This window comes from Cellulosimicrobium sp. 4261 (assembly GCF_040546915.1).
Taxonomy (GTDB): domain Bacteria; phylum Actinomycetota; class Actinomycetes; order Actinomycetales; family Cellulomonadaceae; genus Cellulosimicrobium; species Cellulosimicrobium cinnabarinum.
Map to the genome: position 1 here is coordinate 1 of NZ_JBEPOQ010000017.1, position 57,671 is coordinate 57,671.

Consider the following 57,671-nt stretch of genomic DNA (forward strand, 5'->3'; position numbering starts at 1 on the left):
CCGGGGGGGGCGCCCCCCCGCCCCGGGGGGGGGGGCGGCGGGGGGGGGGCCGGGGCCCCCCCCCGCGCCCCCCCCCCCCGGGGGGGGCGGGGGGGGCCCCCCCCGGGGGGGGGCGGGCCCCCCCGGCTCACCTCCGCCTGACGACGAGGACGCGCTGCAGGATCACGAAGACCAGCAGCAGCACGCCGATGACGATCTTCGTCCACCACGAGCTGAGGGTGCCCTCGAACGTGATGATCGTCTGGATGAGGCCCAGCACGAGCACGCCGAGCACGGACCCGAGCACGAAGCCCGTCCCGCCCGTGAGGAGCGTCCCGCCGATGACGACCGCCGCGATCGCGTCGAGCTCCATGCCGACGCCCGTGAGCGAGTAGCCGGACCGCGAGAACATCGCGAACAGCAGGCCGCCGATGCCGGCGCACGTGCCGCTCACCACGTACACGAGCACCTTCGTGCGCGCGACGGGCAGGCCCATGAGCATCGCCGACTGCTCGCCCCCGCCGATCGCGTAGACGGTGCGGCCGAACTGCGTGTAGTGGAGCACGTAGAACGCGATCGCGACGACGACGAGGGCGATGATGACCGCCGTCGTCAGGCGCCAGCCGTCGCCGATCTCCTGGCTCCAGCCCGCGAGCGCCACGAACGACTCGTTCGTGATCGGGATGGACTGGAGGCTGATGACGTAGCACAGGCCGCGCGCGAGGAACATCGCGGCGAGCGTCGCGATGAACGGCTGGATGTCGAACACGTGGACCATGAGCCCGACGGCGAGCCCCAGCACGGTGCCGATGAGGACCGCGATGACGAGCACCACCGCGACCGGCCACCCGCTCTGGAGGAGCGACGCCGTCGTGATGCCCGACAGCGCCACCACGGCACCTACGGAGAGGTCGATGCCGCCGGTGAGGATGACGAAGGTCATCCCGACCGCGAGCACGATGAGGAACGAGTTGTTGATGAACAGGTTGGAGATGACGCGGGCCGAGAGGAAGTTCTCGTACCGGCTCCCGCCCACGACGAGCATGAGCGCCAGCACCGCGAACGTGCCGAGGACCGGGAGGTAGCGCCGGTCGAGGCGCACGCGGCTCGTGAGTCGCTCGGTCATGGTCGGTCGGCCTCCGGGGGCGGCGGTCTCGGCGCCCCGGGGGTCGGGCGGAGAGGTCGGGGCAGGGGTCTGCACGGCGGACATCAGGCGCTCACCTCCGCGACCGCGGCGGCCGTCGGGGCCGCGCGACGTCGTCGGGCGGCGACCAGGTCGCGCACCTTCGGGGACTGCGCGAGGCAGACCGCGATGACGACGATCGCCTTGAACAGGGGCGTGACGGACGGCGAGATGCCGAGCATGGTCACCGTGAGGGTGAGCGTCTGGATGATGAGGACGCCGACCAGGGTGCCGGAGAGCGAGAACTTCCCGCCCGCGAGCGACGTGCCGCCGATGACGACGGCGAGGATCGCGTCGAGCTCGATGAAGAGCCCGGCGTTGTTGGCGTCGGCCGCCATGGTGCTCGAGGAGATCATGAGGCCGGCGAGGCCCGCGAAGAGGGCGCACACCGCGTAGACGGTCCAGATGATGCTGCGCGCCTTGACGCCCGCGAGGCGGCTCGCCTCGGGGTTGATCCCGACGGACTCGATGAGCATGCCGAGCGCGGTGCGGCGGGTGAGGAGCGCGACGGCCGCGAAGACGATCCCCGCGAGCACGACCGCCACGGGGACGCCGAACCAGAACCCGGACCCGATGGACTTGAACGGTGCGCTGTTGACCGTGGTGATCTGCCCGTTCGTGATGAGCATCGCGACGCCGCGGCCCGCGGTCATGAGCACGAGCGTCGCGATGATGGGCTGGATCCCGAGGACGGAGACGAGGAACCCGTTCCACACGCCGAGGACGAAGGACAGCGCGAGCGCGATCCCCACGGCGACGAGGACGGTCGTCAGGCTGTCCGGCGTGGGCGACGACGCGATGAAGCTCAGCGCGACGGCCCCGGAGATCGCGACCACCGCGCCGACCGACAGGTCGATGCCGCGCGTCGCGATGACGAGGGTCATGCCGAGCGCGACGAGCAGCAGCGGCGCACCGTTCTTCAGCAGGTTGACGAGCGACCCGAAGAGGTGCCCGTCCTGCAGCCGGATGGACAGGAAGCTCGGCCGGTTGACCGTGTTGACCGCCAGCAGCACGACCAGCGCGACGATCGGCCAGAAGAGCCGGTGCTGGACGACGCGCTGCCAGGCGGGTGCCGTGGTGCTCATGACTCCTGCCCTCCGCTCGCGATGAGCTCGACGACGTCCTCGACCGTGACGTCCTCGTCGTTGGTGATCTCCGCGACCTTGACGCGGTCGCGCATGACGGCGATGCGGTGGCTGAGCCGCAGCACCTCCTCGAGCTCGGCCGAGATGAACACGACCGACATGCCCTCGCCCGAGAGCTGGGCGACGAGCTTCTGGATCTCGGCCTTCGCCCCGACGTCGATGCCGCGCGTCGGCTCGTCGAGGATGAGGAGCTTGGGCGCCGTCGCGAGCCAGCGCGCGAGGAGCACCTTCTGCTGGTTGCCGCCCGAGAGGTTCCTGATGAGCGCGTCCGGGTTGGCGGGGCGGATCGCGAGCGCGCTGATGTACTTCTCGACGATCTCGTCGACCTGCTTGCGCGGCAGGCGCCGGGCCCACCCGCGCTCCGCCTGGAGCCCGAGCACGATGTTCTCGCGGATCGTCAGGTCGCCCACGATGCCCTCGGCCTTGCGGTGCTCCGAGGAGAACGCGATCTTGCGCTGCATCGCGCTGCGCGGCGTGCGCAGCCGGGCGAGCGCGCCGCCGATGCGGACCTGGCCGCTGTCCGCGCGGTCCGCGCCCGCGAGCAGGCGGGCGAGCTCGGTGCGGCCCGAGCCGAGGAGGCCCGCGAGCCCGACGACCTCGCCCGGGTAGACGTCGAGGTCGAACGGCTGCACCGAGCCCTTGCGGCCGACGCCGAGCGCCTGGACGAACGGCGTCGCGTCGCGGTCGGCGACCGAGCGCTTGGGCGCCTCCTCGAGCTCCTCGAGCACCTCGAGCGAGGTGCCGATCATCTTGGAGACGAGCTCGAGGCGCGGCAGCTCGGCGGTGACGTACTCGCCGACGAGCTTGCCGTTGCGCAGCACGGTCATGCGGTCGGAGATCTCGTACACCTGCTCGAGGAAGTGCGAGACGAAGAGGATCGCGACGCCCTCGTCGCGCAGGCGCCGCACGACGGCGAACAGCTGGGCGACCTCGTCCGCGTCGAGGCTGGACGTCGGCTCGTCGAGGATGAGCACCTTGCACTCGACGACGAGCGCGCGGCAGATCGCCACGAGCTGCTGCACGGCGAGGGAGTGGCTCGAGAGCGAGGACGCCGGGTCGATGTCGAGGTTGAGACGCGCGAGCATCTCCCCCGCCCGACGGCGCGTGGCCCGCCAGTCGATCGCACCGAGGCGGCGCGGCTCGTGGCCGAGCATGATGTTCTCGGCGACCGAGAGGTTCTCGCAGAGGTTGACCTCCTGGTACACCGGCGAGACGCCGGCGGCCTGGGCCTCGCCCGGGCCCGAGAACGTGTGCTCGGCGCCGTCGACGAGGATGCGACCGGAGTCGATCGAGTAGACGCCGGTGAGCGCCTTGATGAGCGTCGACTTGCCGGCGCCGTTCTCGCCCATGAGGGCGTGGACCTCTCCGGGCCGGAGCGTGAGGTCGACTCCGTCGAGCGCCTTGACGCCCGGGAACTCGATCGAGATCCCGGTCATCTCGACGACGGGCCGACCGTCGGGGACGGCGGTAGTCATGGGTGACCTTCCGTGCAGCGGTGGCGACGGGGCTGCCGGGCCCCGGGGCGCCTCAGGACGCCGGCGACGTCGGCAAGCCGGCGGTGGTGCGTCGGCCGCGCGCCGGGGAGACGTGCTCTCCCGGCGCGCGACCCGTCCGTGGTGGCGGGGCCGGTCGGCGTCGACCGGCCCCGCCGGGGCGGTGCGGAGCGGGTGCCCGGGTCGTCCCGGGCGGTCCGCTCGGCGCGCTCGGTGCGCTCAGTACTCGCGCGTCGGGAGCGCCTCGATCGCCTGCTCCTGCGTGAAGGACTCGTCCTTGACGACGATGCGCTTCTCGACCTCCTCGCCTGCGACGACCTTCTTGATGATGTCGGCCAGGTCCGGGCCGAGCAGCGGGTTGCACTCGACGATGAAGTTGATCTTGCCGTCGGCGAGCGCCTGCATGCCGTCCTTGACCGCGTCGACGGTGACGATCTTGATGTCCTCGCCCGGGACGAGACCGGCGGCCTCGATGGCCTCGATGGCGCCGAGGCCCATGTCGTCGTTGTGCGCGTAGACGAGGTCGATGTCGTCGTGCGCCTGGAGGAAGCCCTCCATGACCGTCTTGCCCTCGGCACGCGTGAAGTTGCCGGTCTGGGAGTCGATGATCGTCACGTTGGGGTTGTCCGCCGTGGCGTTCTCGAAGCCGGTCTTGCGATCGATCGCGGGCGCGGCGCCCGTGGTGCCCTGGAGCTCGACCACGTTGATGGGCTCGGTCGCGAGGTTCTCGGAGACCCAGTCACCGGCCATCTCGCCCTCGAGGACGAAGTCGGAGCCGATGAACGACTCGTAGAGGGTGTCGTCCTCGGAGTCGACCGCGCGGTCGGTGAGGATCACGGGGATGCCGGCCTGCTTGGCCTCCTCGAGCACGGCGTCCCAGCCGGACTCGACGACCGGGGAGAACGCGATGACGTCGACGCCCTGCGCGATGTAGGAGCGGATCGCCTGGATCTGGTTCTCCTGCTTCTGCTGCGCGTCGGAGAACTTGAGGTCGAAGCCGTTCTCGGCCGTGAGCGTGTCCTGGATGGACTTGGTGTTCGCCGCGCGCCAGCCGGACTCGGCGCCGACCTGCGAGAAGCCGACGGAGATCGTGTCGCCGCCACCGCCGCCGTCGCCGCCCGCGTCGTTGCTGCTGCCGTCCGTGCTGCCGCCCCCGCTGCTGCACGCCGCGAGCGCGAGGACCGCCACGCCGGCGAGGACACCCGTCAGACGCGTGCGCGCCTTGGTCGTGCTGAACATGCTCTCCTCCTTGAGATGCGACCCCGGCGCCGTGCCGAGGACCGTCGGTCGTGCCAGCCCCTCATCGGACTGTTGACTCTTGTTGATACATGTTTGCTTGTGTCAATGTCTAGCGGTGTCAGGCCCCCTCCCGCAAGCCCCCACCCGGCGTTCCACATCACCGTTCGGTAACCGTTTCGGTCACCGCTCGGCACTGCGACGTGCCCGTGGTGCGGAACGAGGCGAAGGGCGAGACCCTGGGCCCGCGGATGTGATCGCTCACACCCTCCCGAGAGACGATGTTAGCGCTCACACGGCTCCAGGGGAAGCCGCCGCCCCGTCACGGTTCGGTCACGGCCGTCAGCCAGGACCGGACCGTGCGGGGGCGGCTCCCCCGAGCCTCAGAGGCCCTGCGCGAGGCGGTAGTAGACCTGGTTCCACCGCACCTGGTCGCGGAAGCCCCGACGCGTCGTGCCCTCGTCGATGACCAGGAGCTCCGTGCGCGCGATGTCCGCGAAGACCTCGAACGCGTCGATCCCCGCGGCCGTCGAGAGCACCGTGTGGTGCGCGCCGCCCGCCGTCAGCCAGGCCTCCGCGGACGTCGCGAAGTCCGGCCGCGGCTCCCACACCGCGCGAGCCACGGGCAGGTGCGGCAGCGGCGCGCTCGGCGGGACGACGTCCACGACGTTCGCCGTGAGCCGGAAGCGGTCGCGCATGTCCGCGAGGGACACGACGACGCCGACGCCCGGGTCGGCGTCGAACACCATGCGGACCGGGTCCTCCTTGCCACCGATGCCGAGCGGGTGGATCTCGACCCGGGGCTTCGACGTCGTGAGCGACGGGCAGATCTCGAGCATGTGGGCGCCGAGGATCTTCTCGCTCCCGGGCGTGAGGTCGTAGGTGTAGTCCTCCATGAGCGACGCGCCGCCGGGCAGCCCTGCGCCCATGACCTTCGCGGCGCGCACGAGCACGGCCGTCTTCCAGTCGCCCTCGGCCCCGAACCCGTAGCCCTTGGACATGAGGCGCTGCACGGCGATGCCGGGGAGCTGGCGCAGGTCGCCCAGGTCCTCGAAGTTCGTCGTGAACGCCTTGGCGCCCACGGACTCGAGGAACGTCTCGAGCGCGATCTCCTGCCGGGCGGCATACCGCAGCGAGGCGTGCCGGTCGCCGTCCTTGCGCAGCTCGGGGACCACGTCGTAGAGGTCCTCGTACTCCGCGACGAGCGCGTCGACATCGGCCTCGGAGACCTCCTCGACCGCGCGCACGAGGTCGTTCACTCCCCACGTGTTCACGCTCACACCGAACCGGAGCTCCGCCTCGGTCTTGTCGCCCTCCGTCACCGCGACGTTGCGCATGTTGTCGCCGAAGCGCGCGAGGCGCAGCTCGTGCGTCGCCGCCCACCCGGCGGCACCGCGCACCCACGAGCCGACGCGCGCCGTCACGGCCGGGTTCGAGACGTGCCCGACGACCGTCGTGCGCGCCACCCCGAGCCGCGTCGCGACGTACGCGTACTCGCGGTCGCCGTGCGCGGCCTGGTTGAGGTTCATGAAGTCGAAGTCGATCGTGTCCCACGGCAGCTCGACGTTCGCCTGCGTGTGCAGGTGCAGGAGCGGCTTGCGGAGCTGGTCGAGACCACCGATCCACATCTTCGCGGGGCTGAACGTGTGCATCCACGTCACGACGCCGAGCACGCGGTCGTCGGCGTTGGCGTCGAGCATCGCGCGGCGGATCGCGCCGGCGTCCTTGAGGACGGGCTTCCAGACGACGGTGGCCGGGACGTCCGGCGACGCGTCGAGGGCGCGCGCGACCTCCTGCGACTGCTCGGCGACCTGCCGCAGCGTCTCCTCTCCGTACAGGTCCTGGCTACCGGTGAGGAACCAGATCTCGCGGTCCGCGTAGGGCTTGCTCATGTCGGTCCATCTCTCGTGTCGTGGGCGAGGGCCGCACCGCTGCGGTCCTGTCCCGATGGTCGTGCTGCGTGTCGTGCCGGGTGCGCCGCCAGGCCCGGACGACCGGGTCGGGGCGGCCCGCCGGTCAGCGCGCGGGCTGCTGCCCGTAGACGTGCTGGTAGCGCGCGTAGAGCGCGTCGACGTCGTCCTGCGCGATGCGCGTGGGCTCGCCGAGCTGGCGGCTGACGTGCACGGTGCGGGCGACCTCCTCGCACATGACGGCCGCCTTGACCGCCGCGCGCGCGTCCTTGCCGATGGTGAACGGGCCGTGGTTGCGCATGAGGACCGCGGGGCTGCGCGACTCGCGCAGCGTCTCGACGATGCCGCGCCCGATCGAGTCGTCCCCGATGAGCGCGAACGGCCCCACGGGGATGTCGCCCCCGAACTCGTCGGCCATCATCGTCAGGACGCACGGCACCGGCTCGCCGCGCGCGGCCCAGGCCGTCGCGTAGGTCGAGTGCGTGTGCACCACCCCGCCCACCTCGGGCAGGTGGCGGTACACGTACGCGTGCGCCGCCGTGTCCGACGACGGCGACCGGTCGCCCTCGACGAGGGCCCCGTCGAGGTCGCACACGACCATCGCGCCGGGGGTGATGTCGTCGTACGCGACGCCCGACGGCTTGATGACGAGCAGGTCGCCCGCGCCGTCGGGACGCGTGGCGTCCCGGACGCGCTCGGACACGTTGCCCGCCGTCCACACGACGAGCTCCCAACGGGGCAGCTCGGCGTGCAGCGCGGCGACGCGCTCCTTGGCGGCGTCGACGGCGTCGCGCAGGTGCGCGGGCACCGCCGGGACGGCGGGGCGCGCGGCCGTCCCGTCCGGGGCGGGGGTGGGCGTGCTCATGCGAGGTCCTCTCCATCGGTACGGGTGGGCAGCGCTGTCACCGCGGCGCGTTCCACGGCGAGGCCGGCCGCGTACCGCTCGAGGTACGCGGCGAAGCCGGCGACGTCCGCGGGGTCGGGCTCGACCGTCACCGTCTCGGCCGTCGCGAAGACGTGCTCGCGCAGGTACGCGCCGAGGTCGAGGGCGGCGGCACCGTCCGTCGAGCCGGACGCGGCGCCCGACGACGCCCGGTCGCGCGCGTAGCCCGCGAGGACCGCGATGCCCCACGCACCGCCCTCGCCCGCCGTGCGCCCGACGCTCACCGGCGCGCCGATCGCGGCGGCGAGCAGCCGCTGCGCGACGCCCGCGGTACGGAACATCCCGCCGTGGGCGAGCATCCCGTCGATCCGGACGCCCTCCCCCGCGAGCACGCGCATCCCGAGCGCGAGGGTCCCGAACGCGCCGTACACCTGCGCCCGCGCGAAGTTGGCGAGCGTCAGGCGGCTGCCGGGCGTGCGGACGACGAGGGGCCGCCCCTCGTCGAGCCCGGTGATCGGCTCCCCGGCCAGGTAGTTGTACGCGAGCAGCCCGCCGCCGTCGGCGTCGCCGTCGAGCGCGGCGCGGAACAGCGCGCCGAAGACGTCGTCCGGGTTCGCGGTGCTGCCGACGGCCGCGGCGAGCTCGCCGAGCAGGCCGGCCCACGCGTCGAGCTCGCTCGCGCCGTTGTTGCAGTGGACCATCGCGACGAGGTCGCCCGCCGGCGTCGTGACGAGGTCGAGCTCGTGGTGCACGGCGGCGAGCGGACCCTCGAGCACGACCATCGCGAAGATGCTCGTGCCCGCGCTGACGTTGCCCGTGCGCGGCGCGACGGCGTTCGTCGCGACCATGCCCGTGCCCGCGTCGCCCTCGGGCGGGCACAGCAGGACGCCGGGCTCCAACGACCCGGTGGGGTCGAGCCAGGCCGCGCCCTCGGCGGTCAGGCGCCCGGCGTCCTCGCCCGCGACGAGGACGTCCGGCAGCAGCTCGGCGAGCTTCGGCCCGGCCCGGTGCGTCGCGGCGCGCTCGTCCACGAGCGCGAGGAGCGCGTGGTCGTAGTCGCGCGTCACCGGGTCGACCGGGAACATGCCGGACGCGTCGCCGACGCCGAGCACGTGACGGCCCGTGAGGCGCCGGTGCACGTACCCGGCGAGCGTCGTGAGCGACGCGACGCGCGCCGCGTGGGGCTCGGCGTCGAGGATCGCCTGGTACCAGTGCGCGACCGACCAGCGCAGCGGGACGTTGTACCCGAGCAGCCCGGTGAGCTCGGCGGCGGCCGGACCGGTCGACGTGTTGCGCCACGTGCGGAACGGGACGAGCAGCTCGCCGTCGGCGTCGAACGCGAGGTAGCCGTGCATCATCGCGGAGACGCCGAGCGCCCCGTACGTCGTGGGACGCACGCCGTACCGCTCCTCGACGTCGGCCACGAGGCGCGCGTAGCACTCGCGCAGCCCGGTCTCGACGGCGTCGAGCGGGTACGTCCACGTGCCGTCCTCGAACCGGTTCTCCCACGCGTGGCTCCCGCTCGCGAGCGGCGTGCCGTCGCCGTCCACGAGGCACGCCTTGATCCGCGTCGACCCGAGCTCGATCCCGAGCGCGGTGTCCCCCGCCACGACGGCCGCCCGTCGGCGCCCGACCTCGTCCTGCTGCACCATTGCTGCTTCTCCTCGTCGCGGCGTCGCGCCTCGGTCGTTGAGTGTCCCTCGAATGTTAGCGCTCACAACCGGCGAGGCCAACTCCCCTCCGCGCGCCCGCCGGGAGGGGCACGCGGTCAGTCGCGCGGCGTGCCCGTGCTCTCGCGCACCATGAGCTCGGGCGGGATCGAGACGGGGCGGACCGTGGCGCCTGCCAGCGCGTCGATCATCATCCCCATGCACCGGCGCCCCAAGGACCCGAACGGCTGACGCACCGTCGTCAGCGGCGGGATGAAGTGGCCCGCCCCCGCGACGTCGTCGAACCCGACCACCGAGACGTCCGCCGGCACCCGCACGCCCTGCTCCCAGAACGCGCGCAGCAGGCCGAGCGCGAGCTGGTCGTTGCCCGCGAACACCGCCGTCGGGCCGTCGCCCGCGCGGACCGCGGCCGCGAGCTCGCGCCCGACGGCGTACCCACGGTCCGACGACCAGTCGCCCCGCACCGGCTCGGGCACCGGGGCGTCGTGCTCCTCGAGCGCGGCGCGCCACCCCGTCTCGCGCTCGCGCGCGTCGAACCAGTCGAGCGGCCCCGACAGGTGGAGGACCGTGCGGTGGCCGAGCCCGAGCAGGTGCTCCGTCGCGACCCGGGCACCCAGCCGCTGGTCCACGGCGATGGAGAGGATCGCCCCGGGCGCGCCGAGCGCCCCGGCCCCGGGGCGCACGACGTCGGTCGCCTCGCCGTCCGCGGGCAGGTCGCGCGCGGCGATCATGATGACGGGGACGGGCGCGCGGAACGAGTCCACCGCCGCCGCGACGTCCGTCTGCGGCGCGATGACCACGATGCCCTCGACGCCCTGGTCCATGAAGTGCTCGAGCACGCGGTGCATCGTGTCGGCGTCGTAGCGCCGGATCGTCGCGACGCTCACGAAGTAGCCCTGCTCGCGCGCGGCCTCCTCGACCGCGATGAGGGTCGACGTCGGCCCGTACAGCGCGGAGCCGGTGGTGACCACGCCGATCGTGCCCGAGCGCATCGTGACGAGCGCGCGCGCCGCGCTGTTGCGGCGGTAGCCGAGCGTCGCGATCGCGTCGAGGACGCGGTCGCGGGTCTCGGGCCGCACGCTCGGGTGGTCGTTGAGCACGCGGGACACCGTCTGGTGCGAGACGCCGGCGAGCCGCGCGACGTCCGACATCGCGGGCGGGCGCGTGCGGGGCGACGGCCCGTCGCTCACGACCCGGCCCCCTCGGTCCCCGCGCGCGGCGCCGGGGCGTCCGCGAGCGCCGCCGCAAGCTCGGCCGAACGGTCGCGCGCGGCCTCGAGCGCGTCGAGGAACGCCGCGCGCACCCCGCCCGCGTCGAGACGGCGCAGGGCCGCGACCGTCGTGCCGCCCGGCGACGAGACGCGCTCGCGCGCGATCGCCGGGTGCTCGCCCGTCTCGCGCAGCATCGTGGCCGCGCCGTGCACGGTCGCGGTCGCGAGCTCGAGCGCCGTCGCGCGCGTGAGGCCGAGCAGCACCCCCGCCTCGGCGAGCGCGTCGATGACGTAGAAGACGTAGGCGGGCCCGGAGCCGGAGAGCGCGCCGACGGCGTCCTGGTCCTTCTCCGCGACGCGCACGACGAGGCCCGTCGCGGCGAGCAGCCGCTCGACGAGCGCGACGACGTCGTCGTCCGCGGCGCGGCCGCCGCTCACGGCGCTCACGCCGGCGCCGACGACGGACGGCGTGTTCGGCATGACCCGCACGACGGCGGTGCCCGCGGGCAGCCGCTCCTCGTAGAAGGAGGTCGGGAGGCCGACGACGACGCTCACGACGACCGCCCCCGCGCCCACCGCGTCGTGGACCTCGGCGAGCAGCGCGCCGACGTCCTTCGGCTTCACGGCGACGACGACGACCCCGGCGCCGCGCACGGCCTCGACGTTGTCGCGCGACGTCCGGACGCCGTGGCGCGCGGCGAGCTCCTCGGCGCGCTCGGGCCGGCGGACCGTCGCGACGACGTCGTCGGGACGCCACCCCGACGCGAGCGCACCCGCGAGGACGGTCTCGCCCATGACGCCCGTGCCGAGGACGGCGAGCCGGGGCGCGGGCGGGGTCGGCAGGTCGGTCATGGACGATCAGCTCCCGGTGGTCGGTGAAGGGCATTCTCGCGCACCCGGAGGGTGCGGGCCGTCGCGGGGGCGCCGCGGCTCAGAGCGGGAAGGCGGCGTAGACGTCGGCCACGACGTCGGCGGGCCCCGTCGCCTGGAGGACGGCCGTGTCGTTGCGCCACGTGACGGTGGCCCGGCCGTCGCCCGCGTCGGTCACGGCGTACCGGCCCGCGACCTCCCCGGCGACCTCGACGTCGCCCTCGTCCGTGGGGGTGCCCGCCGCGGCGACGAGGTCGTCCGCGGCGGCCTCCGCCTCCGCGGACGTCGGCCACTGGCCCGCGACGACGGTGACCCGGGTCGCGTCGTCCCCCTCGCCGTCGGCGTACTCGAGCTGGTACGCCTCGAGGGCGCGCGCGGCGGTCCACGCGTCCGTCGCCGAGTCGCTGCGCAGCACGAGGTCGAGCACGGAGTCCGGGAGCGCCTGCGCGAACGCGGTCGTGCCGGTGCGTGCCACGGGCTCGAGCGTCGGCGTCGGCGGGTCGGCGGTGACGGTGACCGTCGGCTCGGGGTCCGCCCCGGCGTCCGAGCGGGCGAAACCCGGCCACACCCAGGCGAGGAGCGCCAGCACGAGGCCCACGACGACCAGGAGGCCGACCAGCACGACGAGCCGTCGGCGCCGGTACACCGCCGCCGACGGGGGGCGGGAGTGCCGCCGGTCCCGCGCGCCCGTCGCGTCGACGGGGCGGCGGGGACCCGACGGACCCGCCGCGCCCGCCCTCGCCCCTGGGCGCGCCGGGGTGGCGGCCCGTCCTGGCGTGCCCCCGCCGGGCGGCTGGCTCATCGCGCGCACCTCTCTGCTCTGGGTGGTCCTCGTGGGCCGCCGACCCTCCGGGCCGTGGCCCCGGGGCCCCGCGGCCCAGCGTAGGACGCGCGCGTGCCCGAACCCCCGCGATGGCGCGGGGTGTCGGGCACGCGCCGGGCGGGTTCACCCGCCCGTCGTCACTGTCGTCCGCAGCCCAGCCCGGTGTGCTCCGCCGTCGTCTCCGACGTGACCGCCGCGCCGTCGACCGTCGCGGCCGCCCGGACGACGACGCCGCCCGCCGGGACGTCCGCCGCGCGCACCGCGAACGACTGGTACGCGCTCCGACCCGGGGCGACGGCGGGGAACTCGCGCGTGCCGTAGGGGGTCTCGACGACCAGGTCGACCGGGCCGTCGTGCTCGTGGCTCGCGACGACCGCGACGTACGCCTTCCCGGCGAGGCAGCGCGGCTGCGCCGTCACCGTGACGGGGAGGTCCGGCCCGGGGCCGCCCGTGCCCGGGTCGTCCGCGAACACGCGCCACTCCGTGACCGCGACGGCGGAGTACGTGCTGCCGTTGCCGTTCGCCGTGAACGTCGCCCGCAGCCGCGACGTGGTGACCGGGTCGAAGGCGACCGTGTTGAAGGCGGTCGTGCTCGTGCCGTACCCGGAGGGGTTCGCCACCGGAGCCCACGCCTGCGCCGCCTCGTCCCAGTACTCGAGCGCCCACGCGTCGGGGCGGACGACGCCGTCCCCGGTGCCCGGGTTCGAGTCCCGCCAGAACTTCAGCTCGGCGCCCGTGAGGCGGACGGGCCGGGACCAGTCGTACCGGACCCACTGGGTGGCCGGGCGCGTCCCGGACCACGTGCCCCAGATCTGGGCCTGGCTCGGGTTCGCCGGGTCGGCGCCGTCGTTGAGCGCGCCCACGCTGTTCCACCCGGCGGTGTACGACGCGCTCGCCGTCGCGATCGACGCGACGTTCCCCGTGAGCGGGCCGGAGACGTCCGCCGGGACGGTGACGACCTTCGGCGTCTCCGCGTTGCCCGCCGCGTCCACCGCGCGGAACGACACGCGGTGCTGGTTCGTGTCCGGCGGGGCCACCGGACCGTCGTACGTCCGCCACGCCCCGGTGCCGATCGCGTACTCGACGCGCGCGACGCCCGAGGTCGCGTCGGTCGCCGTGACCGTCACGGTGCGCGCCGCGGCGTCGAGCACGCCGCTGCTGACCGGCGCCACCCGGTCGATCCGCACGTCGAGCGACACCTCCTCGGAGAGGTTGCCCGCGCGGTCCGCGGCCGTCGCCACGACACGGTGCTCGCCGTCCCCGGCCACCGCGACCTCGGCCGTCCGCACCGGGTCCGTGACGACGGGCGCACCGTCGTCGACACGCGTGGTGAGCACCACGCGCCCGCCCGAGTCGTCGGTGCCGTCGACGCGCACGCGCACGTCCGAGCGGAACCAGCCGCCGCTGCCCGCGCTGCCGAGCGGCGTGAGGGTGAGCGTCGGGGGCGTCTCGTCGCCCGGTGCCGGCTCCGCCGGGACCACCGTGACGCCCGTCGTCACCCGTCCGCCCGCGTACCCGAGCACCGACCCGTCGACCGTGAACGCGCCCGGGGCGGCGACGTCGTCGGCCCCGACGGCGTCCCAGAACGCCGGGACGTGGAGCGTCTCCCCGTCGGGGTAGGTCACCGGGACGGTCCTGGGCAGGTCCGTCTCGCCCACCTCGACCGTCGCGCCGGGCGGCTCGACGGCGGCGGGCTGCTCCGCCAGGACCTTCCACTCCTCGACGGCCACCGCCGAGTAGGTGCTGCCGTTGGTCGAGGCGTCGAGGACCGCGCGCACCTGGGTCGTCGTGACCGGCTCGAACGTCGTCTCCTGGAAGCCGTTCGTCCCGGTGCCGTAGCCGCTCGGGTCGCGCACGTCGACCCACGCGCCGCCGTCGGCCGCGTCCCAGTACTGGATGCGCCACGACGCGGGCGCCGCGACGCCGACGCCCGTGCCCTGCGGCTGGTCGTTCCAGAACTCGATCTGCGAGCCCGCGACCCGCACCGGCTGGTCCCACGTGTACTGGACCCACTGCTGGGCCGGGTTGTTCCCCGTCCACGTGCCCCACATGTCCGGGGGCAGCGGGTTCGGCCGCACGATCTCGTCGTTGAGCGCCTTCTTCCAGTACTGCGTCGGCACGGGCTCGTTGGAGACCGTGACCGTCGCCTCCTGCGCGACGTTCGCGCGCGGGGTCGTGTCCCGGACCTTCTCCGGCGTCGTGACGACCTGCTTCATCCGCGGCGGCGACTGCGTGTCGTCCCACTCGACCCGGTCGATCGCGACGGAGCGGCGGAAGTGGTTGCCGCCCTCGGCGTCCGCGGTGTGGTACGCGATCCACCACTCGCCGTCGAACTCGAGGATGCCCGGGTGGCTCGTGGTGGAGGACACCGGGGCGAGGACCGTGCCGCGGTAGGTCCACGGACCCTCCGGCGACGACGCCGTGCCGTACGCGATGCACGCGTGGTAGCTGGCGGGGGTGCACGCGGACGTCGGGCCGGCGTCGTTCCCCGCGTAGGCCATGTAGTAGGTGCCCTCGCGCTCGAACGCCCACGCCGCCTCGAAGAAGCCGGTGAGGCCCGTGACCGTGCGGACCTGGCCGACCGGCGTTCTCATGTCCCGGCCCAGCTCGAGCATGCGCAGGTTCGAGAAGCTGCCCCACCAGACGTAGACGCGGGCGTCGTCGCCCTCGCCGTCCACGAGGACCGTCGGGTCGATGTTGTGGATCGTGTTCGGCGTCGGGACGCGCTGGGAGATGATCGGAGCGCCCACGTGGTCCTTCCAGGGGCCCGTCGGGGACTCCGAGACCGCGACGCCGATGCCGAACGCGTCGCTCGCCGGGCTGTCCGCCTCGTGCACGGGGACGTACCAGTAGTAGCGCCCGTCCACGCCCTGCACGACCTGGCCCGCGTAGGCGCGCCCCGGCGTCGCCCAGTCGAAGACCTCCTCCGGGCGCATGAGGGACGGGTGGTGCGTCCACTCTCCCGCGTCGACGTCGCTCGTCACGAACGCACCCCACTCGTTCATGATGAAGTCGTTCTGCCGCGGACCGGCCTCGTCGTGGCCGGTGTAGACGTAGAGCTGGTCGGCGCCCGTGGCGTTCCCGGGCGCGCCCGCGGGCACGACGAGCGGGGCCGGGTCGGCCGAGTAGTAGCTCCCGTCCCCGAGGATCGGGTTCTCCGTGCTCGTGAACGTGGAGGGCTCCGCCGCCGTGGCGGCCGGGGCCGTGGTCGCGGCGATCCCGGTGAGCGCGAGGGCGCCGCCCACGACGCTCGCGACGACCCCCCGCGCGGGGCTCCGCCCGCGGGAGGGCCGGGTGCTGGTCCTGTCGGTCATGGGCTGGTCTCCTGACGGTCGGGCCGCGTCGGCGCGGCCTGCGGGTCCTGCGTGGAGGTCGTGCGCCCCGGGAGTTCCCTCGGCCCCCGGGGCGCACGGTCGTGGAGCCCGTGCCGGCGGGCAGGGCGGACGGTCCGACGGTCGGTACGGGCGTGCGGGACGGCGGTGACGCCCCCGTGGGCGGGGGTCGGACGCGTCACCGCCGGGCACCGCCGTGGCGGTCCCGTGGTCAGGTGGCGGGCGGGCCGAGAGCGGCTCGCACCGCGGCGGTGCGTGGTGCGGGCCGTCGTCGCGCTCGCGTCGTCACGGGCGTCCACCTCTCGTCGTCGAGCCGGTCGTCGTGCCGACCATGCCACAGACGGAAACCGCTTCGCAATGGTTTTCGGGGTGGAGGTGGAGCACCGCCCGCACGGCCGCGTGGGGCGTCCTCGGTGCACCGAAGGAAAGGCCTGGGTTTCCGCCGCACGGACGCCTGGCCGTCAGGACGAGGAGAGCCTGCCGACGAAAGATCAGTCTGCGTGGTTTTCGGCGCGCTCTGCACGCTCGCGGCGCTCCGCCCGGGCGCGGGCGCGAGACGTGGCGATGGACACCAGGACGCCGACGACGACGAGGTCCAGCACGATCTGGACCATCGCCACCATCTTCGCGGCCTCGCCCATGGGGTGGACGTCGCCGTACCCGACCGTCCCGAGCGTCACGACGGCGAAGTAGAGCGCGTCGGTCCGGTTCTCGATCCCCACGAACTGGTCGGCGAGGAGGTAGTAGACGAGCGCGAAGAACGTCACGACCGGCAGCAGCAGGCCCATGACGGACTGGACCCGCACGCTCGGCGTCTCCCACGCGCGGAGCTGGCGGCGCACCTGGACCACGAGGAGCCCGCACAGCAGCGCCAGCCCGATGCCGAAGGAGACGAGCTGGACCACCTCGGGCGCGTCGTCGGGCAGGGGCACGCCGTAGTAGACCGTCAGGCACGCAACCGTCGAGGTCACCGTGAGGATCGGCGTCCACCACGGGCTGTCGTGCGAGAGGCCGCGCTTGCGCATGGGCCCAGCATCCCGCGCCGGCGCCCGCTCGTCGCGGCGTGCCGGCGGCGTGCCGGTGTCAGGGGTGCTGGCTAGGTTGGGGCGCGTGACGTCGTCGACCACCGCGGCCCGCTCCGCGGCCGCCAAGCGAGCCCGCCCCGCCTACCGCTGCAGCGAGTGCGGGTGGACCACCGCGAAGTGGGTGGGCCGGTGCGGCGAGTGCCAGGAGTGGGGCACGGTGACGGAGGACGCCCCGGCCGCCTCGGGCCCCCGCACCACGGCCGTGTCGCCCACGCGCTCCCCCGCGCGCCCCATCGGCGAGATCAGCGTCGAGGCCGCGCGCGCCACGCCCACCGGCGTGTCCGAGTTCGACCGCGTGCTCGGCGGCGGCATCGTCCCGGGTGCCGTCGTGCTCCTCGCCGGGGAGCCCGGCGTCGGCAAGTCGACGCTCCTGCTCGCCGTGGCGAGCAACGTCGCCGCGGGCGGCTCCGACCTGCCGACGGTCCGGCCCGCCGGAGAGCGCGCGCCCGCGGAGGCGGCGCGGCCCGCCCCCGTCCCGCGGCGCGTCCTCTACGTCACGGGCGAGGAGTCGGCCGGGCAGGTGCGGCTGCGCGCCGAGCGCGTCGGCGCCCTCGCGCCCGGGCTGCTGCTCGCGGCAGAGACGGACCTGGCGACCGTCCTCGGGCACATCGAGGCCACGGAGCCCGACCTGCTGGTGGTCGACTCGGTACAGACCATCGCGTCCGCGCAGGTCGAGGGAGCGCCCGGCGGTGTGAGCCAGGTGCGCGAGGTCGCGGCGTCGCTCATCGCCGCGGCGAAGGCCCGCGACCTGCCCGTGATCCTCGTCGGGCACGTCACGAAGGACGGCTCGGTCGCCGGCCCGCGCACGCTCGAGCACCTCGTCGACGTCGTGTGCCAGTTCGAGGGCGACCGCCACTCGCGCCTGCGCCTCGTCCGCGCGGTGAAGAACCGCTACGGGCCCACCGACGAGGTCGGGTGCTTCGACCTCACCGAGAACGGGATCGTGGGGCTCGCCGACCCGAGCGGCCTCTTCCTCTCCCACACCGGCGCGGGCGTGCCCGGAACGTGCGTCACCGTGACGCTCGAGGGCCGCCGCCCGCTCGCGCTCGAGATCCAGTCGCTCGTCGTGCCGAGCTCGCTGACGAACCCGCGCCGCACCACGAGCGGCGTCGACTCGAGCCGCCTCGCGATGATCCTCGCCGTCATGCACCGCCACGCGGGCGTGCGGCTCGTCGACCAGGACGTCTACGCGTCGACCGTGGGCGGCGCCAAGGTGACCGAGCCGGCCGCCGACCTCTCGATCGCGCTCGCCGTCCTGTCCGCGCGGGAGGACGAGGCCCTCCCGCAGGGCACCGTCGCGTTCGGCGAGGTCGGCCTCGCCGGGGACATCCGCCCGGTCGCCGGCCTCGACCGCAGGCTGGCCGAGGCCGCGCGCCTCGGCTTCACGCGCGCCGTCGTGCCGCGGGGGTCGTTCCCGCGCCCCGTCGAGGGCATGACCATCCACCCGGCGCGGCACCTCGGCGAGGCGGTCGAGCTCGCGCGGAGCTGAGCGCCCGGGCCGCGGCCGGACAGCCCCCGACCGCTGCCCGGCCGCGGTCGTCAGCCCTGAGCTCCGGCCGAGCGCCGACGCCGCACCACCAGGACCGTCCCCGTGCCGACGGCCACCGCCAGGCCGGCCAGCACCGTGAGCAGCGCGACGCTCGCGCCCGTCGTCGCGAGCGGGCCGCCGCCACCGGGGCCGGGCGCGGCCGTGGCTCCCGGCTCGGAGGGCTCGGGCGCCGGCGTCGTGGGCGCGAGGTCGTCGTCGTTGGTCACGGTGCACGTCACGGCGTCGTCGGGCCCGATGTCGACGACGTCGTCCTCGACGGCGAGCGCCGCGCCCTCCCCGTCGACGCACTCCCACCCGAGCGCGGTGTAGCCGGCGGGACCCTCCTCGGCCAGCGCGTACGCCCCCTCCTCGACGGGCACCGCCGTGACGTCGTCGCTCCCCGACGCCCCGGTGACGACGAGGTCGCCGGTCTCGGGGGACCCGGACGCCGTGAGCGTCCAGTCCGCGGGCGCGGCGGTGCCGCCGTCGTCGTTGACGACCTCCTTGACCAGCGTGAGCATCGGCGGGCACACGACCTCGTTCGTAACGCCCACCTCCCGCGTCGGCGACCCCGCGGTCGTCGTGAAGGGCAGCGCCTCGTCGACCGCCTCCCCGTCGACCGTCGTCACGCGCGCACCGGTGAGGACGCAGCCCGCGGGGAGGGTCGTCGTCTCGTCCACGACGACCTCCTGCGCGCCCGCGTACCCGCCCCGCTCGGTGCCCCACGGCTGGGCGCTCGGCGCGGCGCCGTCGGGCCCGGTGAGCGTGAGCGCGGCCTCCAGGCCCTCCGGCTGCTCGCCCTCGGCGTAGACCTCGCCGCGGACGACCCACGTCTTGTCGACGACGACCGCGGACTGCGGCCGGTTGCGGATCGTGCAGCTCACGAACCCCGACGGCGGGAGGTCGACCGTGAAGCCGGTGGCCCCGGAGCTCTCGACGGCGACCGGCGCGTCCTGCGCGAGCTTGTCGACGCACACGGCGTTCGCGCCGGCGGCGGTGACCAGGTCGTAGCCGTCCTGCTGCGTCTCCGCGACGGTGAGCGACGCGGGCTGCGGCTCCGCCCCGTAGTCGACGTCGAACACGACGCTGCCGGTCCCGTCGTCGGGCGTCGTCTGCGTCGGCGGCGTGACCGTGACCCCGGCCGTCGCCGTGCCGGCCGAGATCTCCCACCCCGGCCCCGCGGGCACCGCGCCCGTGACGTCCTCGCCGAGGTTCTCCGCGGGGACGAGCTCCTTCGTCACGGTCAGCCGCGACGCGCAGCCCGAGAGGAGCACGTCCCGGAGCGCGGACCCCGCGGACTCGAAGTCGGCGAGGTCGAAGTAGTCGGCCGACCGCGGGTCGTCGCCCTCGTAGAAGGTCTCGCCGGAGAGCGCCCGCAGGTTCAGGCGCGTCACGTCGTCGATGCCGCTCCCGACCCCGAGCGCGAGGAGCCGGGACCCCCGCGCCTTGACGGCGTCGGCGGAGTAGATCCCGTTCTCGACGTCCCGGAAGTGCGTGGTGCCGCCGCTGCCGAGCAGCGGGTCGGCGCTGAACCGCGTCGGGTTGCCGTCGGTGAGCAGGACGACGACCTGGTAGTCCGGCGCGGCCTGCGCGACGGACCACAGGGCCTGGTCCCAGTTGGTCCCGGACCCCGTCCCCCACCCCGCGTACCGGGCCTTGAACGCGTCCGCGCCCGGCTGCGTCGACACGGGGACGAGCGCCGGGAAGTTCGCGCCGTTCGTCGCGGGCGACGTCCCGTCGAACGAGAAGACCGCCATGCGCGACGGGGTCCCGACGAGCGCGTCGGCGATCGAGTCGGTCGCGGCCTTGAGGTTCGCCACCTGGCTCCCGAGGGACGCCGAGAGGTCGAGGACGAGCGCGACGTCGACCCCGCACTGCGCGGCGAACGCCGGGTTCGTGCGGGACTGCTGCCACACGCCCTCCGAGTCGGTCTCGGGTCGACCGCTGCCGGCGCTGCCGAACATGAACGTCGGTGTCGCGGCGAGCGAGCTGACCGTCTGCCCCGCCGCGAGCGGCGGCGTGAGGAACTCGTACGGCCGCGCGACGGAGCCCGACCCGCTCCCCGCTCCCGTCCGCAAGGTCGGGTTGGTGTACCAGCCGTCGGGTGCCGACACCTGCCGGACGACGAACCGGGCCCCCGCGTTGGCACCGCCCTCCCCCGTGTCGGGCACGACGAAGGAGCAGTCGCCGTCGGCGTCCGCCGCGCACAGGCCCCAGCCCGGGTCCACGGGCTCGGTCGCGGTCGCGTCCGCGTACAGCCCGAGGACGACGCCCGGCAGCGGCGCGACCTCCCGGGTCGCGACCCGGTCGCCCCCGACCCGCACCGTCACGACCGCCTCGCCCTCGCCGGGGGCCGGGACGTCCGCGGTCGCGGGCGTCCCCGTCGCGAGCGCCGTCAGGGCGACGAGGACGAATGCGGCGCCTGCCGCGGCGGACCTGCGGACGCGCTCGGACGACCGACGACGTGGCATGGGCTTCTCCCGGGGACCGCTCGCGGACTGCTCGACCTCCACACTGTGACGGAGGCCACGACGTTCGGCCACCCCAGACGGCCGCGCTCCGCGCGCGTCGCCGCCCGGCGCCCCGTCGCACGCACCGAGACCGGATCGTGACCGCTTTGTGGCGTGTCCCGGGGGTTTCCCGAGGGTGGCGATGGGCTCGCAGCGTAGGATTCGACCGTGGCCAACTCCCCCGCGCACCCCGACGAGCTGCTCCGGGAGACCCTCGCCGCCGTGGCACCGGGCACCGAGCTCCGTGACGGTCTCGAGCGCATCCTGCGCGGCCGGACCGGCGCGCTCATCGTGCTGGGCCTGGACAAGGTCGTCGAGGAGATGTGCTCGGGCGGTTTCCAGCTCGACGTCGGGTTCTCCGCGACGCGGCTGCGCGAGCTGTCGAAGATGGACGGCGCCGTCGTGCTCGACCGCGACGCCAACCGCATCCTCCGCGCCGCCGTCCAGCTCCTGCCGGACCCGACGATCGAGACGACCGAGTCCGGGACGCGGCACCGCACGGCCGAGCGCGTGGCGAAGCAGAGCGGCTTCCCCGTCATCTCGGTGAGCCAGTCGATGCGGATCGTCGCGCTGTACGTCGGCGGGCAGCGCCACGTCCTGGAGGACTCCGACACCATCCTGTCGCGCGCCAACCAGGCGCTCGCGACGCTCGAGCGCTACCGCGCGCGCCTCGACGAGGTGTCCGGCACGCTGTCCGCGCTCGAGATCGAGGACCTGGTCACGGTGCGCGACGTCTGCGCCGTCGTGCAGCGCCTCGAGATGGTCGCGCGCATCTCCGAGGAGATCGCCGGCTACGTCATCGAGCTCGGCACCGACGGCCGCCTCCTCGCGCTCCAGCTCGACGAGCTCATCGGCGGCATCGGCTCGGACCGCGAGTTCGTCATCCGGGACTACGTCGACCTCGGCCGCAAGGACCGCTCGCTCGCGGACGTGCAGAAGGCCCTCGGCGGCCTCGACTCCACGCAGCTGCTCGACCTCGGCCAGATCGGCCGCGTGCTCGACCTGCCGGGCGGCGGCGACGCGCTCGACGCCGCGGTCGCCCCGCACGGGTACCGCCTCCTGTCGAAGGTGCCGCGCCTGCCCGCGACGATCATCGACCGGCTCGTGGCGCACTTCGGCGGCCTGCAGAAGCTCCTCGCGGCGAGCATCGACGACCTCATGACCGTCGACGGCGTCGGCGAGCAGCGGGCCCGCGCCGTGCGCGAGGGCCTGTCCCGGCTCGCGGAGTCGAGCATCCTCGAGCGCTACGTCTGACGCTCCGACCGTCCGCACGACGCACACGGAGGGGACCGTGGACCACGTCGACGAGTGGTCGGCACTGGCCGACGCCTGGGCGCGCTGGTGGGCGCCCGCCGCCGAGCCCGCCCAGCGGGCGATCCTCGACGCCGCGGGCGTCGGGCCGGGCTCCCGCGTGCTCGACGTCGGGTGCGGCACGGGCGAGCTCGTCGCCCTGGCCGTGGCCCGCGGGGCCGACGCGGCCGGGTGCGACGCCGCCGCGGGGATGGTCGACGCCGCCCGGCGCCGCAGCCCGGACGCGGACCTGCGCGTCGCGCAGGCGGAGCGCCTCCCCTGGCCCGACGACTCCTTCGACCTCGTGACGCTCGTCAACGCGCTCGCCTTCACCGACGTCGCGAGGACGCTCAGCGAGTGCCGCCGCGTCGGCGAGCTGGTCGCCGTCGCGACGTGGGCCGAGGACGCGCTGAACGATTTGACCGTCCTCGAGCGCGCGGTCGCGGACGAGGACCACGAGGCGAGCGACGAGAGCCGCGAGGAGGGACACCTCGGCGCGCTCCTCGCCGAGCACGGCTTCACCCCGGTCGCGGAAGGGGTCGCGGACGCGCCGATGGCGCTCGCCGACGCGGACGAGGTCGTCGCCGCGATCATGTTCGGCGAGTCGGACGAGCTGCGCGCCGAGCTCCGTCCCGACGTGCTCCGCGCCGCACGGCCGTTCCGGCGCCCCGACGGCTCCTACCTGCTGCGCAACACCTTCCGCTGGGCCCTGGCCCGCCGCTGACACGTCCCCGCCCCGCCGAGGGAGCACTGGTAGCGCGAGGTAGAGCCGTGGTTGGCCGAGGTAGAACCCTGGTCGCGCGAGGTAGAGCCCTGGCCCGCCGAGGTGGAACCCTGGCCCGCCGAGGTAGAACCCTGGTCCGCTGAAGGAGAACGTCCATCGACGACGGATGGCCGCGATCCCACAGTCGAAGACCGTGGTGCTCTCGTTCTCGCTGGACGTCCAGGGCGTTGCACATGCGGATCCGCGATCCCGGGCGGTCGCCCGGGCGAGCCAAGACCAGGGCGAGACGACGCCGGGGGGGGGGGGGGGGGGGGGGGGGGGGGGGGGGGGGGGGGGGGGGGGGGGGGGGGGCGGGCCCGGGCCGGGGGGGGCGGGGCCCCCCCCCCCCCCCCCCCCCCCCCCCCCCCCGCCCACCCCACGCAACCACACGCCGTCGGGCAGCGTGACCGCGGCTCTACCTCGCACGACCACGGCTCTACCTCGGCGGACCAGGGCTCTACCTCGCACGACCAGGGCTCTACCTCGCACGACCAGGGCTCTACCTCGGCGGACCAGGGCTCTATCTCGGCGGACCACGGTTCTCCCTCGCAGACGGGTCTCGCCCCGGTCCGTGGGGACGGACCGGGGCGAGACGGTGGTGCGACGCGCGCTGCGGGTCAGCCGCAGGAGCGGGCGTCGTACTGCTCCGTGACGGTCGTCGACCTCCCCCCGGCGTCGGTGGCCACGACCGTGACCTCACCGGCCTCGACGGAGGACCCGCGGGAGGCGAACGACTGGTAGGCGTTCTTCCCCGGCTCGACACCGTTGACGGTCCTGGTGCCGAACGGCGTGTCGAGGCGCACCGTGAGGGGCGCGTCGTCGTCGTTCTGCGCGCGGACCGCGACGTAGACCTTGCCGGCGAGGCAGCGGGTCTCGGTCGTCACCGTGACGGCCGGGCCCGTGGGAGCGCCGTCGCCCACGGTGAGCGTGAGCGTCGTCGTCGTGGTGCCGGCCGTGCTGACGTAGTCCGGGAGGACGAGGTCGCCCCGGACGACGTACACGCCCGGCGTCTCGACGACGCTCTCGTCGAAGTCCCACTCGACCCCGACGGCCTGGTTGTCGCGCGAGCCGTCGTTGTAGGAGACGAGGACCCTGGTGGGCAGCCACGGCTGCTCGCCGACGTCGACGCTCTGCTCGAACTGCTCGGCGCCCTGGACGGAGATGCCGCCCTGCGAGCTCTCCGGCCGCACGTACACCTGGGCCTCGGCGATGAGGCCGTAGGTCGTGTTGGTGCCGTAGACGGTGAACGGCTCGACGTTGGTCTCGGCGACCATGGCGGGCGTGATCGGCTGCCACGTGAACTCGACGGCACCGCGGCGCCCGCTCGAGTACACGACGTCGAGCGTCGAGGGAAGCTCCGGCACCTCGCCCGTGACGGTCCGCAGGATCACGGGGCTCGCCACGGAGTCGACGGTGTCGCCGTTGACGCGCCACCGCAGGATGCCGGTGCCGGCGCCGCCGGTCTGCACGCCCGTGATCCGGACCCGCAGGTAGCTGGCCTCGACGGGCTCGAACTCCAGGTGGTTGTACGCGTTGCGCTGGAGCGCGTCCGCGTACGTGGAGCCCTCGGTCAGGGTGACGGGCGTCCAGTCGGTGCCGTTCTGCGAGTGCTCGACCGTGTAGGTGTCCGCACGCGGCATGCGCGTCCCACCGTTGTCGTCGTACCAGTAGATGTCGGTCGACGCGACCAGCACGGGCGACTCCCACGCGTACCGGATCCACGCGGCGTTCTGCGCGCTCGTGCCGTTCGCGGGCTGCCCCCACGTGCCCCAGCCGTTGCCCGCACCGGGGTTCGAGCTCGCGGGCGTCGAGGGCTCGTTGACCCGGAGCGGGTTCTCCCAGGAGGCGGACCCGCTCGTCGTGACGGTCGCGAGCGTCCCGAACTCGGCGGACGTCGCCTTCTCGGTGAGCTCGACCTCGACGTCGCGCTCGGTCGTGAGCTCGCCGTCGGACGCCGTGAGCCGGAAGGTGTACACCCCCGGGGCCGTGCCCGTCACCGTCGTGGTGAGGGCGTCGGCAGCACCGAAGATGACGCTCGCCCCGTCGGGCGCGGAGACCGTCGACCACCCGTAGGTGAGCGTCCCGTCCTCCGGGATCCCGTCGTCGGTCACCGTGCCGACGAGCGTGGTGGAGAGGTTCCCGTCCTTCGACCGGTCGACGTTCACCCCGACCGCCGGGGCGTCGTTGACGACCTCGGGCACCTCGCGGCCCGAGTCGAAGACCTGGATCTCCGAGATCGCCGTCCAGGACGACGGCGTGTTCGTGAACGCGACCCGGACCTTGTCCGCCGTCACGGCCTCGAACAGCGCCTCGTTGAACTTGGGCCCGGGGACCTTGGGCGCCTTGAACGCGTCCGGCACGGTCGTCCAGCCGCCGGACCCGTCGGGCACCTGGACCGAGTACCGCAGCGGCTCGCGGTACCCGCCCGCCTGCCGGTCGCTGACGAACCAGACCTTGACGTTGTCGAACGTCGTCGGCTCGCCCAGGTCGAGCTCCACGTAGCCCGTGTCGCCCTCCGTGCCGTAGTTGCCCCAGAAAGGCTCGTTGGCGGTGCTGCCGTCCGTGACCGCGTCGAGCGACACGGGCCGCTCGGTCTCCTTGATCGCGCCCGGCGTGTAGTTCATCGAGCCCGTGCTCCAGCCCGGCGTGTGGAACTGGCGCCACGGGGTCGGGCGCGCACCCTGCTGGGTGGCCGACGACGACAGCTCCGCGCCGCGCGCGAGGTTGTCGGCGTCCTCGGTGAGGTCGATGCCGGCCGTCCTCAGGTACGACACGACGCGCTCGTCCTCGATCGGGGTGTCCACGGCCGTGGGCACGGCGGCGCCCTCGTCGGCGACGACCTGGACCGCGAGGCCCTCGTCCGACTCCACGACCTCGTTGGCCGCCGGGTCGTAGACGAACCGGCCGAGCCCGTCGGCCGCGGCCTTGCGCTCACCGTCGACGAAGAGGCTGTATCCCTCGCCGAGGCCGTAGTGCGAGCCGTCCTCGTCCCAGACGATCGTCACGTCGGTGCCGTGGTACCGCAGGTTGTTGACCATGAAGTGGTCGTACCCGAGGTCGATCGGCCAGAGCTCGATCTTGTCGTCCGACCGCGGCTGGATGCCGCCCATGTCCTCGACGTAGATGTAGTTCATGTTGCCGAGCATCACGTGGTTCGGGTTGTTGCGGTTGAACGTCTGCGTGCTCGCGTTCCAGTTCGAGTAGTACTCGGCCTGGTTGGGGACGAGGGCGTCGCCGTTCGGGTAGATGCTCCACGCCATCCAGTCGAGGAGCTTCGCCGCGTACTCGGGCGTGACGTAGGTGTGGTCGGGGTCGTAGTGCCGCAGCGCGGACCGCACGCCCCGGTACTGGACCGTGAAGTTGATGTTGGAGAAGTTGTTCGACCCCCCGATGCCGTACTTGGCCCGGTCGTACTGGTTGGCCGTGTAGAACGGGAAGATCGGGAAGTTGTCCCCGTAGCGCAGGAAGCGGAACCCGTCGACGTACGTGTCGGCGTCCTCGACCGGGATGAGGTTCTCGGCGTAGATGTCGTAGAGGTTCGACTCCTTCGCCGGGATGAGGTCGCGCTCGGCCTGGCTCAGCGGGTTCTGGTTCCCGCCCGACGTCGCGCCGTGCGACGTCCCCGCGAGGAACATGCGCGTCTCCTCGCTCCACAGCCGCCCGAGGATGGCGTCCCGGATCTCGTCGGCGGTCTGCCCCATCTCCGCGACCTTCTCCGGGTCCGCCCCCGCCATCGCGTAGAGCTGGCGGGCGGCGTCGAACGCGCCCCACACGTACGCGGACTCCGGGCGCTCGATCGTCCGCGCGCCCGGCGCCCCCGCGTCGACCTTGGGGTACCCGAAGCTGATCGCGTCGGAGTCGTTGCCCGGCATGTAGTTGGTGTCGTACGCGATGAGCTTGTCGTCGTTGCCGTCGTAGTGCTCGAGCTGCCCGGTGCCGTCGCCCTCGAAGTACGTCGCGAAGCGCTCGGCGACCGCCGGACCGCCGCCGTGCACGTTGTACGCCTCGAGGCCCGCGGTGCCGAGGTACTGCGAGTAGTGGTTGTTCCAGCTCGTGTGGCCCGGGCTGTCGAGGAACGCCGACGCCCCGGAGAGCTCACCGATGTTGAGCACCTGCCCGTACCCGAGGTACGGGTTGCGGATCCACTTGGTGTCCTGCAGGTGCATGGGCTGCGTGAGCGCCACCGAGTTCTGGTAGAGGTTCACGCCCTCGATGGTCGTCGGGTACTGGTACACGTAGCCGGGCTCGTTCGCGTCCAGGCTGTTGTACCGCTCGCCCCACCAGCGGTAGACGATCGCCTTCTCGATCGCCTCGTCCGGGACGTCGATGTACGGGATGTCCTCCGCCCACTGCCGGTTGAACTCCGTGACGCCCGTGCGGAACGCCTCCGCGGGGGTCAGCGCGGCGTACTCGTGGAAGCTCTCCACCGACTCGGGGAGCGTGTCGCTGGACAGCACGCCGAGCACCGACAGGTCGACCGAGCCGCCCGCCGGCACCGTGACCTCGCGGTCGAGGTTGGTCCCCGTGCGCTCGAACCCCGGGGCCTTGAGCCCCACCGTCACGGTGGACCACGGCGTGTCCACGAGCCCGTTGTTCGACCCGCTCGTCAGCGTGCGGGTCCCCGTCAGCTCGTCGGCCGCGTCGGCTGCTGCCGTCGCGAGCGGCGAGGACGCGCGCACCGTGAAGGTCACGTCGCTCGCGCCGGGGTTGGTGAACGTCAGCGCGGACAGCGCCACGTTGTCGTACGTGATGAGCTTCTTGAGGTCCGCGACGACGCCCGTCGTCCCGACGGTGTAGCGCGCCTTCGCGTGGCTCGGCGCGTTGAAGCGCTGCGCCCCGACCTCGGTGATCGTCTGCCCGGGCACGGTCACGGTGTAGAGGTTGCCGAGGTTGTTCGGCCCGCCCGCGAACGCGGAGCCCGCGAACCCCATGACCGCCCAGTTGCTGTTGCCCCGCAGGTACAGCGACCTGCCGCGCGTCTGGAGCACGCCGTTGCTCGCCGTCCCGCTCACCCCGAGCACGCGGTCGAGGTAGTAGTCGGTGCCGCCCGCGGCCAGGTCCTTCTCGAAGATCGACCCGTGCATCGAGCCCGCGGTCCACGGGACGCCCGGCTCGAGGGCGGCGGCGACCTGGTCCAGGTTCCTGTAGACCGGGTCGCCGATGTCCATCGAGTCCGTCGTGCCGTCGGTGTAGACACCGATGTCGCTCTCGTTCCCCGGCACCACGTCGGCCTGTGCCGCCGGTGCCAGTGCGACGCCGGTGGCGGCCATCGCACCTGTCATCGCCGAGGCGACGACCCTTCTCCACGCTCTCCCCGACATCACCAAGTCCTCTCCATCGGGAACCGGAACAGGTCCGGGACGACGACGGCGCCACGCGTCGCGCGGGTGGACTGCCTCGTCCGCCCGCCCCGCTGCGGGACGCGTGGACACGATCGTCGTGCCGGCTCGCGCCGCGCCGCGGAAGTCCCGGACCCGGGGCTCGTGGCCCCCGCTCCCTCCGCGATGAGGTCGCCAGTCGCGAGCCAGTCAACCAGCCAGGAGCGTCGACCGCAATGGTTTTCGGTATCGAGTTCGCGGCGCCACGGACCGGGCGCGCGGAGGCCCGGCTGGCAGATATTCCTTCTGCTCGCTGCGATATCGACCTCTACGACGCGATCTCATCGACCCGCAGAGCCATCGACAGGAGCAGACTCCGAAAACGTCATGCCATCTGTTTCGTCGAGTGACCGGGTCGGGTGCGGCCGCCCCGCCCCCCTCGCGGGCGGAGCGCCGCGGGTCGGTCGACGGGCCGGCGAGGAAGGGTACGGGCGATGACGGGCGCAGGGAGGAGCCGGGAAGGCCCGGCCGGCAGCGGGCCGGAGGGTGCGAGGTCGCCCCCGGAGCAGGCTCGGCGCTACGCCCCGTCGGTCGTCGCGTCCGGCGGCGCGGCGCCCTCCGCGGGATCCGTCCCGTCCGCGGGAGCCGTCCCGTCCGCGGGAGCCGTCCCGTCCGCGGGAGCCGTCTCCTCGGTGGGAGGGGCGGTCCCGTCCGCCGGGGCGGTGGACTCAGCGGGTGCGGTGCCGTCGCCCGGTGCAGTGGTCTCGGCCGGGTCCGGCGTGGGGGCGGGCGGTGCGAGCAGGGTGAAGGTCACGGGCTCGCTCGTCGCGCCGTCGACCCCGGCGATGCTCACCACCGCCGTGTACGTGCCGGGGTCGACCTCGGGCTGGTCGGGCGCACAGCCCTCGACCGACCGGTGGCGGTCCCACCGCACGAGCCGCGACGGGTCCTCGTCGCCCGTGCTCATGAGGAGCAGGCGCTCGGTCGACCCGCAGTGGGCCGACGACCACACGAGCTCGTCGCCCGAGTAGACGAGCACCTGACGGCCCGCGTCCGACCCGTCGACGAGGCACGGCCGCCCGCCGGACTGCCGGACGGTCACGTCGAGCTGCACGGCGCGACCGGGCTCGTACTCGGCGGCGTTGGTGGTCACGGCGAGCTCGAGCGACGCCGCCGTGCAGTCGCGGGGCGGGCCTGCGGCCTCGGGCGTGGGGGGCGGGGACTTGCCCTCCTCGGCGCTCGCGTCGCCGCTCAGCAGCGGCCCGACGGCGCGGACGGCCACCTGGCCGAGCAGCACGAGGCCGACGACGAGCGCCACGAGGAGGAGGAGCGCGACGAGCCGACGCCGTACCAGGGCGGCGCGCGTGGGCGCGCCCGGCCCGGCGCTCGGGCGGGTGCTCGGCCTCGGGGTGCGGTCGGTCCGCGGCGTGCTCACGGGTCCTCCGTCGTGCTCGTGCTGGTCGGGACCACGCTAGCCGCGAGGCGGCCCCGCGGGGCCGGTGCCGCGCCGACGGCGGCCCAGGTCGGGGCACAATGAGTGCGGCCGACCCCGACCCTCCCGAGGACCCACCACCCGTGGCAGCCCCCACCCCCCGCCCGGCGCGCGCCGACGACCCCGTCCGCACGGCGCGCTCGACCGCGCTCTCGACCGTGCCCGGGGACCCGCACGCGGGGCTGCGCGACGCCGTCGGGCGCTGGTTCGGCGAGGCGGCCCGCGACCTGCCGTGGCGGGCCGCGGACCGCACCGCGTGGGGCGTGCTGGTGAGCGAGGTCATGCTGCAGCAGACGCCGGTCGTGCGGGTCGAGCCGGCCTGGCGGGCGTGGATGGAGCGCTGGCCCGAGCCGGCCGACCTCGCCGCCGCACCGACCGCCGACGTGCTGCGCGCGTGGGGCCGGCTGGGCTACCCGCGGCGCGCGCTGCGCCTGCAGGAGTGCGCCCGGGCGATCGTCGAGCGGCACGAGGGCGAGGTGCCCCGCGGCGAGGAGGCGCTGCGCGCCCTGCCGGGGGTCGGCGAGTACACCGCCGCGGCGGTCACCGCGTTCGCGCACGGGCGCCGCGCGGTCGTCGTCGACACGAACGTGCGCCGCGTCCTGGCGCGGGCGGTCGGGGGCGTGGCGCTGCCGGCGCCGTCGTACACGGCCGCGGAGCGCGCGACCGCCGCCGCGGTCGCGCCGACCGACGACGACGACGCGGTGCTGTGGGCGGCCGCGTCGATGGAGCTCGGTGCGCTCGTCTGCACGGCGCGCGCGCCCCGCTGCGGCGTCTGCCCCGTCCGCGACGCGTGCGCGTGGCGCCTGGCCGGGCGCCCGGGCGACGAGCACGCGGCCCGACGCCGCACGCAGGCCTGGGCGGGCACCGACCGGCAAGCGCGGGGCCGGGTCATGGCCGCGCTGCGCGACGCGCCGGGCCCGGTGCCGCGCGGCGTCGTGGCCGAGGTGTGGCACGACGCCGCGCAGCTCGACCGGTGCGTCGCGAGCCTCGTCGAGGACGGGCTCGTCGAGCAGGTCGACGGGCCGGGCGGGGTGCTCTACCGGCTCCCCGCCTGACCCGGCGTCAGACGGTCGGGAGCCACACGCGCATCGTCGACGGGCCCCGGCCCGCCCAGTCGTGGTACGGCACGAGCCGCACGTCGACGGGCTCCGCCGGGGCGACCCCGGCGCGCACGGACCCGGTCCGGCCCGGGGCACCGCCGTGCAGGGGCGCGTACGGCCACGGGCCGGGCGCCGGGTCGACGAGCAGCCCGCGGACGACGACGTGCCCGTCCTCCTCGCGCGGCGCGACGGCGACGTCGACGCGCAGGTCCGCGACGTCGCGGCCACCGGGCAGGTCCACCGACTCCACGCACAGGACCTCGGGGCCCCGCTGCACGGCCACGCACCCGCGCACGGCGTCGATCCGGTCGTCGGGCACGAGGAACCGGGGCGCGACGTCGAGGTCGAGCGTGACGACGCTCCCCGACCGCAGGTCCGGCACCGCGACGGTGCCCGCGGGCACGTGGCGGGCCGGGCCGTCGTCGACCACGAGCAGCCCCGAGCCCGACCACGCGGGGACGCGGAGCGTGAGCGCCCACCGCTCCGGCGCCTCGACGACGCGCACGCGGACGCGGCCCGTGGCCGGGTAGTCCGTCTCGACGTCGAGCGCGACCGGCTCTCCCGACGGGAGCGTGGCGCGGACCTCGCTCGGCGCGTACTGGTGGAGCTGCACCCCGCCGTCGTCGACGGTGGCGAGGTACCCGGCGAGGCTCGCGAACGTGCGCGCGACGTTGGGCGGGCAGCACGACACCTCGAACCACGGCGCGCGCAGCGACGACTCGGCACGCTTGCTCACCTGGTCCGGCGCGGCCGGCTCGCCCGGGACACGCTGGTGGAGCGTGTTCGCGTAGTAGAAGGCGCGGCCGTCGTGCGCGGGCGACGTCGCGACGACGTTGAACAGGGCGCGCTCCACGACGTCGGCGTAGCGTGCGTCGCCCTGCGCGAGCAGGAGGCGCCACGCGACCATGACCGACCCGATCGACGCGCACGTCTCCGAGTAGGCGCGGTCCGGCGGCAGCACGAAGTCGTCGCCGAACGCCTCGTCCTGGTGGTGCGACCCCTGCCCGCCGGTGACGTAGGTGCGCGCGGCCTGCGTGCGCTCCCACTGCCGCGCGACCGCGGCGACGAGCTCGTCGTCCCCGGTCTCCACGGCCACGTCGACGGCCCCCGCGGCGAGGTAGTTCGCGCGCACCGCGTGGCCCCGGAACACCGTGGCCTCGCGCACCGGGACGTCGTCCTGGTAGTACGAGCGGCCCCACTCGATGTCCGCGAGCGTGCCGCGCCCACGGCGCTCGACGAAGAGCGCCGCCTGGCGCACGTAGCGCGGCTCGTCGAGCGCGCGCCCGAGCTCCGCGAGCGCCACCTCGACCTCCGCGTGCCCGCACACGCCCTGGATGCCGTCGGGCCCGAACGTCGCGCACACGTGGTCGGCGGAGCGCCGCGCGACCTCGACGAGGAGGTCGTCGGGGTGGCCGGTGCGCACGCGCGCGACGGCCGCCTGCAGGAGGTGGCCCTGCACGTAGAGCTCGTGGCCCCACTCGAGGTCCGTGTACCGGGCGGGCTGGCCCGGGTGGCCGAACCGCGTGCACAGGTACCCGTCGGGTGCCTGCGCCGCGGCGACGCGCTCGACGATCGCGGCGAAGCGGCGCTCGAGGGCGTCGTCGGGCCGGCGCCCGAGCTCCCAGGCCATCGCCTCGAGCAGCTTGTACACCTCGGAGTCGCTGAACTCGCGGCCTCGCCGCGTCGTCGCGACGTCGCCGCGCACGACCGCGTCGAAGTTGCCGAGCCAGCCCTCGGCCTCGAGCCAGTGCTCGATGTGCGCGAGCGTCGCGGTCCGGTTGACCTCCTGGCGCTCGCCCCAGAACCCGCCCGTGATGCGCACCTGCGCCAGCCCGAGCGGCTGCAGCCGCCCGGTCGCGGGGACGACCGGGCGTCCGCCGTCGGTCGGGCGGGCACCGGTCCCCGTCGTCCGGGGCACGGTCGGGGTCGTGGTCATGGCAGCACCTCCCGAGGCGACGGGGTCGCCTCGTCGTTCGTCGGGGACGACGCCGGACGGCGTCGGATCGGTAGGCCGCGGGGCGAGGTCGAGGTCGGGGACGTGCGTCGTCGTCATCCCTTCAGCGCCCCGGACATGAAGCCGCGCACGTAGTGGCGCTGGAGCAGCAGGAACAGGACGATGCACGGCGCCGCGAGCACGACGACGCCCGCCTGGGTCGCGCCGTAGTCGACGATCCCCATGACCTGCTGGCGCATGTTGGCGACCGCGAGCGGCAGCGGCGCCTTCGTCGAGTCGGTGATGAGGATGAGCGGCGCCACGAAGTCGTTCCACGCGGCGAGGAACGCGAACAGGCCCACGGTGATGAGCCCGGGCTTGACCGCGGGGACGAGCACGCGGCGCAGCGCCCCGAAGGACGAGCACCCGTCGACCATCGCCGCCTCGTCGAGCTCGCGCGGGACGGACTCGAACGAGATACGCATCATGAACGTCGCGAACGGGAGCTGGAACATCGTGAGGACCAGCGCCAGTCCGAGCAGCGAGTTCTGCAGGTGCAGCGTGTTGAGCAGCACGTAGAGCGGGATGAGGAGCGTCGCGTACGGCACCATGAGGATCGCGAGCGTCACGAGGAACAGGACGTCGCGCCCGGGGAACCGGAACCGTGCGAACGCGAACCCGCCGAGCAGCGAGACGGTGAGCGTGAAGAGCACCGTGAGCCCGGAGACGACGACGGAGTTCCACAGGTACTGGCCGATGCCGGCCTGGTAGCCCGCGAGCGTCACGTAGTTGCCGAAGCCCCAGCCGTCGACCTGGTTGCTGCCGGGCTGCGGCGAGAACGACGCCACGCCGGCCCACACCAGCGGGAAGAGGAAGACGATCGCGAGCCCCCCGGTGAGCACCCAGTACGGGGTGCGCGTGAGGATGCCCGCGATGCGGGCACGAGGAGCCGGCGCGGGACGTGCACCGGGCGCGGGGCGGACGGGGGCGGTTGCCGTGACGGCCATGTCACTTCTCCTCGGGTGCGCGCATGCCACGGACCTGCGCGACGTTGATGAGCACGAGGGCCGCGAGCACGATGATCGACAGCGCGGCGGCCACGCCCAGGTCGTTCTGCCCCTGGAAGGCGATGTTGTAGACGAGCTGGACGACGGTGATGGTGCTGTTGTCCGGCCCGCCCTTGGTGAGGATGTAGAACTGGTCGAACGCGAGCAGCGACCCCGTGACGCAGAGGATCGTGCAGAGCGCGAGCGACGGGCGCAGCAGCGGGACGGTCACGCGCGCGAACGTCTGCCACCGGTTGGCGCCGTCCATGCGCGCCGCCTCGTACACCTCGTGCGGGATGCCCTGGAGGCCCACCATGAGCAGCAGCATGTAGAAGCCGGCGAAGCGCCAGACGATGAGGAACACCGTCGACCAGAGCGCGCCGTCGGGCGACCCGAGGAACGAGACGGGCTGGTCGACGATCCCCAGGCGCTCCAGCAGCGGCGAGATCGGCCCCACCTGCGGTGAGTACAGCGCGTAGAAGAGGAGGGACGCGGACGCGAGGCCCAGCGCGCTCGGCACGAGGATGGACGTGCGCAGGAAGCTCTTCCACCGGCTCGACTCCTGCACCAGGAGCGCGAACCCGAGCCCCAGCGCGATGAGGAGCACGGTGGCGATGACCGTGTACTTCAGGGTGAAGACGACGGAGTCCCAGAAGAACCGGTTCTCGACGGCGTCGCGGAAGTTGTCGGGGAAGTTCACGCCGCGGTTGCCCGCCAGGAGCGGCCAGTCGGACGCCGACATCTGGCCGACGAGCAGCACCGGCAGGACGAAGAGGACGAGGACGAACACGGCCGTCGGCGCGGCGTAGGCCCACCCGCGGGCGGACTGCGACCGTCCGGGTCGACGACGGCGCGCGGCGCCCTCGGTCCCGCCGGCGCGGGGCGGTCGGTCGTCGCTCGGGACGGGCCCGCGGGCCGCCGGGCCGTGCGGCACGGGCGGTGGCGGCGTCGAGGGCGCGGACTGCACGGACATGGCTGGTCTCCTGGGACGGGGGCGAGGGAAGCCGGACCGGGCTCGCCGCCGCACGGCCTGCGGGCGGCGGCGAGCACCGTGGTCGACCGGGTCGGTGGTCGGTCGGTGGACCCGCGGGAGGTCGCCGGCGGCGCCGGAACCTCCCGGGGCCTCACTGCGACAGGACCGCCGTGATCTCCTCGTTGTCCGGCTCGATGCTCGAGCCGTCGCCGAACACGGCGTTGCGCACGAGCGTGAGCCACGGGCTGTTCGGCGCGTTGAACGCCTGCTGGAAGTTGCGCGCGACGGGCGTGCGGCCCTGGCTCGCGATCTCGTTGATCGTCATGACGCGCGGGTCGGCGGACGAGAACTCGTTGTCGACCAGGTCGGCGCGGGACACGACGTCGCCGTTCTTGGCGAGCACCTGCACCTGGGCGTCCTCGGACATCATCCAGGACAGGAAGTTCCACGCCTGGTCCGACTTCTCGCTGTCCTTGGAGATGCCGATGCCGTCGCCGCCCACGAAGGTCGACCCGCCGCCGTCGGGACCGGGGATCGGCGCGACGCCGACGTCCACCGTCTCGTCGGCCGTCGACAGGAGCGTCGCCGGGTACGGCATGACGCCGACCTTGCCCTCCTGGAAGGGGGCGACCCACGTGGCGCCCGTCTCGTCGCGCGTGCCCGCGCCGACCGCGTCGGAGTCGACGAGGTCCTTGTAGACGGCGTACACGTCCTGCGCGGTGTCGCTCGCCAGGAGCGACTCGGCGCCGGCGTCGCCGAGGACGTCCTCGTCCGCGGCCCAGATCGACGGGAACCACGTGAAGACGAGGCACCCGCCGCAGTTGCCCCCGAAGAACGTGCCGTCCACCCCGCCGCCGAGCGCGTCGACGGCCTTGGCCTGCTCCGCGAACTCGGCGAGCGACGTCGGTGGCGCCTCGGGGTCGAGGCCCGCCTGCTCGTAGAGGTCCTTGTTGTAGAAGAGGACGGAGACGTCGAGGACGAACGGGAGGATGTACTCCTGGTCCTCGTAGGTGCCGGCCTCGAGGTGGCCCGGGTTGATCTCGTCCGCGAAGTCGAGCTGGTCGATGCGCCCGGTGACGTCCTGGTAGAGGCCCTGCTCGACCCAGTTCGGCACGTACACGATGTCGGCAGCGAACAGGTCCGGCAGACCGCCGCTGCCCGCGGCGGCACCGACCTTCGCCACGTAGTCGTCGTTGGGGACGATGGTGAGCTCGACCTCGTTCTCGTGGCTCGCGTTGTACGCGTCCACCAGGAGCTTCGCCTGCTTCTCGAGCGGTGCGCGCGTCCACAGGGTGAGCGTGCTGCCGTCGTCGACACCCTCGACGCCTCCCTCCCCCGTGCCGCCCGTCGCGGCGTCGTCGCCGCCGGAGGCGGACCCGCACGCGGCGAGCCCCAGTGCGACGAGGCCGGCGAGCGTCGTCGTGGCCACGGACCTCTTCCACGAGGTCCCGCGGTGGTGTGTCATCTCGTGTCTCCTCGTACTCGTCTTCGAGCCGTTGCACCTGCGCCCCGTGCCCGCGCTTCGGGCGAACACGTTTTCGGTCACGGTGTCGCGCTGCGGCGCGCTCCACGTGGCCGACACTCCCCTCAGGCGGCTAGTGTTCGATGTCCTGACGTCGACCGTGAGCCGGATGCTCGCGTCGTCGCCTGGCGCCGAAACTAACCGAAAAGGTTTTCTGAATGTATGGCAGCGCGATAGCCTCGTCAAGCAGGGCAGCGGGTTACAGTTCGATCACGGCTCGATCGTCGAGGGCGCAGCGCAGCGCACCGGCAGGAGGGGGAACGGCCTCATGACGACCCAGAGCGGGAGCGCCTCGCCGCGCGCGGCGACCCTCACCGACGTCGCACGCCTCGCCGGCGTGTCCATCGCGACCGCGTCCAAGGCGATCAACGGCCGCGACCAGGTCAAGGCCGAGACCCGCCTGCGCGTCCTCGAGGCCGCCGAGCGCCTGTCGTTCGCGCCCAACGCGCTCGCCCGCGGACTGCTCAAGGGCCGCACGGGCACGGTGGGCCTCCTCACGAGCGACCTCGAGGGCCGGTTCTCGATCCCGGTCCTCATGGGGGCCGAGGACGCGTTCGGGGCGGGCCGCGTGTCGGTCTTCCTCTGCGACGCGCGCGGCGACGCCATCCGCGAGCAGCACCACGTGCGCGCCCTGCTCTCCCGGCGCGTGGACGGCCTCATCGTCGTGGGGTCGCGGACCGACCCGCGCCCCCCGCTCAGCGCCGACGTCCCCGTCCCGGTCGTCTACGCCTACGCGCCGTCGGAGGACCTCTCCGACGTCTCGATCACCGCGGACAACGTGGGTGCGGGCCGCCTCGCCGTCGAGCACCTGCTCTCGTGCGGGCGCCGCCGGGTCGCGCACGTCTCGGGCGACCCCGGGTACAAGGCCGCGCAGGACCGCGCGGCGGGCGCCGAGGCCGCGGTGGCCGGCGCCGGGCTCGAGCTCGTCGGCGGGCAGACGTTCTTCGGCTCGTGGAGCGAGGGCTGGGGACGCGGCGCGGCGCGCATGATCGTCGAGCAGCACGGCGACGTCGACGCGTTCTTCTGCGGCTCCGACCAGATCGCTCGCGGCGTGCTCGACGCGCTGCGCGAGCTCGGACGCGACGTGCCGGGCGAGGTGTCGGTCATCGGGTTCGACAACTGGGAGGTGCTCACGACGAACGCCCGCCCCCAGCTCACGAGCGTCGACATGAACCTCGAGCGGCTCGGGCGCGTCGCGGCGCAGCGCCTCTTCGCCGCGATCGACGGCACGGTGCGCCCCGGCGTCGAGGAGCTCCCCTGCCGCGTGGTGACCCGCGCGTCGACGGTCCCGATCAGCTGAGCACGGCGCCCGCGGTGGCGCCGCTGCCGCGGTCGTCGACGTCGTCGAGGTCGAGCAGCATGCGCGTGTTGCCCAGCGTGTTGGGCTTCACGCGCGCGAGGTCGAGGAACTCCGCGACGCCGTCGTCGTGCGAGCGCAGGAGCTCGGCGTACACCTCGGGGGACACGGGCGTCCCCTCGATGGTGCGGAAGCCGTGCGCGCGGAAGAAGTCGACCTCGAACGTCAGGCAGAACACGCGCCGCAGGCCGAGCGCCCGGGCGCGCTCGACGAGCTCGACCACGAGCGCGTGCCCGACGCGGTGCCCGCGCCAGGCCGGGTCCACCGCGAGCGTGCGGATCTCCGCGAGGTCGTCCCACATGACGTGCAGCGCCCCGCACCCGACGACGCGCCGCACGTCCTCGCCGTCCGCCGCGTCCGGGTCCGGCACCTCGGCGACGACGAACTCCTGGACCGCCTCGTAGTAGCCGACCATCTCCTTGGCGAGGAGGATCCGGTCCTCGGCGTAGGGCTGCACGAGCGCACGCACCGCCCGCACGTCCGCGGGCAGGGCGGGACGGACACGGACGGCGGAGGTCGTGGGCACCGCGACACTGTACGCGCGGGAGCCACTCGGTGCATAGTCATGCACCGGGCCGCATACCTGCGCTCCGGGCCTCAGGAGCCCCCGACGAGGTGGGCCGCGGTGATCTCGTCGACGACGAGGTCGGTCACCACCCCCGCGCGCAGCGCCGCGCGCAGCGGTGCCACCTTGTTGTCCCCCGCGACGGCGCACACCCGCCGCGGAACGCGCCGCAGCTCCTCGGGCGCCGGCCCCGTCGCCCGCTCGTTGAGCGCGATGTCGCGGTAGGTCCCGTCCGCCCGGAGGAACACGGTGCAGACGTCGCCGACGACGCCCTCGGCGTCGAGGACGGCGACGTCGTCGGGGTCGAGGTACCCCGCGGAGTACACGTGCGACGGCACGCCGCCCGCGACGGCCCCGACCGAGAACAGCGCGATGTCCGCGCGGTGCTGCACGTCGAGCACGCGCCGCACGGACCGCTCGCGCCACATCGCGCGCTTCGTCTCCGCGTAGTCGAAGAACGCGGGCACTGGGAAATGGTGCACGTGGGCGTCGAAGGCGCTGCCGAAGCCCGCGATGAGGTCGCCCGCGTAGTGCACCCCCGAGGTGCGCGTGTTCGCCGCCCCGTTGAGCTGCACGACGGCGCTCCCCCGGGTCGGCTTGCGGGGCAGGTGCCGGGACACGGCGGAGAGCGTCGTGCCCCACGCGATCCCGAGGATCATGTCGGAGTCGAACCACGTCGACAGCAGGCGCGCGGTCGTCAGCGCGACCTGCTCGAGCCGCTCGACCTGCGGCGCCTGGTCCGGCACGGGGACCACGTAGGCGTCGATCCCCCACGTGCTCGCGAGGTGCTGCCCGAGCCCCGGTCCGCGGCTGCGCGCGGGCCGCAGCGAGATCTCCACCAGGCCCGTGTCGCGCGCCCGCTTCACCAGCCGCGACACGGTGGACCGCGACGTGTGCAGGTGCTTGGCGATCGCCTCCATCTTCATGTCCTGGAGGTAGTACATCGACGCCGCGCGCAGGACGTCCTGCTCCCGATCGACCATCACGATCTCCTTCCCGTCACCCCCATTCTGCACGTTCGTGCACGACGGTTGCGCGGGCGTTCGGGGCGTGGTGGTCTGGACCGTGTGCCTCCGCGCCGGAGACCCCGGTGCGCGCACGGCGGTTCCCGCTCGCGCACCCTGGTCGGGCGTGGGACCGTCGCTGTGAGCGCACCGTGGGCGCGATCGTCCCGCGGCGTGCCGCAGCACCGAGGGACGAGAGAGGAAGACGGATGGCATCCACGAGACTCACCGCGGACTCCCGGCGGCAGGCGCTCGCCGCGCTCGAGGCCAGCACCAGCGCGGACGCCGAGCTCGACGTCCTCGTGATCGGCGGCGGCGTCACCGGCGCCGGGATCGCGCTCGACGCGGTCACGCGCGGGCTCTCCACCGCGATCGTCGAGGCGCAGGACTGGTCGGCAGGGACGTCGAGCCGGTCGAGCAAGCTCGTGCACGGCGGCCTGCGGTACCTGCAGATGCTCGACTTCCACCTGGTCAAGGAGGCGCTCACGGAGCGCGACCTCCTGCTCAAGGAGATCGCGCCGCACCTCGTGCGTCCCGTTCCCTTCCTGTACCCCCTCGAGCACCGCGTGTGGGAGCGTGCCTACGTCGGCGCGGGCATCGCGCTGTACGACACGCTCGCGAGCGTCGCCCCCGGACGCCGCGCGATGCCGCTGCACCGGCACCTGTCGCGCAGCCGCATGGAGAAGAAGTTCCCCGACCTCGCGCACGACGCGGCCGTCGGCGCCGTCCAGTACTGGGACGCGTCGGTCGACGATTCCCGCCTCGTCTCGACGCTCGTGCGCACCGCCGCGTCGTACGGCGCGCACGCGGCCTCCCGCACACAGGTCGTCTCGCTCACCAAGGGCTCGACCGGCGCCGTGAACGGCGCCGTGCTCCAGGACCTCGAGACGGGCCGCGAGATCACCGTCCGGGCGCGCGCCGTGATCAACGCGACCGGCGTCTGGACGGAGGACACCGAGGCGCTCGCCGGCAGCGACGGCGGGCTGCGGGTCCTCGCGTCCAAGGGCATCCACATCGTCGTGCCGCGCGAGCGCATCAAGGGCCAGGTCGGGCTGATCCTGCAGACCGAGAAGTCGGTCCTGTTCGTCATCCCGTGGTCCCGCTACTGGGTCATCGGCACGACCGACACCCCGTGGGAGCAGGAGCTCCAGCACCCCGTCGCGACCGCGGCCGACATCGACTACGTGCTCGAGCACGCGAACGCCGTGCTCGCCCACCCCCTCACGCGCGACGACATCATCGGCACCTGGGCGGGCCTGCGGCCGCTGCTCCAGCCGGGCACCAAGGAGGGCACCAGCTCCGCGAAGGTCTCGCGCGAGCACACGGTCGCCTCCCCGACCCCGGGCCTCACGGTCATCGCCGGCGGCAAGCTCACCACCTACCGCGTCATGGCGAAGGACGCGGTGGACTTCGCGATCGGCCAGCGCGCGAGCGCCCTGCCGTCGATCACGCACAAGATCCCGCTGCTCGGCGCCGTCGGCCTCGACGCCGTGCGCCGCCAGGCACGGCCCTGGGCGTCCCGGTACGGCTGGACCCCGGCCATGGTCGACCACCTCCTGCACCGGTACGGGTCGAACCTGCGCGAGCTCGTCGAGCTGTGCGAGGCGCAGCCGGACCTCGCCCGCCCGCTCGAGCACGCGCCGGCCTACCTGCGCGCGGAGATCGCGTACGGCGTCTCCCACGAGGGGGCGCTGCACCTCGAGGACCTGCTGCTGCACCGGACGCGGCTCAACTACGAGGTGCCCGACCGGGGCCTCGCCGCGCTGCCCGAGATCGCGGCCGTCGCCGCCGAGATCCTCGGGTGGGACGACGCGACGCGCGACGCCGAGATCGCGAGCTACACCGCCCGCGCGGAGGCCGAGGCCGCCGCCGAGCAGGAGCCCGACGACGCGTCCGCCGAGCGCACCCGGCTGGAGGCGCCCGACGTGTCCCCCCTCCAGCCGCTCCGCACGACCTGACAGCTGCACATCGTCGCGAGCGAGCCCCGGGGCTGCCGACCGTCGGGTCGGCCCCCGGGGCCCCGCACACCGACCCCACGGGGCGCCACGCCGACGGCGGACCGACCCGAGGACCCGGCGCTCAGGTGCGCCGGGACGGTTGAGACAGAGAAGTCCACCACGAAAGAGAGAGCACGATGGATCAACTCCTCATGAACGCCTTTTGGTCCGAGATACTCGGCACGGCGACACTGATCCTCCTCGGCGCGGGCGTCGTCGCGAACGTCGTCCTCCCGAGGACCAAGGGCTTCAACGGCGGCTGGCTCCTCATCAACTTTGGATGGGGTCTCGCGGTCTTCGCCGGCGTGTACGTGGCCTACAAGTCGGGTGCGCACCTCAACCCGGCCGTGACCATCGGTCTCTTCACCGCCCAGGAGCCGTTCTTCTCCGTGACCGGGCCCGAGGGGCTCGTGACGGCGACGATCGAGCCGACGGTCGGCAACATGTTCCTGTACTTCGGGGCCCAGATGATCGGTGCCTTCGTCGGCGCCGTGCTGGCGTTCCTGGCGTACAAGAAGCACTTCGACGAGGACGCGCCCGGCGCGACCAAGCTCGCGGTGTTCTCCACCGGCCCCGAGATCCGCTCCTACGCGTGGAACTTCGTCACGGAGGTCATCGCGACGTTCGTGCTCGTGTTCTTCGTCGTGGCGTCCGGCAAGACCCCGTCCGGCCTGGGGCCGCTCGCGGTCGCGCTCATCGTGGTCGGTATCGGCGCGAGCCTCGGTGGTCCCACCGGCTACGCCATCAACCCTGCCCGTGACCTCGGTCCCCGCATCGCGCACGCGGTGCTGCCGATCCGGGGCAAGGGCTCGAGCGACTGGGCCTACGCCTGGGTCCCGGTCGCCGGTCCGCTGGTCGGCGGCGTCCTCGCCGGCCTGCTCGGGGCCGCCTGGGTCTGACCGACCCGGACGACCGGACCTCTCCCCCGCGTGACCGGGGAGCCGGGGGCCTCCCCGGTCACGCGACCCGCGCCGTCGGGCGCCGGGCACTACGCCGCAACCACACCCACACCGACGTGAAGGACTGAACGCACCATGGCCGACTACGTTCTCGCCATCGACCAGGGGACCACGAGCTCCCGGGCCATCGTCTTCAACCACTCCGGGGAGATCTACTCCACCGGGCAGCTCGAGCACGACCAGATCTTCCCGCGCGCGGGCTGGGTCGAGCACAACCCCGAGCAGATCTGGAACAACGTGCGCGAGGTCGTCGGTCTCGCCCTCACCCGAGGCAACCTCACGCACGAGGACATCGCGGCCGTCGGCATCACGAACCAGCGCGAGACGGCCGTCGTCTGGGACAGGACCACGGGCAAGCCCGTCTACAACGCCATCGTCTGGCAGGACACGCGCACCCAGAAGATCGTCGACGAGCTCGGCGGCGCCGAGGGCCCCGAGAAGTACAAGTCGATCGTCGGTCTGCCGCTCGCCACCTACTTCTCGGGCCCGAAGATCAAGTGGATCCTCGACAACGTCGAGGGTGCGCGCGAGAAGGCCGAGAAGGGCGACCTGCTGTTCGGCAACACCGACACGTGGGTGCTGTGGAACATGACGGGCGGCACCGAGGGCGGCGTGCACGTCACCGACGTGACCAACGCGTCGCGCACGATGCTCATGGACCTCGACACGCTCTCCTGGCGCGAGGACATCGCCGCCGACATGGGCATCCCGCTGTCGATGCTCCCCGAGATCCGGTCGTCGTCCGAGGTGTACGGCCACGGGCGCCCGCGCGGCCTCGTCCCCGGCGTCCCGATCGCCGGCATCCTCGGCGACCAGCAGGCAGCCACGTTCGGCCAGGCGTGCTTCGAGGTCGGCCAGGCCAAGAACACGTACGGCACCGGCAACTTCCTGCTGCTCAACACGGGCACGGAGAAGGTCATGAGCAAGAACGGCCTGCTCACCACGGTCTGCTACAAGATCGGCGACGCGCCCGCGGTGTACGCGCTCGAGGGCTCGATCGCCGTGACAGGCTCGCTCGTGCAGTGGCTGCGCGACAACCTGGGCATGTTCGAGGACGCGCCCGACGTCGAGTGGCTCGCGGGCAAGGTCCAGGACAACGGCGGCGCCTACTTCGTGCCGGCGTTCTCCGGCCTGTTCGCGCCCTACTGGCGGCCCGACGCGCGCGGCGCGCTCGTGGGCCTCACGCGGTACGTCAACCGCAACCACATCGCGCGCGCCGCGCTCGAGGCGACGGCGTTCCAGAGCCGCGAGGTCGTCGACGCGATGAACGCCGACTCGGGCGTCGACCTCACCGAGCTGCGCGTCGACGGCGGCATGGTCGCCAACGAGCTCCTCATGCAGTTCCAGGCCGACCAGCTCGGCGTCGACGTCGTGCGGCCCAAGGTCGCCGAGACGACGGCGCTCGGTGCGGCGTACGCCGCGGGCATCGCCGTCGGCTTCTGGAAGGGCGAGCAGGACGTCATCGACAACTGGGCCGAGGACAAGCGCTGGAGCCCGTCGATGGAGTCCGGCGAGCGCGAGCGGCTGTACCGCAACTGGAAGAAGGCCGTGACGAAGACGATGGAGTGGGTCGACGAGGACGTGGAGCAGTAGCCCGTCCCGGGACCACCCGTCGAGGGGGTGGGGTGTGCGACGTCGCGGCGTCGGGCACCCCACCCCCTCGTCGTGCTCCCACGGGGCGAGTCGCGCGCGTCGTGCCTAGCGTCGGGAGGTGCCGCGCCCCGCGGCCCGACGACGGGAGACGACATGACCGACACGCACCACGAGCAGCCCCACGCGAGCTCCGACGAGGTCGCGAAGGTCCGTGAGCTGGTCAAGGACGAGAAGATCGCCATGCTGACCACCGTCGCGACCGACGGGAGCCTCGTCAGCCGGCCGATGGGCGTCCAGGCCGTCGACTTCGACGGCGACCTGTGGTTCTTCGCCGCCGCCGACTCGCACAAGGTGGCCGAGATCGCACGCGACTCGGCGGCGAACGCGGCCTTCTCGGGCTCGACGTCGTGGGTCTCCGTGTCCGGGCGTGCCTCGCTCGTCCGTGACCGCGACAAGATCCGCGAGCTGTGGAACACGGTCGCCGACGCCTGGTTCCCCGACGGCCCGGACACGCCCGGGGTGGTCCTCATCCGGCTGCACGCCGACTCCGCGGAGTACTGGGACTCCCCCGGCGGCCGCGTCGCGACGCTCTTCAGCCTGGTCAAGGCGAAGGTCACCGGGTCGCGCTACGACGGCGGGGAGAACGAGACCGTCGAGCTGTGACGCGTGCCGTCGGACGCCGCGGGGCCCGCGGGCCCCGCGGGCCCCGCGGCTAGGGTGGCCGGGTGAGCGTCACCCGCGAGACCGCGTACACCCTGCCCGGCATCCACGTCACCGACCGCGAGCTCGAGGTGCCGCTCGTCTGGGACGACGACGCGGACCCGCGCCGCCTCACGCTGTTCGTGCGCGAGCTCGTCGACCCCGTGCGGCGCCACGACGACCTCCCGCTGCTCGTGTTCCTCCAGGGCGGCCCGGGCGGCAAGGGGCCCCGGCCGACCGGGCCGGACGGCTGGGTCGGCACCGCGCTCGCGACGCACCGGGTGGTGCTGCTCGACCAGCGCGGCACGGGCCGGTCCTCGGCGGTGCGCGGGGCGGCGCTCGCCGCGCGCGGCCCGGGGGCGGTCCAGGCCGAGTACCTCTCCCGCTTCCGGGCGGACGCGATCGTCGCCGACGCCGAGCACGTGCGCCGGACGGTGTACGGCGGTCGGCGGTGGACGTCGCTCGGCCAGTCCTACGGCGGCTTCCTCACGATGACCTACCTGTCGCGGGCGCCCGAGGCGCTCGCCGCCTGCTACGTGACGGGCGGCCTGCCTGGCCTGACGGCCGACGCGCGCGAGGTCTACCGCCGCACGCAGCCGCGCGTCGTCGCGAAGAACGCCGCCTACCGCGAGCGCTACCCGGACGACGCGGCCCGCCTCGCGCGCGTCGCGGACCTCCTCGCGGCCGACGACGTGCGGCTGCCCGACGGCGACCGGCTCACCGTGCGCCGGCTCCAGTCGCTCGGCACGGACCTCGGCATGAAGCCCGGCCCGGAGCGCATCCACTGGCTCGTGGACGAGGCGTTCGACCCCGACGCGCCGGACACCCTGACGGACACGTTCCTCGCGGAGGTCGCGGCCGCGACGTCGTTCCGCACCAACCCCCTGTACGCCGTGCTGCACGAGTCGATCTACGCGCAGGCGGGCGACGGTCCGACGGCCTGGGCCGCCGAGTCCGTCCGGGCGCAGGACCCGGCCTTCGACCCGTCGGCTCGGCCGCTGCTCCTCACCGGCGAGATGATCTACCCCTGGATGTTCGAGGAGGTCGCCGCGCTCCGGCCGTTCCGCGCGGCGGCGGAGGCGCTCGCCGCGCGGGAGGACTGGCCCGACCTGTACGACCTCGACGTCCTCGCGCGCAACGAGGTGCCGGTCGAGGCAGCGGTGTACTTCGACGACATGTTCGTGGACGCCGGGCTCTCGCTCGAGACGGCCGAGCGCGTGGGGAACGTCCGTACGTGGGTGACGAACGAGCTCGAGCACGACGGCCTGCGCACGGGCGACGTGCTCGCGCGCCTCGTCGAGCGGCTCGCCGCCCGCGGCGGCCCGCGCGCCTGACGGGGTGACGCGTCAGGCCGTCTGGTCGCGGCGCGCGCGCAGCACCCACGCCCCGGACACCAGCGCCCCGCCCAGCAGCAGCGTGAGCAGGTCGAACCCGGTGTCGCCGCGCGGCGGGGCCGGTGGGACCGCGACGGGCGCCCCGCCCGCGGCGACGACGACGGAACCGGAAGGGTCTGCCGTGCCGACCACCGGCTCCAGGTCGAGCGCGAGCCCGTCCGGCGTCGTCGGCCCGGACGCGCTCGGGGTCTCGGCGGGTGCCGGGTCCGGGGCGGTCGGAGCCGGCGACGCGGGCGGGGCGACAGGCGTCTCGGGGACGGCAGGCCCGTCGAGCGCGAGCTCCCAGGACGTCTCGCCGACGAGGACGTAGCCGTCGAGCGCGCGCGCCGTCACGGTCACCGTGCCCCGCGCGGGGTGGCGGCCCGGGGCGAGCACCTGCTCGTCGAGGACGTACTCCACGCCGTCGGCGCGCGGCACCTCGATCTCGCCCCCCGCGCCCGGGCGCGGGGCGACGACCACGGGAGCCGGGGCCGGGACCTCGGTGAGGCCGGAGAACACGAGCTCGACGGCGCGCGACCCGTCCGACCCCGGCAGCACCGGCTCCGCCTCACCCTCCGCCGCGAGCCGCAGGCCCGCGGCCGGGGAGAGCGTCAGGACGACGCGCGCCACGTGGTCGACGTACCCCCCGACGGCGTGCGTGCTGCCGGGCGGGAGCACCGTGCCGGTCGCGTCGCGGACGACGAGGCCCTCGGCGTCGGGCACGGTATACGTGTCCGCCTCGCCCGGGCCGTCCTGCGCGGCGGGGAGCACCGCCGCGACGACGGGGAGCAGCTCCGTGACCGCCTCGGCGGCGGACCGCCCGTCCGGGAGCTGCAGCACGTGGCCGTCCTCCGCCACGGCCGTCGCCCGCAGGACGCCGCCGTCCCGCGGCGCCTCGACGGTCCGGTACCCGTCGACCAGGACCACGGTGCACGCCATCGGCTCGCCGCCCAGGGACCAGCGCACGCCCTCGACCACCGGCACGAGGTAGACCGCGTCCCCGGCCGCCGCGCGGACGAGGACCGGCGGCAGCACGACCACGCGGGGCGCGGGCTCGCCGTCGGGCACGGTGGGGTCGGGGCCGGGGGGCGTCTCGCCCTCCTCCGGGGCCGCCGGGTCGGGAGCGGGGACGGAGGGAGACGCGCCCTCCTCCGGAGCGGCCGACCCGGGCGCGGGAGGCTCCGGTCCGTCCGGCACGGGAGCACCGGGCACGGCAGGCACGACGGGCCCGACGCCCACGGTGCCGGCGCCCGCGCCGGCACCGGAGTCCATGCCCGCGCCGGGGTCCGTGCCCGATGCCGCGTCGGGGCCCGTGCCGTCGGCCGCAGCGGTGGACGCCGCCGCACCCGCGGCACCGGGCCGGCCGTCCTCCACGACCCGCACGAGGGTCTCCGTCGCCACGGGCGCGACGCCCGGGTCTGCCGCGGCGCGGGCGACCGGGACGGCGTGGGCCGTCGTGGACGCGCCGACCAGGACGGCGCCCACCAGCACCGCGGCGAGCGCGGTCCGCGGGCGGGCCCGGTGCACAGACATGGGCGTGCGGCTCCTCTCCGGTCGCGTCCGCGGGTGGACGCGCCCGAGGCTCCTATGCACGCGACGGGCGACGCTGTCCGCATCGTCCCCGCGCGTCCCGTTTCGTCCGGGGTGGCGGGAGCCGCGGGCGACGCGGTTCGAGCGCTTCACCCGCCTTCCCCGAGAACCGGCGCACCTCCTCGCCTAGGGTGAGAGCGGATCACGGCGCGGTGCCGGCTCTGGGGGCGGAGCCGTGGCCGGACGCGGTTCGCAGCCCGTCCGCCCGCCCGCCCGTGGAGCGGGGGAAGCACGGAGGGCAGCATGTCGGTGACGGACACGACGACGTTCCGTCTGTACGGGGCGCCGCGCCCGCCGCACACCGAGCTCGTCCGCGAGCGCCTGCTCGACCGGCTCGAGGTCGACGCGGCGCTCCGCGTCGTCCGGGGCCCCGCGGGGGCGGGCAAGACCTCCCTCCTCGCCGAGTGGTCCCGACGCCGGGCCACGCCGGGCCTCTGGCTGTCGGTCATCCCGGAGATGACGCGCACGGACCTCTGGCGCGCGGTCGCGCGACGCGCCGCGCGGGCCGGGCTCGAGGCCTTCGAGGCGGCCCTGGGAGCCGCGGAGCTCACCGCCGAGGACGTGCCCGACCGGCTGGCCGACGCGTTCCTCGCCGTCCCCGGCGAGGTCGTGGTCGTCATCGACGACTACCAGGACGTCGCGGACGCCGCGGTCCACGACGACGTGCTCGCACTCCTGCGCCTGTGCCCGAACCTCTCCGTCGCCGTGGCGACGAGCACGGTCTCCCCGTTGGAGGCCGCCTCGATCGGGCTCGAGCTGGACCGGACGGTCATCACGGCCGACCAGCTGCCGCTGACCCGGGACGAGACGGCGCGCATGCTGCGCCAGGCCGGCGTGGACCTCGACCCCGCGGAGGCGCACGTCCTCACCGGGGGGCAGCCGCTGTACCTGCGCGTCGCGATGCTCGCGGCGGAGATGGCCGGGTCGCACGGGACCCCGGCACACGTCCAGGTCGCCGACGAGCTGCTGCGGGCCGCCCTCGAGAAGCAGCTCGAGGGCGCCGACCGGCCTCGGCTCGAGCAGGTCCTGCGGCGGTGCGCGGTCGCGGACGTCCTCACCGCCGACCTCGCCGTGGCGCTCACCCGGGAGCCCGCGGCACCGCAGCTGCTGTGGATGCTCGAGGAGCGCGGGCTGGGCGCGTGGGAGCGGCGTCCCGCGGGGCGGGTCTTCGTCCTGTTCCCCGTGGTGCGCGCGTTCGTGGCGGAGCGCGTCCGCGAGGAGCACCCGGACGAGTGGGGGCGTGCGGAGCTCGCGGCCGCGCGCTGGTACCTGACGAACGGCTACCCCGTCGAGGCGGTGCGGCACGCGGTCGACGCGGGCGACCTCGCGCTCGCCTCCTCGGCCGTCTCGCGGCACTGGGGCGAGCTGCTCGAGCCGCAGGCGCTGGTCCGCCTCGACGTCCTCAAGAGCCTCCCGCAGTCCGAGCTCCGGCGGTGGCCGCTGCTCGCCGGGGCCCTCGCGATCCATCACGACAGCGTCCCCGGGGAGCGCGCCGAGGCGATCGAGATGTACCACCTGACGCTGGCCGCCCTGCGTCCCCGGGCGAGGACGACCTCGACGGCGGAGCGCGTCGTCCTGGACGTGCTCGAGAGCGTCGCGCTGCGCTCCACGAACGCGACGCAGCGCGCCCTCGACCCGGCGCGCCGGGCACGTCGGACGCTCGACGAGCTGGGCGTGGACGAGCGCCGGGAGCTCGTCCGCGAGCTCCCCAGGCTCCGGGCCGAGGTCGCGATGTCGTTCGCGCGCGCGGGTGCGGACGACGAGGCGCTCGCCACGCTCGAGGACCTCGGCGGCTCCCCCGCCGTGGACCCGCGCGCGCTCTACGGTCTGTCGCTGCGCGCGCTCGTGCTCGCGCTCCGCGGCGACCTGCCGGAGGCCGTGCGCGACCTCGAGGTCATCGAGGCGTCACCCCACGCCGAGGTCCGCGCCGGGCGCGACGACCACCTGTACCGCATCGCGCGCGCGATCGTGTGCCTCGAGCGCTTCGACACGCGCGGCGCCCAGGCCCACCTCGACGTCCTGCGGCCGCACGTCGCGACGCTCGAGACCCGCCCGGTCGTCGCCACCGTGCAGGCCTACGTCGACCTGGTCTCGTTCGAGCCGGCCCTCGGCGTCGAGCGGCTGCGCCGCTACATCGAGTCCGAGCGCGGGCGCCGGCGCATCTCCGCGCGCGACATCGACCACCTCGACTACGTCAGCGGGCTGCTCGGGCTCGCGCGCGGCCAGGTCGGCGCGGTGCACTCGTGGCTCAAGGTCGCCCCGGCGACGTCGTCGCTCACCTGGCTGCTGCAGGCCCACGTGGCCCTCCTCACCGGCCGGTGGAGCACCGCGCGGGACGTGCTCGTCGCGCACACGCCGTCGCGGACGGCCGCACCCCGCCTGCGGGCCGCGCACGCCGTCCTGCTCGCCGCCGCCCTCACGCACGCCGAGGAGGAGACGCAGGCGCGCGACGCCCTGGACAAGCTCGCCGGCGTCGCCGAGGACCGGCGGCTGCGGTTCGCGCTCGCGCTCCCGGCCCGGCACGACCTCCTCGCGCTCGCCGAGCTGGCGGCACGGAGCAAGGACCAGACGGCGCAGCGCCTCATCGGGGACGCGGCACCCGTCCCGGAGCTCTTCGCCGCGACGGCCGACCTCCCGCAGCCCTTGTCCGACCGGGAGGTCGTCGTCCTCGACTCCCTCATGCGGCACGCGACCGCGATCGACATCTCCCGGAGCCTCACCGTGTCCGTGAACACGGTCAAGAGCCAGCTCCGCTCGATCTACCGGAAGCTCGGCGTGCGCCGGCGCGAGGACGCGCTCGCGCGCGGGATCGAGCTGGGGCTCCTCCCCGCCCAGCGTCCGCTGCCCGCGAGCGGCACGGACGGGGCCTGAGGCCCGCCCTGGTCAGACGAGGTCGTCGACGATCTTCGCGGACGCGCGCATCTCGGCACGGGCGAGGTCGTCGTCGATCTCGCGACCCGCCGCGATGAGCGCCGCGCGCGGCAGCCACGAGAAGACGACGAGGACGGGGTAGCTGTCCTCGCCCACGTACACGCGGCGGCGCCAGGCTGCCCACGCCACGGCGCGCGTGAGCACGCGCACGGGGTCGTCGAGCTCGTTCGCCGCGTGCGCGGCGTTCTCCCACCCGTGCTGCGCCTCGCTCATGACGCGCGCCCCGCCGTGCCCGAGCGGGCGGGCGAGCGCCGCGAGGCCGATGTCCTCGGCGATCACGACGGCCTCCGACGGGACCAGGTCCAGGCCGTCCCGGTACGTGCCGAACGTCGCGGGGTCCAGGTGGCGCCACGGGTCGTCGTCGGGCAACGAGTCCAGGAGGTCGGTGAGGGCGCCGGCGAGGAGCGTCACGGCGCGCAGCGGGTGCGCCTTCGCCTGGGCGCGCATCGCGGCCATGGTCGCGAGCCGGTCGTCGGGGTCGATGAGCGGCTCCACGAGGCCCACGGCCCAGATGGCCCACGTCGTGTCGTCCCACGGCGCGCCGGCGCCGTCCTCCTCCGGGGTCACCGCGACACCACCCCGCCCGGGGCGTCGGCGGCCCGGTACGGCGACGCCGTCGAAGCGCAGGACGCTGCGTGCACCCGGTCCACCTCCTGATCTCGTCCTGCCCTGTCCGTCCGGCGAGCCCGTCGCCGAGGACAGCATCCCACCGAGGCGACGTCCGCGAAACACCCGCGGCGGGCGAAGCGTGCGGAGATCACCCGCTGCCCGGGGTGCCCGAGGGTGAAGTCCGGTGTGAAAGACGGTGTCCGGCGCGCCAGGAGCCCCTCCGGGTCCGCATGCTTGGACCGTGACCGACCGGACCCTGCTCGACCCGCGCCCGCACCGGGCGCGCGACGCGCGTCCCGTGCGCGCCGTCGACGAGGGCCCGCAGGACGACGACGACCCCGGAGCGCTCCGGGACGAGGTCGCCCGCGTCGTCGCGATCGAGGACGACGCCCGGTACCGCGCCGAGGTCTCGTCCCTCCTCGCCGCCCACGCGACGCAGTGGCGCCGGATCGCGGCGCGCCTGTGCCGCACCAACTCGGTGCCCGCGGCGCAGCACCTCGACGACGTCGCGGCGATCGTCGTGGAGACCGCCTGGGAGATGCTCGAGCGCTCCCGGCGCGACCCCGCGTACCTGCGCAGCATGCGCTCGTTCCTCGCGATCGTCGTCTACACCGCACGCCCGCGCGTCCGCTCGTTCCTCGACCACGCGACCGCACCGGCGTCGGGCATGGTGGCCGCGCAGCGTCGGCGTCGCGAGCTCGCGCGCACCCGCTCGGAGCTCGCCGCGCTGCGCGGCGCGGCCCCCTCGGTCGAGGAGGCCGTGCGCGCCACCAACGAGCGCCTCGGCGCCCACCGGGCCGACGTCGTCCGGCAGGGCATGGTCGTGACGGAGGCGGACGAGCTCGTGCTGCGCGGCGCGCTGTCGTTCGACGAGGCCCTCGACTCCGCGCGCACGACCGACGCGCACGCGGACTGCGTGCTGCACGCGGTCGAGGTCCCGGCGCTCGTCCGGTCCGTCGTCGACGCGGCGCACGCGCAGGACCCGGTCCGCGGACGCGTCGCGGCGCTCTGGATGTCCGAGGCGTACGGGGGCGGCGGACCGCTCCCGGGTCATGACACGGTCGTGTGGATCGCCCGGACCCTGGGTCTCCCCCGCCACCGGACCGTCGACCACATCGAGCGGGTCCGGGAGCTGGCGGCGCGGCACCTGCGGGACGTCGGCATCGTCCTCGACGCCGTGGAGACCGGGTGAGCGCGCACGTCGCTCCACGACCCGCACCTGCCGGGAGGCCCGCGGCGCAGCGCCGCGGCGAGCAGGAGAACCGCACCGTGGCGAGCACGGGGACCAGGGGGCGGCCGCAGGGCGGGCGCAGGAGCACAGGGGGCAGCAGGACATGTCTGACGCGGGACCCGGGCCTCGACGCTCGGTCGTCGAGGATGCGCTCGTCGTCGCTGCGACGGTGCCGGAGAGCGAGCACGATCGTGCGGTGGCCGGCCTCGTCGCCGTGCACGCCGTCGGGCTCGCGCGCGACGCCCGGCGGCACGTGCGGGCCTCGGGCGTCACGGGGACGGACCGGGCCGCCGCGCTGCGCGCGGTGACCGACGCGCAGCGCGCCGTCCTGGACGACCTCGTCACCGGTCGCCGCCCGCTCGACGGCCGCGCCTGGGCGCCCACCGTGCGCTTCGAGGCCGTCCGCGCCGTGCGCGCGCTGGCGGCGGACGGCACCGTCGTCGTGCCGCCGTACCGCCACCGCCTCGCGGCCGACCGCGTCGCCCTGCTCGTGCTCCGCGAGACCGCTGCCGTCGTCGACCTGCCCGCGTCCCGGGAGGTCGTCCGCGCAGGGGCCGTCGCGTCGGGGGTCCCGGCCGCACCGCCCGCGAGCGGCGACGCCGCCGTCCCGTGCGCGCTCCCGTCGGCCCGGCCGACGCCGTCGGTCGCACCGGCGCACGACCTCGCGCGTCGGGATCGCCGTGCGCTCGTGGCGCAAGGGCGCGCGCGCTCCCGCGTCCAGGGACGTTCCGTGCGCTGGGGCGCCGCCGCGGTGCTCTCCGCGGCGACGCTCGTGTTCGGGGCCGTGGTCGCGCCCGCGGAGGACGAGGTCGGCCCCGGCCTCGGCGTCTCGGCCCGGCCCGAGCAGGTGCTCCTGGGCACGGCCCCGGGCACCGGCTCGACCGGGTGGGCACCGCTCGACGGCGTCGGCGCCGCGGCCGTCCGCCTCGACCTGTCCGCCCCGGTGCTGACGGGCCTCGCGCCGTCGACCGCGCCCGCCGTCGAGCTCGTCGACGAGCCGGCCGACGACTCGGTCGGCGAGTCCGTCGGCACGGGGGTGGGCGACGCCGCCGACGAGCCCGTCGACGCACCGCTGCCGGCGGTCGTCCCCGCCGCGCCGGGACCGGCCGTCCGCGAGACGACCCCGCCGGCTCCCGCGCCGGCCCCGCCGCCCGCTCCTGCAGCCGCACCGAAGCCCTCGCCGGCGGCGCCGAAGCCGTCGCCGAAGCCCACGCCGAAGCCGGCGCCGGCCGCTCGCCCCGCACCGACGCCCGTGCCCGCGCGACCGGCGCCGCCGGTCACGCGCCCGGCGCCGCCGAAGCCCGCCCGTCCCGCACCGCGGCCGGACGACGCACGCGGCTCCGCCCGGCCCGGGACGGCGAAGCCGCAGCCGCAGATCCGTGACGACCGGCGCACCGACAAGGACTCGGGCCGGCAGGACCGGGGCCACGGCGGCGGGCGCGACGGCCGCGGCGGGCGCGGGTAGCGCTCGACGGCGGACCTCCTGACGGCACGGGGGCTCCCGATGGGCCCGGGCACCCCCGAGGGCACGAGAGCCCTCGTCGGCCGAGGCCCGCACGTCCCGTGCGGGGCGTCAGGGCCGCGCGTCGAGCCCCAGCAGCGCGCGGGCGCGCGCCTCGCCGCCGGGCGCGACGAGGGCGGCGGCGCGGTTGTCCGCGGCGACCTGGTCGACGATCTCGGCACGGTGGACCCGCACCTCGCGGGGCGCGTCGATCCCGACGCGCACCCCGTCGCGGCCTACCGACACGACCGTGACCACGACGTCGTCGCCGACGAGGATCCGTTCTCCCACCTTGCGTCCCAGCACCAGCATCGCCACGTCCTCCTGACGTCCCGCGTGTCATCCTGACCGTTCGGGAGACCTATGCGGGCGCGGCCCGGGTCAGCCTGCGTGCCGGAGCTCGGGGAGCCCGAGCGCGAGGACGGAGTCCGGGGTCGTCGTCAGCCCGCGTCCGACCACGACCATGGCGCGGACCAGCACGAGGCGCTGCACCTCGGCGACCCAGCGCTCGGTGTCGGCGGGCTTGCGCGAGGCGTCGACCACGACCGCGACCTGCTCGGCGCCCAGCTCGTCGAGGACCCGCGCCGCACCGACCGCGTCCACGCGCACCCCGACGGCCACGACCGTGGCGCGGGCCGCGCGGACCCCGCGGGCACGGGCCTCGGTCGCCGCGCGGCGGTCGTCGACGCGCACCGTGTCGCCGTCCGTCGCCGCGCCCGCGCAGGCCGTGAGCAGGCCCTCCCGCTGCGCCATCGCGCGGGCCGCCGGGACGACGTCCGCGGCCAGCCCGACGAGCGCCACGAGGTCCCCCGGCGCCGCGCGCAGCACCGGCGCGGCGGGTGGCGACGAGGCGGGGACGGGCGCGGGCGGCGGCTCCGCCGTCTCGGCCACGAGCTCGTCGAGCAGGGCGGCGAAGTCGTCGCCCCGGGTCGAGACCTCGACCGCGGCCGTCGGCGCCGGGCGCAGCGCGTCCCCCTCGTCGGCGTCGTCGAGCAGCGCCGCGATGCCCGCCCGGCGGGCCGCGGGGAACCGGACCGGCCCGACGGCGGTCCGGGGCCGCGCGTCGCTCACCTCGACCACCACCTCGTAGTGCTGTCGCCCGAAGAGTCCCTTGAAGCCGCCCGTGATGACCCGCTCGGCGGAGACGATCCGCGCGTCCGGGCCGTGCAGCCGCCGTGCCTGGGCGAGCACCGCGTCGAGGGACTCACCCTCGAGCCGCAATCGCCGGGGCATCGTTCACCACCCCGACCGTCTCGATGAGCGCGTTGCCCGCCGTCACCTCGGTGTACGACAGCACGGCGAGGTCGGGCACCTGCGTCGCGACGAGGCGCCGGACCGCCGCCCGCAACGACGGCGCGCACACGAGGACGACGTCCTCGCCGGAGGCCCGGGCCGCCTGCACGCGCTCGCCCACGGACGACCGGAACGCGTCGAGGCGTGCCGGGTCCACGACGATCGCCGTGCCCTGCTCGCCGCCGGGCTGGCGGCCCGCGAGCATCGCCTGCTCGAGGGCGGGGGCGATCGTCACGACCCGGATCGTGCCGGCGACCGTGTGCCGGGCCGGGATCGCGGGACCGAGCGCGGCGCGCGCCGCCTCGACGAGGTGCTCGGGGTCGGTCGAGCGCTTCGCGGCGAGCGCGAGCGCCTCGTAGATCCGGGGCAGGTCGTTGACGGCGACCTGCTCCTCGAGCAGCCCCTGCAGGACGCGCTGGACCTCCGCGAGCGACAGCAGGGCCGGCGTGAGCTCGTCGACGGCCGACGGGTTGGTCCGCTTGACCTCGTCGGTGAGCACGCGCACGTCCTCGCGGGACAGCAGCCGCGCCGCGTTCGCGGCGATGAGGGCCGACAGGTGGGTGACGAGCACGGAGACCCGGTCGATGACCGTGGCGCCGGCCATCTCGGCGCTGTGCCGCATCTCCACCGGGACCCACTTGCCGTCCATGCCGAACACCGGGTCGACGGTCGCCAGCCCGGGCAGCGCGGCGAGGTCGTCGCCGAGCGCGAGGACCTTGCCGGCCGGCGCCTGCCCGCGACCGGCCTCGACGCCGGCGATCCGCACCGCGTAGGTCGACGCCGGGAGCTCGATCGAGTCGCGCGTGCGGACGGGCGGCACGACGACCCCGAGGTCCGTCGCGATCTTGCGTCGCAGGGCGCGGACCCGTCCGAGCAGGTCGTCGTGCGCGCCGGTGACCAGGTCGACGAGGTCGGGCGCGAGGAGGATCTCGAGCGCGTGCACGCGCATCTGCTCGAGGAGGTCCTCCGTGCCGTCGCTGCGCGTGCTCTCCTTCTCGATCTGCTCGGCCGCGGCGCGCGCGACCTCGGCCCGCCGCTGGCGCGCCTTGATCTGCTGGGCCGCGACGATCAGGCCGACCCCGAGCACGAGGAAGGGCAGCTTGGGCACGCCCTCGATGAGCGCCATGGCGAACGCCGCGACGCCCGCGATGGCGAGCGCCTGCCGGGACTGGACGAGCTGGCTCGACGCCTGCGAGCCGACGTCGCCCTCGCCCGAGTTCGAGCGCGTGACGATCATGCCGGTGGCGACCGCCATGAGCAGCGCGGGGACCTGGGTGACCAGCCCGTCGCCCACCGTGAGGATGGAGTACGTGTCGACGGCCTCCATGGCCGGCATGCCGTGCATGACCACGCCGATCACGATGCCGCCCAGCAGGTTGATGAGCGTGATGACGATGCCCGCGATGGCGTCGCCCTTGACGAACTTCGACGCGCCGTCCATCGCCCCGTAGAAGTCCGACTCCGCGGAGATCTCGGCGCGGCGGGCCCGCGCGTCCTGCTCGCTGATGAGCCCCGCGTTGAGGTCCGCGTCGATCGCCATCTGCTTGCCGGGCATCGCGTCGAGCGTGAACCGCGCCCCGACCTCGGCCACGCGCTCGGCGCCCTTGGTGATCACGAGGAACTGGATGACGACGAGGATGAGGAACACGACCATGCCGATGACGAGGTTCCCGTCGACGACGACGTGGCCGAACGCGCCGATGACCTCGCCCGCGTAGCCGTCGCCGAGCACGAGCCGCGTCGAGGCGACGTTGAGACCCAGGCGGAAGAGCGTCGCGACGAGCAGCAGCGACGGGAACACCGAGAAGTCGAGCGGCTTCTTGACGAACATCGACGTCAGGAGGATCACGAGCGACAGCAGGATGTTGACGATGATGAGCACGTCGAGCATCGCCGCGGGGATCGGCACGACGAGCAGCAGGACGATGCCGACGACGCCGAGCGGTACGGCGATCATGGCGAGGGATCGGTTCTTCACGCGGAACGCTGGTCCTTCCGGGTCCGGGGCGTCGGCGGCTGCTGACGCGAGGTCCTATGCAGGTCGCCGCCACCGCAGCGCGCGCCGACCGGTGGGCCGGGGCGGGTCATGCGGCCTGCGCGTCGTCCGCGGCGGGCCACTCGCCCGGCGCGATCGCCGGGCGGGCCATGCGGTGCGGGACCGACGAGGCCGCCGCGCCGCGACGCGTGAGCGCCATGACGAACGCGAGGACCCGCGCGACGGCCATGTAGAGCTCGACGGGGACCTCCTGCCCGACGTCGCACGCCCGGTGCAGGGCGCGCGCGAGCGGGACGTCGCGCACCATCGGCACCCGCGACTCCTCGGCCTTCTCGCGGATGCGGGCGGCGACGTGGTCGGCCCCCTTCGCGACGACGCGCGGCGCGGAGCGGCCCGGCTCGTACCGCAGGGCGACCGCGACGTGGGTCGGGTTGACGACGACGACGTCCGCGTCGGCCACGGCGGCGATCATGCGGTTGCGCGTCATCGAGCGCGCCATCGACCGGCGCTGCGACTTCACGAGCGGGTCGCCGTCGGTGCTCTTGTGCTCGTCCTTGAGCTCCTTCTTGGTCATGCGCGTCTTCTTGCGGTTGCGCCGTGCCACCACCAGCAGGTCGAACAGCGCGAGGGTGAGGCCCGCCGCCGTCGCCCAGACCAGGAGCGAGCGCACGCCGGAGCC

The 57,671-nt window shown here is 74.4% G+C and carries 40 protein-coding genes (1 of these 40 running past the window's edge); 13 read left to right on the forward strand and 27 right to left on the reverse strand.

Annotated features, from left to right (window positions below; translation table 11 throughout):
- Positions 1–127: 127 nt before the first annotated feature.
- The 12 genes from yjfF to ABIE39_RS16580 all read right to left on the reverse strand — a co-directional run bounded on the left by yjfF (position 128) and on the right by ABIE39_RS16580 (position 16,759).
- Positions 128–1,105: a galactofuranose ABC transporter, permease protein YjfF gene (gene yjfF, locus ABIE39_RS16525; protein ID WP_074809335.1), complete on the reverse strand. Its 978-nt coding sequence runs from the start codon at positions 1,103–1,105 to the stop codon at positions 128–130.
- Positions 1,106–1,188: 83 nt separating this feature from the next.
- A complete protein-coding gene (locus ABIE39_RS16530; protein ID WP_354052646.1) occupies positions 1,189–2,247 on the reverse strand; it encodes an ABC transporter permease in 1,059 nt (352 codons plus the stop codon).
- Entirely contained in the window at positions 2,244–3,782 is a 1,539-nt protein-coding gene (locus tag ABIE39_RS16535; protein WP_354052648.1) for a sugar ABC transporter ATP-binding protein, read from the reverse strand. The genes ABIE39_RS16530 and ABIE39_RS16535 overlap by 4 nt, the downstream gene beginning before the upstream one ends.
- Before the next feature lie 237 nt (positions 3,783–4,019).
- Positions 4,020–5,039, reverse strand: coding sequence for an ABC transporter substrate-binding protein (locus ABIE39_RS16540; protein WP_031315144.1), 1,020 nt, complete (start codon positions 5,037–5,039; stop codon positions 4,020–4,022).
- 380 nt (positions 5,040–5,419) lie between these two features.
- Positions 5,420–6,928 carry an L-arabinose isomerase gene (araA, locus tag ABIE39_RS16545; RefSeq protein WP_175007725.1) on the reverse strand — a complete coding sequence of 503 codons (1,509 nt, stop codon included), beginning with the start codon at positions 6,926–6,928 and terminating at the stop codon, positions 5,420–5,422.
- A gap of 124 nt (positions 6,929–7,052) precedes the next feature.
- Positions 7,053–7,811 (reverse strand): L-ribulose-5-phosphate 4-epimerase, encoded by a 759-nt coding sequence (locus tag ABIE39_RS16550; protein WP_354052650.1) that lies wholly within the window; start codon positions 7,809–7,811, stop codon positions 7,053–7,055.
- Positions 7,808–9,481 (reverse strand): xylulokinase, encoded by a 1,674-nt coding sequence (locus ABIE39_RS16555; protein WP_354052652.1) that lies wholly within the window; start codon positions 9,479–9,481, stop codon positions 7,808–7,810. The genes ABIE39_RS16550 and ABIE39_RS16555 overlap by 4 nt, the downstream gene beginning before the upstream one ends.
- A 116-nt stretch (positions 9,482–9,597) precedes the next feature.
- On the reverse strand, positions 9,598–10,650 hold the full coding sequence (locus tag ABIE39_RS16560; protein ID WP_175007801.1) for a LacI family DNA-binding transcriptional regulator: 1,053 nt from the start codon (positions 10,648–10,650) through the stop codon (positions 9,598–9,600).
- Between the two features lie 35 nt (positions 10,651–10,685).
- A complete protein-coding gene (proC, locus tag ABIE39_RS16565) occupies positions 10,686–11,561 on the reverse strand; it encodes a pyrroline-5-carboxylate reductase (protein ID WP_354052654.1) in 876 nt (291 codons plus the stop codon).
- Between the two features lie 79 nt (positions 11,562–11,640).
- Positions 11,641–12,381, reverse strand: a complete 741-nt coding sequence (locus ABIE39_RS16570) for a hypothetical protein (protein ID WP_186810330.1) — start codon at positions 12,379–12,381, stop codon at positions 11,641–11,643.
- A gap of 158 nt (positions 12,382–12,539) precedes the next feature.
- Positions 12,540–15,716: a family 43 glycosylhydrolase gene (locus tag ABIE39_RS16575; protein ID WP_354052656.1), complete on the reverse strand. Its 3,177-nt coding sequence runs from the start codon at positions 15,714–15,716 to the stop codon at positions 12,540–12,542.
- A 509-nt stretch (positions 15,717–16,225) separates the two neighbouring features.
- The gene (locus tag ABIE39_RS16580) at positions 16,226–16,759 is read right to left on the reverse strand and encodes an ion channel (protein WP_175007720.1); all 534 of its coding nucleotides are present in this window, start codon (positions 16,757–16,759) and stop codon (positions 16,226–16,228) included.
- Positions 16,760–16,844: 85 nt separating this feature from the next.
- Between ABIE39_RS16580 and ABIE39_RS16585 the strand changes: the two genes are divergently transcribed.
- Positions 16,845–18,308, forward strand: a complete 1,464-nt coding sequence (locus tag ABIE39_RS16585; protein WP_034654931.1) for a DNA repair protein RadA — start codon at positions 16,845–16,847, stop codon at positions 18,306–18,308.
- A 50-nt stretch (positions 18,309–18,358) separates the two neighbouring features.
- Here the strand turns inward: ABIE39_RS16585 and ABIE39_RS16590 are convergent, their stop codons facing one another.
- Positions 18,359–20,818 carry a hypothetical protein gene (locus ABIE39_RS16590; protein ID WP_354052658.1) on the reverse strand — a complete coding sequence of 820 codons (2,460 nt, stop codon included), beginning with the start codon at positions 20,816–20,818 and terminating at the stop codon, positions 18,359–18,361.
- Positions 20,819–21,025: 207 nt separating this feature from the next.
- Here ABIE39_RS16590 and disA point away from each other — a divergent pair, with 207 nt between their 5' ends.
- On the forward strand, positions 21,026–22,111 hold the full coding sequence (disA, locus tag ABIE39_RS16595; RefSeq protein WP_108048290.1) for a DNA integrity scanning diadenylate cyclase DisA: 1,086 nt from the start codon (positions 21,026–21,028) through the stop codon (positions 22,109–22,111).
- Positions 22,112–22,148: 37 nt separating this feature from the next.
- A complete protein-coding gene (locus ABIE39_RS16600; RefSeq protein WP_175007718.1) occupies positions 22,149–22,871 on the forward strand; it encodes a methyltransferase domain-containing protein in 723 nt (240 codons plus the stop codon).
- A gap of 656 nt (positions 22,872–23,527) precedes the next feature.
- Here ABIE39_RS16600 and ABIE39_RS16605 read toward each other — a convergent pair.
- Both ABIE39_RS16605 and ABIE39_RS16610 read right to left on the reverse strand, forming a co-directional pair.
- Complete coding sequence (locus ABIE39_RS16605; protein ID WP_354052660.1) at positions 23,528–28,180, reverse strand: galactose-binding domain-containing protein; 4,653 nt, start codon at positions 28,178–28,180, stop codon at positions 23,528–23,530.
- A gap of 625 nt (positions 28,181–28,805) precedes the next feature.
- On the reverse strand, positions 28,806–29,663 hold the full coding sequence (locus ABIE39_RS16610) for a hypothetical protein (RefSeq protein WP_209829933.1): 858 nt from the start codon (positions 29,661–29,663) through the stop codon (positions 28,806–28,808).
- A gap of 140 nt (positions 29,664–29,803) precedes the next feature.
- Between ABIE39_RS16610 and ABIE39_RS16615 the strand changes: the two genes are divergently transcribed.
- Positions 29,804–30,775 carry an iron-sulfur binding domain-containing protein gene (locus tag ABIE39_RS16615; RefSeq protein WP_502914886.1) on the forward strand — a complete coding sequence of 324 codons (972 nt, stop codon included), beginning with the start codon at positions 29,804–29,806 and terminating at the stop codon, positions 30,773–30,775.
- A gap of 7 nt (positions 30,776–30,782) precedes the next feature.
- Here the strand turns inward: ABIE39_RS16615 and ABIE39_RS16620 are convergent, their stop codons facing one another.
- From ABIE39_RS16620 to ABIE39_RS16635, 4 genes are all read right to left on the reverse strand, one after another.
- Complete coding sequence (locus ABIE39_RS16620) at positions 30,783–32,756, reverse strand: glycoside hydrolase family 127 protein (RefSeq protein WP_354052662.1); 1,974 nt, start codon at positions 32,754–32,756, stop codon at positions 30,783–30,785.
- Positions 32,757–32,869: 113 nt separating this feature from the next.
- Positions 32,870–33,760: an ABC transporter permease subunit gene (locus ABIE39_RS16625; RefSeq protein ID WP_175007714.1), complete on the reverse strand. Its 891-nt coding sequence runs from the start codon at positions 33,758–33,760 to the stop codon at positions 32,870–32,872.
- 1 nt (position 33,761) lies between these two features.
- Positions 33,762–34,772 carry an ABC transporter permease subunit gene (locus ABIE39_RS16630; protein WP_175007713.1) on the reverse strand — a complete coding sequence of 337 codons (1,011 nt, stop codon included), beginning with the start codon at positions 34,770–34,772 and terminating at the stop codon, positions 33,762–33,764.
- A gap of 151 nt (positions 34,773–34,923) precedes the next feature.
- The gene (locus tag ABIE39_RS16635) at positions 34,924–36,201 is read right to left on the reverse strand and encodes an ABC transporter substrate-binding protein (RefSeq protein ID WP_354052665.1); all 1,278 of its coding nucleotides are present in this window, start codon (positions 36,199–36,201) and stop codon (positions 34,924–34,926) included.
- Positions 36,202–36,562: 361 nt separating this feature from the next.
- Between ABIE39_RS16635 and ABIE39_RS16640 the strand changes: the two genes are divergently transcribed.
- Entirely contained in the window at positions 36,563–37,594 is a 1,032-nt protein-coding gene (locus ABIE39_RS16640; RefSeq protein ID WP_354052667.1) for a LacI family DNA-binding transcriptional regulator, read from the forward strand.
- Here ABIE39_RS16640 and ABIE39_RS16645 read toward each other — a convergent pair.
- Together ABIE39_RS16645 and ABIE39_RS16650 are read right to left on the reverse strand one after the other, a co-directional pair.
- Complete coding sequence (locus ABIE39_RS16645) at positions 37,587–38,177, reverse strand: amino-acid N-acetyltransferase (protein WP_354052669.1); 591 nt, start codon at positions 38,175–38,177, stop codon at positions 37,587–37,589. The genes ABIE39_RS16640 and ABIE39_RS16645 overlap by 8 nt on opposite strands.
- 71 nt (positions 38,178–38,248) lie before the next feature.
- On the reverse strand, positions 38,249–39,202 hold the full coding sequence (locus tag ABIE39_RS16650; RefSeq protein ID WP_175007709.1) for a sugar-binding domain-containing protein: 954 nt from the start codon (positions 39,200–39,202) through the stop codon (positions 38,249–38,251).
- A gap of 227 nt (positions 39,203–39,429) precedes the next feature.
- Between ABIE39_RS16650 and ABIE39_RS16655 the strand changes: the two genes are divergently transcribed.
- The 5 genes from ABIE39_RS16655 (at position 39,430) to ABIE39_RS16675 (ending at position 45,802) form a co-directional block, all read left to right on the forward strand.
- The gene (locus ABIE39_RS16655) at positions 39,430–41,178 is read left to right on the forward strand and encodes a glycerol-3-phosphate dehydrogenase/oxidase (RefSeq protein WP_354052671.1); all 1,749 of its coding nucleotides are present in this window, start codon (positions 39,430–39,432) and stop codon (positions 41,176–41,178) included.
- A 191-nt stretch (positions 41,179–41,369) separates the two neighbouring features.
- A complete protein-coding gene (locus tag ABIE39_RS16660) occupies positions 41,370–42,116 on the forward strand; it encodes an MIP/aquaporin family protein (RefSeq protein WP_240696709.1) in 747 nt (248 codons plus the stop codon).
- 135 nt (positions 42,117–42,251) lie between these two features.
- Positions 42,252–43,769: a glycerol kinase GlpK gene (gene glpK / locus ABIE39_RS16665; protein ID WP_175007707.1), complete on the forward strand. Its 1,518-nt coding sequence runs from the start codon at positions 42,252–42,254 to the stop codon at positions 43,767–43,769.
- A 153-nt stretch (positions 43,770–43,922) separates the two neighbouring features.
- The gene (locus ABIE39_RS16670; protein ID WP_354052674.1) at positions 43,923–44,432 is read left to right on the forward strand and encodes a pyridoxamine 5'-phosphate oxidase family protein; all 510 of its coding nucleotides are present in this window, start codon (positions 43,923–43,925) and stop codon (positions 44,430–44,432) included.
- Between the two features lie 62 nt (positions 44,433–44,494).
- A complete protein-coding gene (locus ABIE39_RS16675; protein ID WP_354052676.1) occupies positions 44,495–45,802 on the forward strand; it encodes an alpha/beta fold hydrolase in 1,308 nt (435 codons plus the stop codon).
- 12 nt (positions 45,803–45,814) lie between these two features.
- Here the strand turns inward: ABIE39_RS16675 and ABIE39_RS16680 are convergent, their stop codons facing one another.
- Positions 45,815–47,374 (reverse strand): hypothetical protein, encoded by a 1,560-nt coding sequence (locus tag ABIE39_RS16680; protein ID WP_354052678.1) that lies wholly within the window; start codon positions 47,372–47,374, stop codon positions 45,815–45,817.
- A 300-nt stretch (positions 47,375–47,674) separates the two neighbouring features.
- Between ABIE39_RS16680 and ABIE39_RS16685 the strand changes: the two genes are divergently transcribed.
- Positions 47,675–50,302, forward strand: a complete 2,628-nt coding sequence (locus tag ABIE39_RS16685) for a LuxR C-terminal-related transcriptional regulator (RefSeq protein ID WP_175007704.1) — start codon at positions 47,675–47,677, stop codon at positions 50,300–50,302.
- Between the two features lie 12 nt (positions 50,303–50,314).
- Here ABIE39_RS16685 and ABIE39_RS16690 read toward each other — a convergent pair whose 3' ends face one another.
- A complete protein-coding gene (locus ABIE39_RS16690) occupies positions 50,315–50,929 on the reverse strand; it encodes a hypothetical protein (protein ID WP_074808686.1) in 615 nt (204 codons plus the stop codon).
- A 283-nt stretch (positions 50,930–51,212) separates the two neighbouring features.
- On the opposite strand from ABIE39_RS16690, the gene ABIE39_RS16695 reads away from it, so the two are divergent.
- Both ABIE39_RS16695 and ABIE39_RS16700 read left to right on the forward strand, forming a co-directional pair.
- Positions 51,213–52,163, forward strand: coding sequence for a hypothetical protein (locus ABIE39_RS16695; RefSeq protein WP_257416684.1), 951 nt, complete (start codon positions 51,213–51,215; stop codon positions 52,161–52,163).
- 235 nt (positions 52,164–52,398) lie between these two features.
- On the forward strand, positions 52,399–53,667 hold the full coding sequence (locus ABIE39_RS16700) for a hypothetical protein (protein ID WP_354052681.1): 1,269 nt from the start codon (positions 52,399–52,401) through the stop codon (positions 53,665–53,667).
- Positions 53,668–53,775: 108 nt separating this feature from the next.
- Here ABIE39_RS16700 and csrA read toward each other — a convergent pair whose 3' ends face one another.
- From csrA to ABIE39_RS16720, 4 genes are all read right to left on the reverse strand, one after another.
- A complete protein-coding gene (csrA, locus tag ABIE39_RS16705) occupies positions 53,776–54,015 on the reverse strand; it encodes a carbon storage regulator CsrA (protein ID WP_074808677.1) in 240 nt (79 codons plus the stop codon).
- 69 nt (positions 54,016–54,084) lie between these two features.
- Positions 54,085–54,936 (reverse strand): hypothetical protein, encoded by an 852-nt coding sequence (locus ABIE39_RS16710; protein ID WP_175007701.1) that lies wholly within the window; start codon positions 54,934–54,936, stop codon positions 54,085–54,087.
- On the reverse strand, positions 54,908–56,953 hold the full coding sequence (locus tag ABIE39_RS16715; protein ID WP_354052695.1) for a flagellar biosynthesis protein FlhA: 2,046 nt from the start codon (positions 56,951–56,953) through the stop codon (positions 54,908–54,910). The genes ABIE39_RS16710 and ABIE39_RS16715 overlap by 29 nt, the downstream gene beginning before the upstream one ends.
- A 127-nt stretch (positions 56,954–57,080) precedes the next feature.
- Positions 57,081–57,671, reverse strand: the 3' portion of a protein-coding gene (locus tag ABIE39_RS16720; RefSeq protein WP_354052683.1) for an EscU/YscU/HrcU family type III secretion system export apparatus switch protein. The gene runs 543 nt beyond the window's last position; the window shows 591 of its 1,134 coding nt (coding positions 544–1,134); its start codon lies beyond the right edge, outside the window — the gene reads right to left on this strand; the stop codon is at positions 57,081–57,083.

Bases quoted from the DNA above. Each gene is read 5' to 3' on its own strand.
- ABIE39_RS16590 (WP_354052658.1), bottom strand. From the start codon at position 20,818: ATGCCACGTCGTCGGTCGTCCGAGCGCGTCCGCAGGTCCGCCGCGGCA.
- ABIE39_RS16685 (WP_175007704.1), top strand. From the start codon at position 47,675: ATGTCGGTGACGGACACGACGACGTTCCGTCTGTACGGGGCGCCGCGC.
- csrA (WP_074808677.1), bottom strand. From the start codon at position 54,015: ATGCTGGTGCTGGGACGCAAGGTGGGAGAACGGATCCTCGTCGGCGAC.
- ABIE39_RS16605 (WP_354052660.1), bottom strand. From the start codon at position 28,180: ATGGCCGCCACCGGCGTCGCACTGGCACCGGCGGCACAGGCCGACGTG.
- ABIE39_RS16540 (WP_031315144.1), bottom strand. From the start codon at position 5,039: ATGTTCAGCACGACCAAGGCGCGCACGCGTCTGACGGGTGTCCTCGCC.
- ABIE39_RS16670 (WP_354052674.1), top strand. From the start codon at position 43,923: ATGACCGACACGCACCACGAGCAGCCCCACGCGAGCTCCGACGAGGTC.
- ABIE39_RS16555 (WP_354052652.1), bottom strand. From the start codon at position 9,481: ATGGTGCAGCAGGACGAGGTCGGGCGCCGACGGGCGGCCGTCGTGGCG.
- ABIE39_RS16570 (WP_186810330.1), bottom strand. From the start codon at position 12,381: ATGAGCCAGCCGCCCGGCGGGGGCACGCCAGGACGGGCCGCCACCCCG.
- proC (WP_354052654.1), bottom strand. From the start codon at position 11,561: ATGACCGACCTGCCGACCCCGCCCGCGCCCCGGCTCGCCGTCCTCGGC.
- ABIE39_RS16530 (WP_354052646.1), bottom strand. From the start codon at position 2,247: ATGAGCACCACGGCACCCGCCTGGCAGCGCGTCGTCCAGCACCGGCTC.
- ABIE39_RS16560 (WP_175007801.1), bottom strand. From the start codon at position 10,650: ATGTCGGACGTCGCGCGGCTCGCCGGCGTCTCGCACCAGACGGTGTCC.
- ABIE39_RS16550 (WP_354052650.1), bottom strand. From the start codon at position 7,811: ATGAGCACGCCCACCCCCGCCCCGGACGGGACGGCCGCGCGCCCCGCC.
- glpK (WP_175007707.1), top strand. From the start codon at position 42,252: ATGGCCGACTACGTTCTCGCCATCGACCAGGGGACCACGAGCTCCCGG.
- ABIE39_RS16710 (WP_175007701.1), bottom strand. From the start codon at position 54,936: ATGCCCCGGCGATTGCGGCTCGAGGGTGAGTCCCTCGACGCGGTGCTC.
- ABIE39_RS16625 (WP_175007714.1), bottom strand. From the start codon at position 33,760: ATGGCCGTCACGGCAACCGCCCCCGTCCGCCCCGCGCCCGGTGCACGT.
- ABIE39_RS16660 (WP_240696709.1), top strand. From the start codon at position 41,370: ATGAACGCCTTTTGGTCCGAGATACTCGGCACGGCGACACTGATCCTC.
- ABIE39_RS16655 (WP_354052671.1), top strand. From the start codon at position 39,430: ATGGCATCCACGAGACTCACCGCGGACTCCCGGCGGCAGGCGCTCGCC.
- ABIE39_RS16535 (WP_354052648.1), bottom strand. From the start codon at position 3,782: ATGACTACCGCCGTCCCCGACGGTCGGCCCGTCGTCGAGATGACCGGG.
- ABIE39_RS16575 (WP_354052656.1), bottom strand. From the start codon at position 15,716: ATGACCGACAGGACCAGCACCCGGCCCTCCCGCGGGCGGAGCCCCGCG.
- ABIE39_RS16715 (WP_354052695.1), bottom strand. From the start codon at position 56,953: ATGATCGCCGTACCGCTCGGCGTCGTCGGCATCGTCCTGCTGCTCGTC.
- ABIE39_RS16680 (WP_354052678.1), bottom strand. From the start codon at position 47,374: ATGTCTGTGCACCGGGCCCGCCCGCGGACCGCGCTCGCCGCGGTGCTG.
- yjfF (WP_074809335.1), bottom strand. From the start codon at position 1,105: ATGACCGAGCGACTCACGAGCCGCGTGCGCCTCGACCGGCGCTACCTC.
- ABIE39_RS16630 (WP_175007713.1), bottom strand. From the start codon at position 34,772: ATGTCCGTGCAGTCCGCGCCCTCGACGCCGCCACCGCCCGTGCCGCAC.
- ABIE39_RS16620 (WP_354052662.1), bottom strand. From the start codon at position 32,756: ATGACCACGACCCCGACCGTGCCCCGGACGACGGGGACCGGTGCCCGC.
- ABIE39_RS16580 (WP_175007720.1), bottom strand. From the start codon at position 16,759: ATGCGCAAGCGCGGCCTCTCGCACGACAGCCCGTGGTGGACGCCGATC.
- araA (WP_175007725.1), bottom strand. From the start codon at position 6,928: ATGAGCAAGCCCTACGCGGACCGCGAGATCTGGTTCCTCACCGGTAGC.
- ABIE39_RS16640 (WP_354052667.1), top strand. From the start codon at position 36,563: ATGACGACCCAGAGCGGGAGCGCCTCGCCGCGCGCGGCGACCCTCACC.